Genomic DNA, 57,671 nt, shown 5'->3' on the forward strand with positions numbered 1-57,671 from the left:
TACTACTACTACTACTACTACTACTACTACACTTAGCAACACGTATTTAAGCTTGGCAAGATTGGTTTTTACAACCTAATGCTTAAACGCCAACAAAACAAGGCATGCTGTTTGAACTAGTATCTATCATTGCTAAAGCCGCAACTGCAGAGTTAGGCATAGCTTTGCTCTCTAAGTTTCTTATTCGAAATCAGCTTGATAAAGTAGAGTTTTTACCTGCACTCGACTTACCTTTAACCAACAACTTTGGATATTATTGGGTTACTCCCTTTGAACAAATAACTTACCCCCATAATCGCTTTCATAAAATGGTTCTTTATACCGGCTAAAAGCTAAAAAGTCAGTGTTCTGTCATTCAAAGCTATAATAAAATCGCTCATTGCCATAGCGCCCTGATGCCCTAATGCCGTGTAACAAGAATGTCAATGAACAGCCATCCTGAATATAAAAAAGCTCCAAAGTTGCACTTTGGAGCTCAGTAAATAACCCATTGATAATAATGTTTATAGCGGTGTTAAAGTTTAACGGCGTTAATTTCTGCGTTATCGTTATCAAGTGCTAACTTATAGCCAAATGATACATGATGGTAACGAGCGCTTGAATAATCATCATGTATCGCGAAGCCAAAGTTATATACTGCACCTGCGGCAATACTGACATCACCCACTTTGTCAGATTTAAGCTTACGTTTAATGACCACAGACCAAGTACCATTTTTCAATGACGCTTCAACTTCCGCGCCTTGACCTCCATGCATATTACGTTCAGCTAATATTTGACCATCTTCAACTTCTTTGCTGCCAGATTTATAGCGAACAATATCCATGTATTTATTTTCAGCTTGCGCAGCATCAATATCACTCTGACCTTTCAATTTATCCCAACCACCCAATGCTTTATCACCACGGCCTTTTATTTCTAATTCAGTACGCGACTCTTTCAAGTACTTAGTAACACCTGAATTTAAATTTAAGCGTGTAGCGATATCTGAGCCGATGAGCTCCTCTTTTATCGGCGCATAAGGCATAGAGTTAGCGTCAGCATGGCAGGTTGCCCAACACCCAGCACGGTCAGCATATTCAACATCGTCCGTTGCTAACATAAAGGCTAACTTCATTGGGTTATCAGGATCCATTTTACCCCCTTCAACAAACGGAACTGGCGCATGATCACCGTCAGCCCAACTAAACCTCAAATATAAGCTTTCATCATCATGGCTAGCATCAATTGTTACGGGGAAACTTCCTCGCTTACCCGGTATTATGTTTGGCTCAAGTTCCTTCTCACTTTTACCTGAAACAATATTTTCACCAATATCAGCAATTTCTTTACCATGACATTCAATACAACGGTCACCTTTACTAAAAGCACGTTTACCACCATGAGACCGGCCTAATATCCATTCTAACGATGCAGTTCCCGGATAAAAAACGCTAATATCTGTGGATTTTGCTTTTGACCAATCAACATTAATCGTGCTGCTAGAACTCGTCGCTAAAGCATTATCAGTTATTGCTTTATTAGCGGTTGAATTAGTACCTGCATTGGTTAATGCTGCTTGAACTGCTTGTTCAATTTTTTCATCTATCTTCGCTTTCTCAGCAAGGTCTGCTTCCTTGATATCTGCAGCATCTTTGGATTCTTTTGCTTCTACTCGCGCTAAACCATCAAGGTACATTTGCGGTACTTCGCGAATAAATTCAGGGTTTGGTGCTTCAAGAGCTTCAAGTGCTTCATCTGACAATTGATCTCTCACACCATGGTGAGCAATACCTTTATGACAATCAATACAGGTTTGCCCTGTTTCAAATGCATTTAAATGCTGCTTGCGGGCCCGAGGTTTTTGATATTCTGGATTCATAGACTCAAAATTATGACAATTCCGACATTCTCGTGAATCAGTATTTTTCATCGCTTTCCAAACACTCTGAGCAAGTTCAAAACGATGTTCATTAAATTTTTCTTTGGTATCTAATTTACCCGTTAACCAAGAGAATACTTCTTTAGAGGCTTGTATTTTACGCACCACTTTGTGGATCCAAGGTCTAGGTACGTGACAATCAGGACAACCCGCTCTTACGCCAGTTCTATTTGAAAAATGTATGGTGGGTTTATATTCCTGATAAACATTGTCTTCCATTTCGTGACAGCCGATACAAAACTCTGTGGTGTTTGTTGCTTCCATCGCGGTGTTAAAGCCACCCCAAAAAACAATACCGACAACAAAAAAGAGCACAGCTCCGGCTACTGTTGTACCCAGCAGGAGTCGACGAGACCAAAAGCTAGGTTTAGTTATTGTGTTATTTACCATAATTAACTCGTAGGAATAAAGCGAAAAATTAAACAAAGAGTGCGAGTACAACGGCTGTTGCACTCGCATTATTAGTCAAATGACTAATTAAGTTTTGTGGTTCATACGATTATGAACGTTAAACTTACCAGTAGGCGTTGTTAAACCCTTGATACGATGTAACTCTTTAAGCGTTTTTGCATCGTAAATTACAATCTCACCCGTAGGGTTTCTAGCATCTTTACGATTCCAAACAGATACCCAAACTTCAGTACCGTCATCATTAAACTCCATATGCAGTGCCGCTTTACCTGGCTCTGTTGTTACACGGATAGTTTTAACGATTTGGTGAGTATCTTTATCAAATACTTGTACTGATTGTTGAACTTCTGGCTCAGGATGTTTCAACTGATCAGCCCAAACATATTGTGAAGTTTCATGGGTACGGATAAATGCACCAGCACCATCTGTTTCAACTTCATAGCAAAGTTTCCAAGCTTTATCAGGATGACCCATAGGATCATTGCCCCATACTGATACTAGGCCAACACCTAAGTGAGTTGTGCCACCAACAGGACCACATTCTTTATCAATCCAGTTAGCGCCAGGACCAGGATGCGGTAATGCATCAACTTCAATCATCGCTTCTAACTTACGTTCAATAGTATCAATCACAACCATTTTATTTGAAGCATTAGCCGCAATTTGGAAGTAACGACCAGAGGGATCAAAGAAACCATCATGCAAAAATTCTGCTGAAGCAATACTAGTAATGGTTAAGTTATCTAAGTCGGTATAATCAACTTGTAGCATTTGACCAGTTTCTTTAACTGCCACGATAAATGAAGACGTTAAAGGCGAAGTGTAAATAGCAGCTACACGTGCTTCATTGATGAATTCACCTTTAGTATTGTAACCACGAGTAGATACAACTTTAAGTGGGTTTAATGTTACTGCATCCATAATAACGAAATGCGCAGGCCAGTAACCTCCAGCAATTACGTATTTTCCATCGCCAGAAACTGCGATATCACGAGCGTCATAAGCCATTTTAGTTTCAGCAACTAACATTTTGTCAGGCGTTTGCCATAAATCAATTTTATTTACTTTACCGTCACGACCAATGGTGTACCAAAAACGTCCAATATCTTTTGCATGGTCAACTTTATGATGTTCTGTACCTTTAATGACATGTACTGCGTAACCCGTATCGAGGTGAGCAATAATTTTCTTAGTATCACCATCAATAATGGCGGCAGTACCTGCGTCACGTTCGATAACAACAAAGAAGTTTTTCCAATTTAAACCATGCATTGGTTTAGTTGGATAATCTTTCGGTGCTACATATTCTTTGGTGTAAGAGCGCATTTGCGCTAAAGACATTTCTGGAGGAATAGGTGGTTCCATCTGAATGAAGGTCGCTAAATTAGCTATTTCTTCTTTACTGAATAAATCGTCAAAGTTATTCATACCACCTTCAGTACCTAAAGAAATAATCTTCTCTAAACGTTGCTGGCCTTTTTTTAAAGTATTTTCAGGCTCTAAATTTTTGCCTGTTGCGCCTTTACGCAAAGTACCATGACAACCAGCACAGCGTTGAAAGTATTGTAATTTCGCTTTATCAAAGTCAGCCTCAGACAAAGTCGGCTCTGTTGCTGATACAGACAGACTAATACCAGTAACGGCCATTCCTATTGCTAAACCAAGTGCTGACAAGCCATATTTAATTATTTTCATCGTCATTCTCCAGATATTTTTACGAGCTTAATGTTTTGGATAATTCTTATTTTTTCAGTGTTCTACTCTAATTTTATTTTTATTAGAATTTCGGTTATTTCGCTTTAATAAAAGTCGAAACTGAAACACCAATAAACAAATTCGTCGTTGTTAACGTTCTGGTCTACGCGCTTTATTATTGAAAGCAACTTAAAATCAATTACAAGAAAAAGTGTTAGTCCAGTAAACAAATGTAACTATTCATTACTTCAGGAATAAATAACCTGATTCAGATCAAGTTTTAAAAGTTTTAGTCATCAATGAATTTGCAACTTGATCAAGGTCAATAAATCAGGCGTTTTTAGAAGACTTAAGCTATTTTCGTATTAGAATCACCACAGAAACCAACTACTTAACCACATTAATTTTAGGGGTATTATTTATGAATAACCGCACTAAGTCTTTACTATATGCCGCCACTATTGGTTTGATTATTGTTGCTATTTTTTTAGGCTTTTTATCAAGCATGGCCAATCCAGTTTCTTGGGTATTAATTGTTGTGCTAGCACTGGTACCTTTGATTTATAAGAAAACAAATCAAAGCAATCAGCTGGAGTGGCAAGAAGAATATAGCGTCGGCATTGAAAGTTTAGATAATGATCATAAAAAACTGATTAACTTACTTAATCAGTTCACTACTGCCTATGACTATGCGATGAGTGAAGATTTTGAACGTCAAGCATTGAGTAATTTAATTGCTTACACAAAATATCATTTTGAACGAGAAGAAAATTTACTTGTTGAGCATAATTTTATTGATGTTGAAGCCCATAAAAAACAACATAAGGTGATGATAGCTCAAGTTGAATCATTCGTTAGCTTGTATGATGAAAAAGGTCATGACGCACTATCTGAAGTCAGTAGTTTCTTAAAAGAATGGTTAATTAATCATATCAATGGCACCGACAAAGAATATACCCAGTGCTTAACAGCACATGGCGTAAAGTAAGAAGTATCCAAAAATATTACTCAAAAGAAATCTCTATTATTGTAGAAATTATTGCTAGTGATCGGCCGCTTTATTACGTTTGTTTGTTTATCACCTAAAGAATAGTGTTTCAGAGTAAAAGCAATAAAGGTTCAATTTAAGCCTTGTTGATTTTACACCAGGGTAAGGATTATTCTCACTCAATGTATTGACGAATAAAACTCAACACACATAACCTGAGTATTGCCTTATTTTAACACTGCTGCCTGACTCTCCTACTGCATCGATATAAACAGAAGTGTCGATAACATCGATGCAGAGAATGATAATGCAGGCACGCCACTGCACTATTTCGTACCTTGATGTAGCTATTCAGTTTTTTATCAGAATCAAAACTGATCGTTGACGAACAAAGATACACTCATCCCTTGAAAGATAGGCTGTCTAAAAATAGCCATCATGAACATAAAAGCCTATTCATAATAGGCTTTTTATTCATCTTAAGTTCTTGTGTTAATATTTTTCTAACTTAAGCTACCAAGCATACTTGATTTGTACTGAGCCATTAATGCCCGCCGCAGCTAAGGTATCTAATAGTGGATCATTCGCTTCAAATCCGTTTACGTCAGACCAATGAGCGTATTTTTTGTCCGTTATATTATATATTGCTGCAGCTAAAGTTATTTTATCGCTAAAACTGTAATTAACCACCAAGTCAAACGTTGTATAGCCAGACGTTGTAGCTAACTTATTGTCGGGATCATCAATATCTGATTTTCCATCAACTAAGCTGGCATTAAATGCAATAGATGCATTTTCATCAGCACTTAACCATTGCACACCAAGTAGAGCATGATTGGGTTGTATTTCATTTAATGGTTGCTCTGTATCTTTATTTTCACCATCGCTCCAAAATAAATTACCATAGGCAGTTATACTATTATTGCTATTAAAAACATTATCAAATTTACCTTTGTAGCTAAGTTCAACGCCATAGATTTCTGCATTATCAATATTTTGAGATTGAAATATTAATCGTTGCACTGCTGGATCAAACCCTAAGTTAACTTTTGTTTGAATAAAGTCTTTATAATCATTTAAAAAGCCAACCAAGTTAAATGTATGTTGTTCAATATCAACGCTATAACCTATTTCATAGCCATGAGTTTTTTCAGATTTTAAATCGGCGTTTGGAATGGCTCGCATTTTAAACATTGGAATGTCTAAACCAATATTAGCGTCTTCAAAAGGGGGAGCTCGAAAACCTTTAACGTATTGAAGATAGACTTTGCTGTTATTATTTATTTGATAAACAACACTCAATTTAGGTGAAAAACTATCTTCACTGATATAAACAATTTCAGTAGCAGGATTATCTTCTAAATACATAACATCAGGTTTAGGTGTTAATTTATAACGATCATAACGAATCGCCGGAATAATGGTGAAATTAGTACCCTCTATGGCAATTTCATCATTAATATAAATACCTAACTCTTTAACCTCTGAAATAGGAAAGTCTCTTACAGGAAATACCTCAGATAAAATGTTATTTGTTGACACACCTGTGGCTATATTAGTTTGTACACCGTTTCGCATTTCTTTAGTTTTACTCTTATTTAACTCTAAGCCATAACCAATATGCTGAGTGGTACCACGAGTATCAATATTAGTATAAAAATTAAACCTTAATCCTTGCACTTCTTGTTCATAAAAAAAGTCTCTGTCATAAAGGTACTCTTTACCCCTAGATACCCTGCTTTCATCAGTGAGTTGTTGTGTTTCAGTATTTTGATCATAAAGTCGAATATAACCACCTTCTAACCAATCATTTTCTAAAACAAAATCATAAGTTACTAAAAAATTTTCGCGAACAGTTTCATCATCACCTAGTAATAAATGAGTTGACTCAAAACGCCCTAACCCCAAAATTGCACGCATATCACTTTGGCTATCACGTGAAAAGTAATCATAACTAAAACTGATTTCTTGGTTGTCTGATATTTCATAATAGTACTTAGCAAGAAAAGACTGAGTTTCGTTATCTTGAATATCTTTAGCTAAATCTGTTGATGTGTTGTGATCAAACTCATGGCCTTTGCGCAAAGACCCTGAAAATAGCGCACTAGACTTACCATAAGCAAAAGCTGTATTTAAAGAAATAGCCTTACTGTCATCAATTGAGTAATAACCTGTTTTTAACCCCAAATAGACATCTTTGTCTGTTTGGCTGAGTAAATCAGATGGTTTTTTAGTCACATAAGAAATCACCCCACCTATCGCATCACTGCCATATATACTTGACGCAGGTCCTCGTAGAATTTCAACTTGTTTTATCAAATCAGGGTCGATCATGTTTCTGCCTGAGTTTGAATAGCTACCGACATTAAATTGTTCTGCAACCGGTACTCCATCTATTTCTGTTGCAATACGATTACCGGAAATGCCACGAATCGCAATATTTGAATCACCGAACCGACTGCCAGAATTAATAACATTGATACCCGCTTGATAACGAACAAGATCAGCGATATCGTGCACTAATTGTTTATCGATTGTCTCGCTATTAATGACTGAAACAGCACCGACAACGTCTTGAATTTTTCGTGGTGTTTTCCCAATAATAACGAGAACTTCAGTTTTTTCATCAATGCCTTGATGAATAACATCGTTGTTGTTTGCTATAGCAAAATGTGACGGTAATAAAATAGCTGTTAACGCTATATTAATTAATGACTTTTTATACATGTTAACTTCCTGTATGACCATAAAGTAGTAAAAGTGCTTTAATAATTCATCAGCAAAATTTTTGTATTTTATCCCAATGCAAATAAAATAATTCAACTGCCAAGTACATTATTTTGAAAATTCCAGCACTTCATATGAGTAATGTGGCGATTATAAATTAACGAAAAAGAAAAATGATGATCTTAAACAATACATACATACACAATGGTTGGCTGGAAAGGCTATTTGTTAAAAATTAGATCTACATCATGTTTTGAGATAAAGAAGGATGTTTATAGCTTATTTATTTAACATAAAATGCAATTCATCTCTTTGTTCTTTGAATGATGGTCATTACAGGAAAACGCTATCAAACGACAATATACTGGAGTTTTTTATTGATATAGCGATAAAAGGGATGTTATGACTTAGCATGTGACTGGGCGAAAGATTACCGCAAAACTGGCCGAGTGTTTTGCATAAAACGTCACAAATATTAAAAATCGTGCCGATGTAAAACTAGTATTAACGCACTTAATTTTGAGTAGGCACTTAGCTGAAGATTAAACATTAGGGTAACGCAAAAGACATTACTGAGCATAGACAGACTCAGTAATATCAACCTACTTGAACTTCCCTTTTCTTCGGCGCCATCTTTTCAATTGGCGTATATAAGCGTCTTAATAAGACTTAATGAGTATGTAGTCACTCAATTGCATAAGCATAAATATCTTAACTAAGAGATAAATAGAGTTATCCTTGAATACCTGCTTTTATTAATACCGCACTATTGGGGAAACCGTCGGCGATTAAATTATGTTGTAATTGATATAAACGAATAGCTTTACGACTTTTTGGTCCCCAAATACCATCAGGTTTTCCAACGTCAAAACCTAACGTATTAAGCTTTTCCTGAAGCGCTTGTAGTTCAGCAGGCTTGTATAATACATCCTTATCTTGAGCACTGACCTTTAAGCCGCTAGCCCCTTGAATACGGTTAGCTAACAAGCCAACAGAAAGCGCATAATTCTCAGACAAATTCCACTTCATAATAACATTAAAATTAGGGTAGACTAAAAATGCAGGTCCACCAGCGCCAGCAGGTAAGACTAACTCAGCATCAATTTTATAATCAGATAAAGCAGTACCATTAGCACGTGTTACGCCTAAAGCTTTAAAGGTTGCTAAGGGATAGAACTGATCAAACTCGACTTGTTGAAAAGCAAAGTTTTTTGGCAGCTGTACTTGACGACCCCAACGCTCTTTTTCTAACCAGCCAATGCTATTTAAGTAATTAGCCGCACTCGTTAACGCATCGGCTTCACTTTGCCAAACATCTATTTTACCGTCATCATCGCCGTCTAATGCATACTTTCTCAATGCTGAGGGCATAAACTGCATATGCCCCATGGCTCCGGCCCAAGAACCAGCGAGTTGCTTGGTGGTGACCGTTTTATTATCGATCAAATGAAACAGATCAAATAATTCAGCGGTAAAGTATTCACTACGTCGCTCATCACAGGCCAATGTGGCTAAAGAGTTTAACACCGACATTTTCCCTTTGTTTCTACCAAAGTTAGTTTCTAAGCCCCAAAAAGACACTAAGTACTGTGCAGGAATGCCGTATTTTTTAGACAATTTGTCAAACAGCTCTTTATGCTCAGCTAATTTCTTTCTACCGGTTTGGATGTGATAATTAGTTAAGCGTAATTTTAAATAATCAGCAAAGCTTTGACTAAATTCAGGTTGGCGTTGATCGAGCTCAATCACGCGTTTTATCGGCGCAAGCGCTGGAATAATATCATTAACAATATAGCCTGAATAACCAGCAGATTCGGCCTTGACCTGCAAACTATTGATACATAGAGTAAAATTATTATTACCCGAAGCATTCACTACTAAGGGCAATGTTGTTAATGAAACAAAAACTAACTGGGAGAAACGTTTAATAACGGATGACATAACAGAAAAACCTTATAAAAAATTGAATAAAACATCGAAAAATATAACCAAGTTCACTTTAGCAAATACTAACTGTCGCACCCAAGGAAAAATTAACGTAAAATGCAGATCATATGTAACAAATTCTCTTAACAATATCATTTAGGAACGTCATGAAAAAAACATTCAACATCACTCACCCAAAAATTAAAGTTGCTCGCTTATTTGAAGGTGTAAAACATGATGTGAAAAAATACATAAAAAGAGAAAGAAACAAAAAGCTGCCTGCTGGCGTTGATTTTTGGGATTTTGACTCTAAATATGGTATCACCGAAGCAGACGCAGAAGTTGTACACTTATCTGCACTTAATAAACATATCGACGAAGCTGAAAAGCTTGGCTTAACTTCATTCTATGTAGAGATCGTCGTAAAAGAAGGTTTCCGTTCAGTAAAACCGCTTGGTGAAGACGAAGACTTCGACGAACTTGACGAAGAATAACTTCAAAGCCGATTTAATTAAATAATGAAAATACCTAAAAGACTACAACCCCTGGTTGACGATGGACTGGTTGACGAAGTAATCAGTCAATTAATGAGTGGCAAAGAAGCAACTGTATATATGGTACGTTGTGGCGATGATATTCGCTGTGCCAAAGTATATAAAGAAGCCAATAAACGCAGTTTCAAAAAAGCCGCTCAATACCAAGAAGGTCGAAAAAGCCGTAATAGCCGTCGCGCACGCGCGATGGAAAAAGGCTCAAAGTATGGCAGAAAACAACAAGAAGATGCTTGGCAGAATGCCGAAGTTGAAGCCCTTTATACGTTAGCTGCTGCTGGTGTACGAGTGCCTCAGCCATTTGGTTGTTTTGAAAGTGTGCTGTTAATGGAACTGATCACCGACGGTGAAGGCGACGTTGCACCGCGCTTAAATGACATAATATTGCCACGTGAACACGCCATTGAAGACCACCTTATCATGATGAATTATGTAAAGATCATGCTTTGCGAGGGTATCATTCATGGTGATTTATCAGAATTTAATGTCCTAGTTGACGAATACGGTCCTGTTATTATTGACTTACCACAGGCTGTAGATGCCTCAGCCAACAATAATGCCAAAAGCATGTTACTGCGCGATGTTGAAAATATTACTGATTATTATGCTCAATTTGCCCCAGAATTAGCAAAAAGTAAATATGCTCAAGAAATGTGGGTCTTATATGAGAAAGCAGAATTATCACCAGAAACCGAGTTAACGGGCCTATTTAAAGAAGACACAAAATCGGCTGATGTTGATACAATATTAGAAGAAATAAAAGCAGCATTTGCTGAAGAACAGGAACGATTAGAGCGAATTAGTGATGCTGATGAGTTAGATTAATCTATTCTTATCAGTTAGTAACAGTCGTTGTAAAAATACCAAGTACTTCATCATCCGTTAGAAATCGACTTTGACCTACAGGTAGATTTTCATCCAAGAATAAGTTTCCGATGGCTTGTCGATGCAAGCCTATAACGGGATTACGAAACCGACCAAACATCCGCTTAATTTGATGATAACGCCCTTCAATTAACTTAACTTCAGCAATATATTGATTAGTTTGTTGGCCTACAGTATTACTGATAATTGTTAATTTTGCTGGCTTAGTGGTGATATTTTCAAATTCAAAATACATCCCTTGTGCAAAAGCTGACTGATAGTCATCTGTTAACGGGTTTTGTAAAGTGACTTGATAGCACTTTTCTACTTTATGCTCTGGGGACATAAGTCGTTCAGACCAACGACTGTCGTTGGTCAGTAACAGTAACCCGGAAGTATTTAAATCGAGTCGACCAACAATATGTAAGTTGTCTTTTTCTTCGTTACCACTGTCGCTAAATAAGTTTTGCTCGACAAGTAGGTCTATGACCGTTTTGTGTTGTTTATCTATCGTTGCACTGACTACACCAATAGGTTTATTAAGCATTATATAGAGCGCACGATTATCTTGTAAAATGTGACCATCTAGAGTGATTTTTGAGAACTTATCAATTCGTTGGCCAATATCATCTGCAATAATAGTATCTACCGCTATACGCTTTTTCGCTAACATTAAGCGCACAGCTCTGCGACTAACGCTGCAATTTTCACTAATGAAACGGTCGAGACGAGCAGTACTTAATGACATAAATAGGCATTCATTTTATCTGGGGATTAGAATTATTGATATTTTAGCCGCTTTTGATTCAAAAAATAGCGCAAACCTGTAGATAAGTTAACGAACCAGTTTAAGTATTGTTGTCTGCTTAACCGCTTCAGCTTCAACTTTAATCGGTTTAATATCAACACGTTCAGCAATGAGTTTGTTATTTTTAAAGCGATCGAAATGAGCTTGCTTAACTTGCATTTGATGACAAAATTGATGAAAAGCTGCGTAATCTTTTCGATTAAATTTTTCATTCTCTCTTGTTAACAAACCATCTATGTAGGCGTTATCTCCATTTACTGTTAAATTGGCGATCGCCGTGTAGGGTTTACCATATTCATCAACACGTATTGCTCGTACGGTTTTTATTTCAAAAATCCAATCATCAACTTGTACAAATCGAGGCATTGATTCTATAGGGATACCGTCAGTGGGTTTATTGCTCATAATAGTTTTCGACTGCGTATTAACTAATAAAAATTCCAACTGTTTATTATCTACAGTTGGAAATTAGGGACTATAATTCTAGAGAGATATGGCTTATTTTTCAACCATTAATTGTTAATTTTTACAGCCGCAAGGTAGGTTTTTAGCTCGCTAGCACTGATTTCAGCGTCGGCATTTTTATCGATGTCTTTAAAATGCTTAACTAATTTTTCATCTTTGCTCGCAATAACTTCTGCTTCATTAAGCAAACCATTTTTATCTTCATCGAACTGAGTCAGTATGGCCGGTGTACTTTTTGCTACATTGTCTACCGACAACATTTTAGTTGCCACAGGTTTAATTGCTGCTTGATCAGCAATAGGAATATCTAGGCTTGCAACTTTATCTCCTGCGTTGACAAAATACGAAGCTAAGGCACAAGTACCAACAAGTAGAGTCACTTTTGTTAAGCTAATAGAATTCATTTTAATTCCTTTATTTATAGAGTTCATCGGGTTATTTTAATGATTGTAATAATATCATTAACGACACTGCAGGAATCGAACCAAAAGTATAAAGCACTGATTTAATTCAATTAATGATAAAATCAAAATAACTAAGCCGCCTAAAGTGTCGCCATTAAGCAACAGATAAAACAGCCCGAAAAAAAGAAAAAAAACAAAATCGTTAATAATTCAGAAAATAACCGATGTAAAACAGTGACTAACTTATAAAAGTCATAACAAAAAACATTCTAGTATCATCTAAAGTACTGTCTCAAATAAGCGACACGCTTGTTTTTTATCTTAATAAAACTAAAATACACTCCTGATTAATACTTGTGATATCTATGAAAAAATTTAGCTTGTCCGAACTTTTTGCAATAAATTTGTATTCGATTAGAAAACTAAGCATTTTAGGTTTTACTTTTGTTGCATTTCCGCTAGTCATAGCGTTAATTTATAGCGCAAATCAAGTCACTGAGCTTTCCCAACAAAGTACATCGGCTATCTTTAATGTTGCTGAACTCGTTAAAACAAACCGTGAAATTAACTTTACCTTAGCTAAAATGGAACGCAGTGCTGGGCAATTTATCATTCTAAAAGATCAAGATTTATTGAGTGCTTATTTAAAAGACGAACAAGTTATCTTAAAAGCAATGGCAAGTAATAACCTCTTTAAAAGCAACCCAAGCTTACGCTTGCTCAGCACAGAGTTTTCTCAAGCGATTGAGTACCTGCATAGCTACTTAACGCGGCACCCTCTAGAAGAATCGTCATTAACATTGTTACAAGAACAATTTACCCAACTAGTTTCGATACGAAAAACAATAGCCGAAGAAAGTAATAACTTACTTGTTTTACAAGTAGAACAGGTTAAAGATTCAGCCAACGGTGTTAGACACGATATGCTGAAAAGCTTACTTATCATTCCCTTTACTTTGCTTATCGCCGCAATTTTTATCTATTTAATCACTAAACCGCTCAAGCAATTACTCAGTAAAATACATCATTTAGCATTAGGAGACTTTGAAAAAAAGGTCACTTTACATGGCTCACCTGAGATGACAGAAATTGCTGACGCCTTGGAAGTGATGCGCAAGCGCTTGCATGCTCTGGAGTTACAAAAATCGAGTTTTATTCGTCATATTTCCCATGAACTAAAAACGCCACTTGCCGCCATTAGAGAGGGAACAGAATTACTGTACGATAACAGTGTTGGTGAGTTAAACCCCGAGCAGCAAGAAATATCTAACATTATCCGTAGCAGTGTTACCCGCTTGCAACGTTTAATTGAAGACTTACTTGACTTTAATATTGTGCTCGACTCGACCAGTTTACAAGATACTGAAATTGTTGATTTATCATTGTTAGTTACTCAGGTATTACAGCAAAGAACTTTAGATATTAAACAGAAAAACTTAACCATTGACTATAAAAACCACGCAATACAACTCAAGGTCAATGCCAAACAATTAAGTGTTATTTTAGATAACCTCTTATCCAATGCGATAAAATACTCGCACGACAATAATGTTATTAACATTAACTGTTCACTTGATAATAGTCTGTTGTCGATAACCGTTATTGACCAAGGTCGCGGAATAGCCAGTAGCCAAAAAGAAAAAATATTTGATGCTTTTTATCAAGGAACACCGGCAAAGAATGCCAAAATAAAAGGTAGTGGTTTAGGTTTAACCATAGTAAAGGAGTTACTGATGCGCTTAAATGGCACCATTAATATAACCAGTAACACAGGTAAAAATAGTGGCACTGCCATGACAATAACCTTGCCTAATGCTTTTCTAACAAAAAAAATGAGTGGAGTATCAGTGTAATGTTATATTTATTTTATAGAATACTCACTGTTAGTTTTTTACTGTTATTACTGCCCGTGTTAACGGGTTGTCAGTTACTAAACAGCGACAATAAAAGCCATCACATTAACAGTGGCCCCCTTGATTATACAGAATATTATTTGTCTTTAGTCGAGTTAAACCAAGCACAAATTGCCGATAAAATACACCAACATCAATTAGTTTCGTTAGCCGAGAGCATGTTAATCAAACAAGATAAAAATAACAGTGCTGAAACTATTGAATGGCAATTAAAATCAGCACTATTTTTTGCTCTACCTCATTCACCGGTTCACAATCCGTTTACCGCAAAAAGTAAATTAAATCAGCTGTCGCTTATTACCCTGAGTAAAAACAATCTAAGCCAAAGCGACTTTGCCTTTTTTAGTATGTTAAAAACACAACTCAACCAGCAGATATTACAACTGAATGAACTATCGCAAGAAAAAAAGGCGCGACAGCTCATTAAGCAAGCCTATCAAGATCAACAACAACAATTAGAAGTGTTAAAGCAGCAAATAAATCAGCTGAGAAAAATAGAACATAATATTAATGAGCATGGGCAGTAAAAATGATGGTTTCAACAAACAGCAAAAAATTCGATCAGCAAAAAAGTGAAAAAATACTACTTGTTGATGACGATCCCAGTTTATTAAGATTACTTGGTATCCGCTTATCTGCTGCGGGTTATCAAATAGAGTCAGCAAACAGTGCTAAAATGGCTTTAGGTATTTTAGAAACATTTCATCCGCAATTAGTGATCAGCGATTTACGTATGGAAGGTATGGACGGTATGGCATTATTTGAAAAAATCCGTCAGCAACAGCCTAATTTGCCCGTCATCATTATGACCGCACACGGCACGATACCCGATGCTATTAGTGCGACTAAGCAAGGCGTATTTAGTTTTTTAACCAAACCTTTTGAAAGCCAAGAATTACTCTCTACTGTGCAAGAAGCCATTCGCTTACAACCACAAAGTAGCGCTCATAATACCGACAAAAAAGCCGATATTTGGCGCAAGAAAATAATTAGCCGAAGTGCCGTTATGTCTTCGTTGTTACAGCAAACTTATCAAGTTGCCCAAAGTGACTTTAGTTTATTGATCCATAGTCCCAGTGGTACAGGTAAAGAACTCCTGGCAAAAGCCGTGCATTTAGCAAGTAAGCGTCATGATAAAAAATTTACGGCGATTAATTGTGCGGCAATACCTGAACAATTACTCGAGTCGGAGTTATTTGGACACTGTAAAGGTGCTTTTACTGGCGCAGATAAAAATCATCAAGGGCTTTTCCAATCAACCCATGGCGGTACGTTATTTCTTGATGAAGTCGGCGACATGCCGATGAGCTTTCAAGTTAAATTATTACGCGCCTTACAAGAAAAAGAAGTGCGCCCAGTCGGCAGTGCCCAGTCAGTAAAAGTCGATGTCCGTATTATTGCCGCTACCCATAAAAATTTACAACAAGCCATCATAGATAAAAGCTTTCGTGAAGATCTTTACTACCGCTTAAATGTTGTGGAACTCACTTTACCAGCCCTGTCTGAACGACGTGAAGATATTCCTTTGCTTGCCCAGCACTTTTTAACAGTCGCGATTAAAAGTACCAGTCATAAAATAAACGGCTTTAGCCAAGCCGCGATGGAGATTTTAATTAGGGCTGAATGGCCCGGTAATATTAGACAATTACAAAATGTTGTTGAGCAATGCGTCGCTTTATCTACCGAGCCATTAATTAGTGAGAGTTTAATTAATAATGCTTTACGTAATGAAAGTGCACAGCTGCCTTCTTTTCAAGAAGCGAGAGAGCAATTCGAGCGTGACTACTTAGCAAAATTACTAAAAACCACCGAAGGTAATGTTTCACAAGCCGCAAAAATAGCGCAGCGAAACCGAACAGAATTCTATAAACTATTGAAAAAGCATCACTTAAATGCTGAATCATTTAGAGTAGACAACAACATGATTTCACAAGCATAGCCGAGCATAACTAAACGATGAAAAGCTTACACTTAACCAACTTTTTTCCTTATCAGCTGACGCAACTACAAGTAAAAGTGAGTGATAACATTGCTGATATTTACACAGGAAGATTTGAGCTTTCTCGTCAAGAATGGCGAGTGCTAGCCAGCTTAGGTAACGGAGAGTTATTATCCGCAAAGCAGGTAGGTGAACAAACTAACTTAGAAAAAATGCCGGCGAGCCGCGCAATAACAAGGATGCAAGCTCAGGGATTATTGGTTAAAAACACAGATAAATCCGATAAACGCTCTTCGCTATTAAAACTAACCACGCAAGGTTTGGCTATATATCAACAGTTAATACCTATGGTGCTAGCTCGTGAGCAAGAACTATTATCGGTATTAAGTGCTGAAGAAAAAAATCAGCTAGCTAATATTATTGAAAAATTAACTTTAAAATCAGTGGATATAGCGAATCAATAACAATGACAATTGTCGCTGATAATGACTAGCCAAACTCTCCATTAAACAGCCTAGGTGAAATTGGCAGACAATAAATACCTACCGTAGAGCTTAGGTTTTATCGGCTGTTATTGAACGACTCATTATTAATTAAAAAGAAGAAATTGCCGTCACTAAAGTGTCAGTAACTTCAAAAAATGCCTCACCAGATCATCGTTAATACCATCAGATAAAATAGTCTGGCAACAAAATTTTTCTGATAATACGACATGTTTTACCTCTGAACTCAAAGGGCTGGGTCAAAATAAAGCGTAAATGACGTTGCGTTAAACCCGCCGAACGATTAAAGCTAACTAGCCATGAACTATAGATTTAATACTCTAACTGTTGACAAGCTATATTAATAGTCTCAAAATAACGACCATAATTGATTAGGTGCTCAATATTTATACTTCAACAAGGTATGAATTAGAGATAATCGGGAAGTTAGTACATGCTATGCATAATTCTAACGCTGCCCCCGCAACGGTAATACTTTACGCTATGTAAAGTTAAGCCCGGAGACCGGCCTAAATGATATCGAATGACTTGCAGTGCGGTGGGCGCTACGGAATTTAATGACATTAGCAATAGCTAGTTGTCATGATCCTTCCGTACCTCCCTCAAAATTTTTTGAGGTTATTATTTTTTCTTATTTACGAAATATCTTTGTTCCTTTACTCATAGCGATGCCTGTATTTGCGCAAGTAGAAGACGTGTCAACTGACGATATAGAAGTCATTGAAGTTGTTAATGATCAGTCATTTAATACACCTAATTATCAAGTATTACATCGCGAAAGCTTTATATACTCATCGCAAACGCTTGCCGATATTTTACAGTCGATAAATGGCATTCAAATTCGCCAAATAAGTGGCATTGGTAATCCTGTCTCTGTTTCAATTAGAGGGTCGAGTAGTAAGCAGGTCCAACTTTATATTGATGGTCAACTGATTAACGATAGCCAATTTGGTGGTTTTGATTTAAACCAGATACCCACAGAACAAATTGAAAGTATTGAAATCAGTAAAAATCAAGCGATTGGTACCGGCGCTACCCCTATAGGTGGTGTTATTCGCATTAACACTTACAACCCCACTGAAGACTCCAGTAAATTAACCTTGGCCACCGGCTCATTTGGCTATCAAGAAGTTAATGCTCTTTATAATAAAGCATTTAAAACTCACAGTCTGTCTTTTGGTGGTCATTATATTAACAGTGACAACGATTACGATTTTATCGTTCCAGCGGGCTTTAGTAGTAGTGATACGTCTGACAGACAAGCATTAAGAAATAATGAGTTTACAAAGAAGTCTTTTTTTATAAACGACATATTCCAATTTAATCAACATCAGATCAGGGTCAATGTACAGTATAACGATCAAGAAAAAGCCCTGCCTAATTACCAAAACAACTCCCCTGAAAACAATTCGACGTTAAACTCTGACAACTTACGCTATAGCTATCAACATCAATGGTTAAGCAAATCCCCTTGGCTAAATTCAATAGAATTTGAAGCCTACGCTGAAAATAAAGATGAGCGTTATATTTCAAGTCCCGACTCGATAAAACTTGATATCAATGATTATGAAACAACAAAAAAACATATCGGCTTTAAACCTTACCTTACATGGAACGAGTTTAATCTAGTGCCATTTGTCAGTTTTAATAAACAAAATTTCAGCTCTGTTAGCGAACACAACGGAAAACCAACACAATGTAATGGTATAGCGTCATGTGATATTTCAGCAAAACAAGAACAACTCAACATAGGCTCTCGCATTGAATGGCAACCCGAGTCACTCCCTATAGAAGTGTATGCATTGTTGAGTAACCTACAAGAGAAAAATTCAAACATAGCGATTAATCAATCCAGTGCAGCTAAGTTTGTAGCCAATGATAATTATCAAACAACTGAAGTCGGGTTAAGCTTTAAGCAAGGTAATTTAAAAGTTACCAGTAACTTAAGTAATGGTGTGAGAACACCGACATTGTACGAATTATTTGGTGATAGAGGCTCCTTTAAAGGCAACGATAATTTATTGCCAGAGGAAGCAAAAACACTCTCAATGGGTGGGCAGTACCTTTACAAAAGTCTGTCTATATCTTCATCTATTTACCAACAAAAATTAGAAAATTCAATTGTCGCCATTTTTAACTCAAGTAATGTCGGTAGCTATAGAAATGTCAGTAATGCAGACTTGTTAGGTATTGAAATTCAAACAAATTATCAATTATTAACACAATTATCTTTCGCACTACAAGCCAATATTATAGATAGTGAAACCACATCAAAATTTGTCGCATTTAATAAGAAGAAACTACCTGGTATATATCATCAACAGTACAGTGTAGCGTTGAAATACAAGGTAAATTCCGCATGGAACATGTCATTTAAAGTAAGTAAAGATAAAGACTTGTACTTCAATCTCATTAACAGAATTCAAAATAATAACGGTCATGTAGGTAATGGTAATCCAGCCAACCGCACCGTATCAGATTTTTCAGTCAACTGGAAAAAAGGCAAACATAGAATATCTTTTGCCGCCAATAATTTATTTAACGACAAATACCAAGATCTTGCGAATAGAACATCGCAGGGTCGTAGCTTAAAAATAAAATACACAATTAAGGGATTTTAAATGTTAACTAGCTTTAAAAAACACATATTACCATTAAGTTTAGTACTGAGCACTTTTGCTCTTGCAGGCTGTGGCGGAAGTTCAAAAAACAATGTCGCACCAATAGTTACCGGCGCAAGTAGCCCAACGATAGAAGAAAACACAACATCAGTTGGCACCTATAATGCTACTGATGCCGATGGAGACGCTATCGTACTTTCACTTACGGGTAATTCAAGTGGTTTATTTAGCATTACACAAAGTGGTGAATTAAGCTTTATAGAGGCTCCTGATTTTGACAGCGGTGAAGTCGGTCCTTTCGCTGTCACAATTGTTGCAACGGATGACAGTAAAAAGAACTTAACCGGTGAATTGGCTATTCAAGTGAGTGTCGGTGATGTGAAAGACACACCATCATTCGCGGTTGTTCAAACAGTTGCACCTGATTTTTCAGGCTCTGAAGTTGTGACCTTAGACCCAATTACAGAGCAGGTCACCAAAGGCTATTATATTAAAGATGCCTCTGACTATACTGTTCGTAGCTACAATAAAGACGTTTTTCACATTGGCCGTTATAATATTGATTCTATTTCAAAATATAATGCTGATGCCCTTGATACAGAAGTTTGGTCATATACAACCCAAGATACCGGCGATTCAAATACTCGTAATCCCTATGACTTAGTGTCGGTCAATGAAAGCAAAGCTTATCTTTTACGTTACGGTTCAGACAAAGTTTGGATTGTTAATCCTCAGGCAACACAATTTGAAGATTTCAAATTAGGTCAATTAGATCTATCTAGCTACATCGCTGATAACAATAGTAATGGCACACCAAACCCTGCCTCAGCGACAATTGCCGACGGTAAACTGTTTATTGCTATGCAACGTTTATCAGACTCGTTTTCACCAAACACAGCTTATGTAGCCGTTTTTGATACAGCGACAGACCAAGAGATTGAAACAAATGCTGATGAAAATGATAATCTTAAAGGTATTCCGCTTCAAGGCTTAAACCCACTGGGTCATAGTATAGTGAGTCAAGGCGATACGGTATATGTTACAACACGTAACTCATATAGCAGTGCTGACTTAACCTCTAGTCGCATCGAAGCGATAGCGACAAGTGATTATAACTTGAGCAGTGTTTTGTCTGCTGCAGATATTGAAAATAATACCGGTGCTTATATTGGTTCAAGCGTCGTTGTATCCGAAACAAAAGGCTATTTTGTTGCCAGTGAAACATTTTTTACGCCAAGTTATTATGAGCTTTCAACGGTATATACCTTTAACCCGACAACGGGTGTTATTGCTAATGAAAAGGTAGCGGCTACAGGCACCGAACAAATTAGCTATATTGCTTTAGATGCTGCCAACTTTCTTTGGCTTAGCGTAAGCAATCCAGAGAAGCCAGGCGTTGATGTTATAAATACTGAAACTAACCTTAAAGCATTTCCAAGACTTGCAACAGAATTAAACCCATCTGCAATTGCCTTTATTGAATAAGATTCTCTTAAAGGTAAGACATTAAAAAATAATTTGATTTAGGGTACATATTTTATGTGCCCTTTTTTATTTTTACTCAGTGCTATATTAAGTTTAGTTAACGCACAATATTAAAGGGTTTAATTGCATTCATCTGTCTGAGTTCGAGAACGACCTTATTGAACGTCATATCAAGTGTCACTTGCTGCTAGCCGGCCAATGACTTGTTGAATCTTTTATCATAGCAATTACGTCTGCAGAACTAATGTAGTAGCTAAACTCAGCAGGTGTTTTTTGTTGTATCACTTTGCTATTTAAGATGAATAACCTGCGGTGATATGACTCGTAGCTCGATGTAATATGAAAAGTTTAATTTATCAAGACTTTGTCGTGTAATGACAACATATTAGACTTAAATTAAGCTCAATAAAAAGCATTACTTCCCGTGGTAATTACCATGGCTGGGGCTGCGCAAAATTATCATCGGCTTAGCCTTTAATTTACTGAGCTGATAGATAAATCATCAATCAGCTCAGTAAATTGAACCGCTATCTTTGCTGATCAATTTTTTCACACATATCTGCAACACCACTTAACATTCTGGTACTGAATCTATGTAATAAATCTGCATCAACGTGAATAAACTTATTGTTTTTCACCGCGGGTATTTCTGGCCATTTTTGCCAGTCAATAATGGGTTGTGGTTTATCGGAGTTTTCATCCGGTAAAATCATTAAGTGCGGCTGGGCAACAATAACGTTTTCCGTGCTTATCTTTGGATAAGGCGTCGGGTTATCCTTAAAAACGTTCACTCCCTGGCACACTTCAATTAACTGATTTATCCAAGTTGTGCCATTAATGGTCATCATTGGCTCTGACCACAGTTGATAAAAAACAGGGATGGTTTGCTTAGTTTTATTATCGAGCCGTAATTTTTTTAAACGTTGTTCATAAGCTAACGCGACACTTTCTGCTTGCTGTTGATGTCCGGTTAAACCGCCAAAATAACGTAATTCAGTGGCAACATCCGCAATATCTACTGGATTACTAAAAACAATTTTTAGTCCTAAGCGTTTCATTTTATCAATGTCACTTTGCGAGTTGCCTGACTTCCAAACAATAACTAAATCAGGATTCAATGCCAATAATTTTTCTATTTGCATGCCGTGATAGCTGCCAACACGCGGAATATCTAGCGCCGCTTTAGGGTAATCGGAATAGGCAACCGCACCGACTATTTTATCGCCAGCACCAATATCAAATAACATTTCAACAATATGTGGCGCTAAGGCAACGATGCGCTTTGCCGATTGCTCAGCAAAACTTTTACTGGGTATGACTATCAGCAATAAGCTTATTACGGCGAAGGATATAAATCTTTTTGTCATTTTATTAAGCCTTTTACTTTTTAAGAGGCGCTTTTAAAGCACTAGGGTGTGGTCGTTTTGCTGTTGTTAATAATATCTTCAATCGCTGATATTTTTAGGTATTGCTGGCAAACATTAGCCAAACGTTCAAGCTGTTGCTCTCGGTGTTCATCAAGATTAATCGTCCGCTGGATGTCATTGTTACTGTCTAACCAGTCAACTAATAATTGTGTCGCAGCCCCTTCATCAAAAATACCATGTAGGTAAGTACCCGCTATTTGATTATCATTTGAAACACAACCATCGCTGGTCTGATTGTCACTTTTATTGAACAACAGAGGCACAGGCGTTTTATTATCAATAGCCGTCATGGTAGAAACACCATAATGAATTTCATAACCTTTGACCTGACAACTTTTACTGCCCAAGGTCATAGTGGCAGAGACTTGTGCTAATTTTTTTTCTGCGGTTAATTCAGTAGTAAGTTCGAGTAAACCTAAACCCGTTATCGCCTCAATCGTTGACTCAATACCTTCAGGATCGCTGATAGTTTGCCCAAGCATTTGATAACCACCGCAAATACCAAACACTTTACCACCGTAGCGCAAATGACGCTCTATATCACTTTGCCAATCTTGTTCTTTAAGAAATTGCAGATCAAAAATAACATTTTTACTGCCGGGTAAAATCACTAAGTCACAATTGTTTATCCGCTCGCCCATTTTGACATAACGTAAATTTATTTCAGGGTTTAAACGTAACGTATCAAAGTCGGTATGGTTACTTATGTGCGGTAATAACGGTACAACAATATTTATTTTGGCTTGTTCAACCTTGTTTTCAATCGCAACGGCATCTTCGGCGTCAAGTGCTAAGTCGTGTAAATAAGGTAATACCCCTAATACTGGCTTACCCGTTTTCTCTTCTAACCAATCAAGTCCAGACGTTAATAAGTTAATGTCTCCACGAAAGCGATTAATTATAAAACCTTTCACGCGGTTTTGCTCTGAAGGTGATAATAGCTCGAGTGTCCCCACTAAGTGAGCAAAAACACCCCCCCGATCGATATCAGCAACGAGGATCACTGGACAATCAACGGCTTCGGCATAGCCCATATTAGCAATATCATTAGCGCGTAAATTTATCTCTGCGGGGCTACCTGCCCCTTCAACCATTAGCAGCTGAAACTCTTTCGCTAAACGGTGATGTGATTCGAGGACAGCGTCCATCGCTACTTTTTTATAGTCGTGGTAGCTGGTCGCCTCCATATTTGATATGGCTCGACCATGAACAATCACTTGTGCCCCCGTATCGCTATTAGGCTTAAGTAATATCGGATTAAAATCAACACGTGGTGCAATCTTTGCGGCCACTGCTTGTAGTGCTTGCGCCCGACCAATTTCACCACCATCACTAGTAACAGCACTATTTAAAGCCATATTTTGTGGCTTAAACGGTGCTACTTTATAACCTAAATTTACAAATACTCGGCATAAACCAGCAACCAAGGTACTCTTTCCAGCGTCAGAGGTGGTGCCCTGCACCATTAATGTTTTCATTAATTTTGTTGTTCCGATATTTTACTTATCAACGCGTCACTTTTTAATGTTAGTGGTAATCCAGCGATAACAAAATCGACTTGCTTGGCTAATGTAGCTAGTTCTTGATGCAGCCAACCTGCTTGGTCGACAAATTGTCGCGACAGCTCGCCCATAGGCACAATGCCATGCCCGACCTCATTACTAACAAAAATAAGTTTTTTTGATTGATAGGCGTTGGTATCGCTAATAAATAGCGTTATAAATTCGATAAACAGTGACTTTTGCTGGCGATAAAACTCGCTATCTTGATGGCATAAACAATTACTTAACCAAAGTGTTAAGCAATCAACCAGCACACAATCACTGCTTTGCAATGCTTGTTGAAGTGCCTCAGCTAAATACAACGGCGATTCAAGCAGTTGCCAATGTTGAGGACGTTCGCCTTGATGCTGTAAAATACGTGCGCTCATTTCCTTATCATGGGCTTGCGCCGTAGCGAGATAACATATCGTTAGCCCTGCTGATTCAGCCTGTTTGGCAATATTTTCGGCGAGGCTCGACTTTCCTGAGCGTGCTCCGCCTAAAATTAGATGAAGTGTATTAGCATCACTAATTTTCATAGGCCTGCCTCCGTCAAAAATGTTGTCGCTGGAGACGCTAAGACCAGTAAAATAGCATAAACCGCCACTTCTAAAATTTGTTGCGCAGCTCCTAAACAATCACCAGTAAAACCACCTAATTGACGATTAAACCAAAATATTAATAAAAGACGCATTAGCCATAAGCCCGCTATTAGTACTAAACAATGCACGGCTGGTAATAAGCTAAACATCACCACCGCTGCGGTAATTAATAAGATTAACAAGCCTTTTAGAGATAAATGCTGCGCTAAAGGTTTAACTTTTGATTGTGCATCTTCGCTGACATAAGCCATGCTAAAGATTAAACTGGTACTGACGGCTCGGCTTAAGGTATGCGCTATAATCAATGCCACAAAAAGTGCTAATAAAGGATTGCTGCTATGGCTACTTAATAACACTAAACTCTGATATTTGATCATTAAAATGAAAAATAAGCTGGCTGCGCCATAAGTCCCTAAACGGCTATCTTTCATAATGTTTAGCTTTTGTTCAACGGTCCAACCACCACCAAAGCCATCCCAAACATCAGCCCAACCATCTTCGTGAAAAGCGCCGGTAAGCAATAAGCTCGCCGCCATAGAAATAAGTATCGCTAAAGAAATGGGTAAAAAGCTCGCCAACAACACTAAAATAGAGGCGGTGATCACACCAATAAACAAACCAATTAAGGCAAAATATCGGCTCGCTTGATGAAGCATTTCAGGTTTTACCACCTCAGGTAAACGCACCGGTATACGAGTAAAAAAACTTAAAGCAAGTAACAACAAATAGTATTGTTGTTGGCATTGTTGCCAGCGTGATTGCTTAGTCATTTAATCTTCAGCTTTGTTAGTGTTAGCACCAGTAACATCGGTCACTTGCGCCTGAGTAAAGCTTGCCATATCATTATAAAAAGCCACAGCCGCCTGAATTAATGGCAGTGCTAATGCAGCGCCTGTGCCTTCCCCTAAGCGTAAACCTAAATTTAATAGCGGCTTAACCTGCAAATGGCTAAGCATTTTTTGATGACCTTGCTCACCCGAGCAATGGGCAAAAATCATATAATCTTTAACATTTTTATTAATACTGATAGCGAGCATAGCGGCGGCAGTACAAATAAAACCGTCAACAACAACAAGCATTTCTTGTTCGGCCGCCGCTAACATAGCTGCGGTAATTTGTACGATTTCAAAACCACCTAAAGACGCTAAAATTTCTTTAGGGCTGTTGAGACTTCCTTGATGAAGCACTAATGCTTGCTCAATGACCTGTTGTTTGATTTTTACTATTTCATCACTAACGCCAGTACCTCGTCCAACACATTCACTGGCTGGAATACCCATAACAGCGGCCATAATAGCTGCGGCAGAAGTGGTGTTACCAATTCCCATTTCACCAAAAGCGATTAAGTTACAGCCTTTTTCATGAACTGATTTGACCAAAGCAGTCGCTTTTTCAAAACCGAGTTCAACTTGCGCTAGACTCATCGCTGGGGCGATATTTAATGGTGCGGTGATATTGCCTATACGTTGATTGATAACGCCTGAACAATTATCGATTGGCGATAAAATACCCGCATCTACCACACTTAACTGCCAACCAAGCTGCTTACAAAAGACATTGATCGCCGCGCCACCGCTGGCAAAATTAGCGACCATTTGTGAGGTCACTTCACTAGGTGCAATAGAAACACCTTGCGCTGCGACACCGTGATCACCGGCAAATATAAATAAACTAGGATGTTTAATACTCAATGATTGTTGGTCAGTATTTACTATTGATAACTGCACAGCGGCAATAATTTTAGCGGTATCTTCTAGTTGGCCTAATGCGCCGAGTGGTTTAGTTTTTCCATCGATAGTCGACTGGATCTGTTGATTAAACACATCAGTTACTTTTTTAATAGCAAAGTTCATCAATAGCTCCTTTAAGCTTTATTTTTGCGAAAGTACAACAAGGATAAAAAGAATAAGCTCCCCAAAGCAGAAGTGATAACACCTACGGGTAGCTCTTGGTTTTCTAGTACAACTCTCGATAATACATCCACCCAAATCATAAAAATACCACCGACTAAAGCCGTTAACATAATGCCAAAAACAGTACCTTGAGAAACAAAAAATCGTACAATATGGGGTATCATCAAGCCAACAAAGCCTATACCACCACACAAAGAGACTAACGTTGCGGTGATCAGTGAACTCAGTACCAACATCACTAAGCGAAAGCGGTTAACATTAATACCTAAGGTTGTAGCACTTTCATCGCCTAGCAACATTGCATTCAGTTGGCGTCGATACGCTAACATCATAATGACACAGCTAATAATAACGACCGCGGGAAACCATAAAATAGACCATTGCGCACGCGAAAAACTGCCCATAGTCCAAAATAATATCGCCGTAACCGCTTGTGGATCGGTATGATAAAGTAACAAGCTAGTAAACGAGCTGAACAAAAACGATAACGCTACGCCAGCCAATAGCATAGATTCAACTTGTTGACTTTGCCGACGACCAGAGATCATTAGCAACATTAGCATCGCCACTAAACTGCCCGCAAAAGCCGCGACAGGTGTTACAACAGAAATAGTGCTGCCCAATAAAACAATAGATATAACGACTCCTAAAGAAGCCCCTGAAGAAATACCAAAAAGATAAGGGTCGGCTAATGGATTTCGCGTTACCGTTTGTAAAATCAGCCCAGAAACCGCTAAGCCACAACCCGCTAAAAAAGCTAAAATAGCGCGCGGCATACGTAATTCCCAAATAATACGCTCATAAAAAATCACCTCGCTCGCGTCTTTATCTGTGGATAAACTAGCCAGTAGACTCGAAGTAACATCGCTAAAACTAATATCTGCAGCACCTAAAGATAACGACGCAATAAAGCTGATAACACCAAAAGCTAAGGTCAGAAAAATAATCCACGAATGATTGACCTTAAACATGAGGTAACGCTCTACTTTCTGCCGTTTTTTCTTGAGTATCGTAGCCATAGAAATAAGAAATATGAGGAACCTTATGTTGTGGATGAAGAGAGACTTGCGCGCAGACACCAAATACATTTGATAACATTTCAGAGGTGATCACCGCTTGTGGTGACCCTTGCTCAACCAGTTTACCTTTATCTAACACCAGCAGTTGATCGCACATCGCACTGGCAAGGTTTAAATCATGAAAAGACGCAATAACCGTGATGCCTAGCGATTTAGCTAATTCAATAACCTGAATTTGGTAGCGAACATCAAGATGACTGGTTGGCTCGTCCATAATAAGTAAGCTGGGCGTTTGCACGATAGCACGAGCTATAAGTGCGCGTTGTTTTTCTCCACCGGATAAATGTTCAAAATTTTGTAAGTTTTTATCCACTAAGCCAACTTGCTTAATAGCACGGTCTATCTTAAGTCGGTCGCTGGCTTGTTCACGGGTAAATAGACCTTTGTGTGGCAGTAAACCCAGCGCAACAACGTCATGAACAGTTAAGTTAAAATGGGTGGGTGTTTCTTGTAAAACTACAGCGATATCTTGCGCATATTGATAGGCGTCATACTTTTGCCAAATATCTTTTTGATTAAATTGCACCAAACCAGAATCAGGTTTTACGTAACGATATAAGCAGCGAAGTAAGCTAGACTTTCCGGCACCATTAGGCCCTAAAATACCAGTAAAACTGCCTTTTTTAATGGTGAAAGAAATATCATCTAAAATAAGTTGGCTGTCGGCATGCCAAGAAAGATGCTGCACTGAAAGCAATGCGGTATTAGCGGTATTTATTGATGAGGATTGATCCTGGCTACTATTCAAAAATTGCTACTCACATACTATTGACACTTAAGGAGCATCAAACAGAGCACAATCAATCTCTTAGTATATGAAAAACTCAAGAGTCGACAATACAATGTTCGAGTAAACCCGCTCGACTTTGTTGGTTTTGCCTGTCATTTTGATAGGCAAATGACTCTAAATTAATGGGTATCCTGACTTAAGCTTTATGGTTATTAACTACCACTAAAAGGCTTTTACAGTTGCGGGTACAGTTGCGGTTTTTCACCACATTCCCACATTAAAAATGAGTTATATAATTTTGTTTGGAGATTATCGTCTGCTCACTAAAAATAGCAAGGTTTAATTGCCAATAACACCGAATTCATTGACTTATCGAGGTAACTTATCACCACACTATTTTTGGCCAATCAACGCCACTATCATCAGTATAAATATTAACTTTAACTAGCCCTGCATAAGGAATATCAATATGACTCATGTGAACCGTGCCCGGCATAGGCAAATTAAGTACACGCGCAATTAAGTGTTTGATAACACCACCATGCGCAACCACCAAGGTATTTCCTTCGGGTGCGTCTGCGAGCCATTCTTGCCACCAAGTATCGACACGCTTAACAAAATCAGCCATAGCTTCACCATTAGGCACAGTATGCTGCCAAGGGTTTTGCCAAAAATCACCCAGTGAAGGCTGCAGAGCACTGGCTTTTATCTGCCACAAGGCTTGATAGGTTTGTCCATCCCAATCACCAAAATTCATTTCTTTAAGGTTATCGCTTAATTGGAGATTAATGCTGTATTTTAATGAGTATGCTTTGGCAAACACCTGACAACGTTGCAAAGGTGAACTGATACAAAAGGATATCTCTGGTAATTTTTGGCTAACGTCCCACAGCTGTTGCAAGCCATTTTCAGAAAGTGCGACATCTGTTTTACCGGCTAAAATACCCGGTGTAGCAATTTCACCATGGCGTAATAAATATAAAGTCCGCTGTAGCAAAGCATTACCTCTTAATATATATAGTGTAAAAAAGCATAGCGTAACCTTAAATTCAACATTGCGTAAGTACTATGACAAATAGCTGTGCACTTATAAACAACAGCACAGGAGTCAATGTTGTTCACTTTAGCGAAAGTGAGCACTTAACTATCTTGCCATTTAGCCTCTCGTTAACCGAAGAAGCGCACGTTTTAACCTCTTCCTTTCCTTTCATGATGAGGCCTAGATTTAAAGCTGAAATACCTGCTAATTCGTTTGGATCTTGTGATACTGGTGGAAACCAAGGTGGTCCAGGTGGTCCTCCCCCTTAATACTTTAATGTAATAGCAAGAAGTGCCTAAATTCATCTATAAAAAAGCCGCTCAGTTTACCTGAACGGCTTGGCTAATTTAAATATGTTTAACTTTACTATTTAATTAGAAACTATAACGAGCAGTCAGTGTAATTCTACGTGGAGCTTGGTAGTTTACCGGTGTCGTATAGTTAGGGTTAGGCAGTCTCGATGAAGCCGAGCCTACGTCACCTGTTTCATTGTATTCAGTGACTTCTTGAAAGTTAAAGGCATTTCTAACATTGACTTTCACGGTTAAGCCATCAACATATTCCGGCTTATATGTTAAACCTAGGTCAACATTTTTAACCCATGGAGTACGGCCTTGATCGCCACGATTACCTAAGACACCACCACAGTAAAACGATGAAGCACCGTAATTAGCTAAACCGCCAGCATCAACACCTAACTCATCTCTAAGTTCGTCAAGCGGAATAAAACCAACACAGTTTCTTGGACGACCAGATTGTAAACTGAAATTAGCAGATACTGAAATCTCATCATTAACTTGGTATGCACCAAAAGCTTTAAAGGTGTGACGACGATCATTGGGTAAAGCACCATAGGCACCATGCTGAAATAATGCATTATCAATGTCTTGTGTTAAACCTGCATCCTCTTGCTCTAGAGTCGAGTTAACATAACCTTCTGAGTTACCTTCACTTTTAGCTAAAGTATAAGAGCCCTGCAAGAACCAACCGTCAGCAAAAGGCTTCTCGAAAGTGAATTCTAAAGCTTTATAAGTACGTTTGTATTTTTCTAGGCCAAAGTATTCTTCAGGAACACTTTCTACGTCGTAATTACCGTCATTGTTAAGATCCAGCGCAATAGAAAAATCATTACCTGGGTTCATCATCATACAGCCAGCCATTGATTTATAATCGAAATCATTATAACCATTGTCTGTTGCATAATCGATAAATGGCTGATGAGAACAGTAATCATCCATGCCATCTTTAACTTCACGGTAAATAGCCTTGGCACCTAAAATCCAGTCATCAACCTGCTGTTGATAGCCAAGAATAAATTCATCTTGATGCATAGGTTTTAAGTTTGTTGCCGCTACGGTTCTTGAATCAGGCGCTTTATCATCACCGTTAGAGTTTCTTGTACCAATAGCGTCGCCCACTTTATCAGGAGCAGCAGTGATTGGATTTTCATCAGCACTGTCTACATAAAAGTACTCTTCATAGCTCCATTCAGTGCCTGCAGCACGAATATTTGTATTAGCCGCGATTGGCATAAAGTAACGTCCGGCAGTACCGAAAAGTTTTTTGTTACCATCGCCATCCATATCCCAAGAGAAGCCCAAACGCGGCGCCAATTCACTGTCAGATTTAACAAATGAATCGCCATCACCGTTGCGGTTTTCAAAGCCTTCAGAACGTAAACCTAAGTACACCATCCACTCATCAGTAACTTGCCAAGTGTCTTCTATATAAAATGCTGTGTTTTCAACTTCATAAGAAGCAGAACCCGTATTACTTTCTCTATGGCGAATATATTCTTCACCTGCTGTTACAAATGCACCATTGACGCTTTGTCCGCCTGCTCCGTCAACATCTTGAGCTACATGCCAGCGCCAGTATTCGCCACCTGTAAAGGTAGTGCCTCGTTTAGTCGAGGTAAATTTCTCTTGGTCATAACCGACACGAAGTGTATGTTCACCTAGAATCCATTCTGCGCCTAAACGTAAAGAGTCGCGTTCATCAGTATCAGAAGCGATCCCAGCTTCAGGCACAGTACTTTGGCCTTGAGCAATACCCCAACAACCAATGCTTTGTGAACTTGAAGGTGTTTCACGGCGATCGAATACTAACTCACATTCAGCGCCAGGGCCGATATCAGGGTTACGCGTTTCTAGTTCATTGGTCATGTTGCCCCAAAGAACACTTACTGAGAAATCATCAGTTAAAAATCCGGTATAGTTAACGATAGTAACATCGCCACCTTTGGTGATCTCATAAGGGTCAGCAGCTTCACCATGAGTCCCAGTGTAATACATACCTTCAGGGTTACTGTATGAGGTAAATTCTTGTGTTTCTTCATTATCGATGTAAGTCATCTCTAATAAATGGTCGTCTGAGATATTCCAATCAAGCTTTAACAAGTACATTGGTGAGTCGTCTTTCATTGTCTCACTTGTTTGTTTGCCAAAGGTATTGCTTTCATCATCTTGGCCTTCAAATAAGCCAAAAAAGAATAGTTTATCTTCAACAATAGCGCCTGATGCATAGGCATTATAGGATAAAGAGTCAAATTCATTAGCTGAGCGGAATGAAGAATAACGGTTAGAGTATTCTAAATCAGGATCGCGAGAAGTAACATCTTTGCCATCTTCTCTAAAACTTGCTGGCGTAGATTCAATTGAGCCACCAAATTTCCATTCATTTGAACCACGTTTAGTTACTAAACTAACAACGCCACCTAATGAACGACCGTATTCTGCGCCATAACCACCGGTGCGAACTTGTTGCTGTGAAACAGCATCATAAGGAAGGTCAGCAAAAGAGGTAAAGTTACGAATATTAGTAACATCGAAACCATTAATAAAATAACCATTTTCAGCAATTGACGAACCACCAAAAGAGGCCGTATTACCATTTCCTAAACCAGAATCACCTGCTGTTGCTCCAGGAGCTAACAAAGCAACTGATGTCAAATCTCTTGCTACCGGTAATAAGTCTATTTGCTCAGCAGTAAAGACTGAAGTCGATTCTACCGATGTGGTATCGATACTAACTAAAGAATTACCCACAATAGAGATAATTTCAGAAACTTCTGTAAAATCAACATTACTGCCCTTACCAATAGCGACTAAGATGTTTCGAGTATCTACACCATTGTCGACAGTATATTTGCCTGTCGGCAACTTAGAAAAGTTAAAACGGCCATCTTCACCAACAACAACAACGCGTTTAAAACCTGTCGCTGGGTTCTGAATTGTTACACTTTTACCCTGAATGGCTTTACCGTAAATAGAGCCACTAACATTATCGGCAAAAGTCATCGGAGACGCAGCTAAACATGCCCCAACTGCGATAGCAGCTAACGAGCGATTAAAGCTTCGCTTTATATTTGAATTTTTCATTATTATGTTTATCTCCAGTATTTAATAATTATTATTTGAACAAACCAAAAATGTTACAAAAAAGTAACACTTTATTGCATTCTTACCCAAACAAAGTGACTTTACAAGCATAGTACGAAAAAAGCTGTAGAAAGTACTCAGCAGAATACTCTGATACTGTTGGCATTAGGATAACTTTGATTACCGCTATACAATTTTATTAGCATCTAGATTAAAAAGTTAAAATTCACCTTTATTAACAACAAGCTAATAAATATTTAGACGCAGTTGTTTAATAAAAATAATAAATTTTTATTAAACAACTGAAAAAATACCACATAAAAATCAACTTCAACGATTGTAAAAGCAATGAAATTATGGATATTAGAGTTAAAACCCCACTAAACTTCACACTTAAAAATAACATCCTCGTACTTTTAACAAAAAAATAACAATTAGGTAAAATCCGATAAAAAGACAAAATATAAAACTAGTGTAAAGTGTGAAATCAAATCACATGCTTTCAATAAGTCAATTATCTCTTAAACAGAGTTGAGTGTAATTTAGAAAGTAGACATTGATAAACAGAAATAGGGCATTGATTGACGAACGTCATTCAATGCCCTATTCTTTAAATATCAAAGATTTAAATTATTAATATATTCAATTAATAATTTTGGAAAAAAACAACATAAAATATTAAGTGATTTCCTAATAAAGCTTACAAACTGGTTTCAAATCTCTCCCCATTTCGCTTCACGTTTATCAAAAAAAGCACAAACACCTTCCTCACATTCCTCTGAAAGCATCGCTGCAACCATGCTTGCGCCAGCATGAGCAAAAGCAGTTTCAATTGGCATTTCTAGTTGCTGATAAAAGGCTTCTTTACCCGCTTTTATACCGATGGCAGATTTACTGGCAATTTTTTGTGCCAGCTTTTCTGTTTCTTCCAATAGAAAATCAGTAGGTACTGCACGATTAATTAAACCAAAACGTACCGCGTCTGCTGCTGAAAAAAGATCGCCTGTTAACGCTAATTCCATAGCATGTTTGCGGTGAATATTTCTTCCAATGCCTACCAAAGGTGTACTACAAAAAGTACCGATATTAACGCCAGGGGTACAAAACTTAGCATTTTCACTGGCAATCGCTAAGTCACACATTGACACTAACTGACATCCAGCTGCTGTTGCAGTGGCTTGCACACAAGCAATAATTGCTTTGGGTGATTTTACTAATGACATCATCATGTCTGCACAACTATTTAAAACGTCGTTAACACGCTGTTCGCGCGTTAACGGGTCATCTAACGTTCTACCACTCATTTCTTTTAAGTCATGACCTGCCGAAAATACTTTACCAGAGCCGGTGATCACAATAACTTTTACTTCACGGTCATTGTTCGCTAAGGTTATTGACGATTTCAGTGCCGAGATCATGGCTGAAGAAAGTGGATTTCTTGCTTCAGGTCTATTTAATGTTAGCCATAGCACTCGACCTGACATCCGAGATAAAACATAGGGCTGTGCTGAGTTACTCATCACTTTACCACCATAGTTGCGGGCATTTTTACAGCGATCACCGTCCCTTTTGCACAAGTAACCCCCTTAGCTGAGACAGTAACTTCTACGATTATTTTTCGTTCTTTTACTTCAACAAATGTGCCTATTAGTTCAAGTTCAACCGCCTGAGGCGTTGGCGCTAGATAATTAATATTCAGCGCAGCAGTAACAAAACGTAGCGCAGGAGAGCTGCCCATTTCTCGATCTTCACACTGATACGCCATGGCAGAGGCACTTCCTGTGCCGTGACAATCAATTAATGACGCAATTAGACCACCATAAACAAAACCAGGGATCGCTGTGTGGTAAGGCTCAGGGGTAAAATGAGCAATTGTTTTCTCACCAGACCAATAACTTTTTAACTGATGCCCCTCGGGGTTATTGGTGCCACAACCATAACAATGACTTAAATCGTCTGGGTAACACGCTTGAAATGCTTTGCTGTTCATATTTATTCCTTAAATTAAGAGAGCGTTCTCAAATCATCAATAACTTTGCCATCATCTTTTAATTGCTTTAGTGGTAATAATTCCACATTACCTGATAATTTGGTAATAGACTTTAGGCTTAACGAAATAGCTAATACCAGCGCGGCTTCTTGCTCAATCGAATAGTTTTCATGGTTAATTTCACATTGTAAAAGCATACTGTCATTAAAGTTTTCACTGGTGATCAACAAACGAACCTTAGCAATTTCAGTATGGGCTTGGCGTACTCGTTCAATTTGAATAGGATGTACAAACATCCCTTTTATTTTAGCGGTTTGATCAGCACGACCTAACCAGCCTTTAATACGTTTATTGGTGCGACCACAGGCACTTACTCCTACTTTTATGGCTGATAAATCACCGGTTGCAAAACGAATTAGTGGGTAATCTTTATTAAAATTAGTGATGACCACTTCACCTACTTCACCATCAGGCAAGGGCTCTGTTGTGCCCGGCCTGACAATCTCAACAATAATATCTTCAGCAATAATTAACCCATCAGACTGCGCACTTTCATAAGCAATTAAACCCACATCTGCTGAGGCATAGGCTTGCAAAGTTTCAACCCCTCGTGCTTGTAATTCACCTCGCAAGCCCTCGGGTAAAGCCTCACCCGTTACTAAAGCTTTAGAGATACTAGAGATGTCTCTATTTTGTTGTTGAGCTTTATCTAATAATATTTTCAAGAATGAGGGTGTGCCGCAATAGCCTGAGGGCTTTAAATTTTCAATTATCTCAAGTTGCTGTTCCGTTTGTCCTGGCCCCGCGGGTATAACAGCACAACCACAAGCTTTCGCGCCCGAGTCCATAATAAAACCGCCCGGCGTAAGATGATAAGACAAGCAATTTTGTATACGGTCTCCTGCGCGAAAACCAGCCGCATAAAAGGCACGACCCATTCGCCACCAATCATTACCATCACCTTCTGGGTCGTTTATCGGCCCTGGTGATTGAAAAATTCGCCCAATATTAGCTGACTTAGCATCTAGACCCGCAAAAATAGGTTGTGCTTGTTGCAAAGCAATTAAGTCTGATTTATGCATTATCGGCAATGAAGCAAGTAAAGCTCTAGAGCTTATTTTTTCAAGGGTAATATCAGCCAGCTTATCTTGGTAATACGGGCATTGGCTTTGAGCAAACAGAAGTTGCGCGGGTAATTGCCCAAATAATGTGTTTTCTCGCTGCAGTTCACTTTGGTGTTCTTTGTCATCATAGAAGCTATTCATATCGTTGTTCATTCCTTAATATTATTTGCGGGTCTTATTATTGAAAAAATCACAACCAACGTTTACGACGCTTATAAGACTTAAGATTCTTAAAGCTTTTGCGGTTTTCATTACCACCGCCTAAGTAGAATTCTTTTACATCTTCATTATTTAGCAATTGATCTTGCGTGCCATCAAGCACTATTTTTCCTGACTCCATAATGTAGCCATAGTCTGCTGCTTTGATCGCGTAATTGGCATTTTGCTCAACCAGCAGCATAGTAATACCTTGGTCACGATTGATTTTTCCAATAATATCGAACACTTCTTTCACTAAAAGTGGTGACAAGCCCATGGAAGGTTCATCAAGACAGATCATTTTAGGGCGCGCCATTAATGCTCGACCTATCGCTAACATTTGTTGCTCTCCTCCTGACAAATAACCTGCTAATCCGGTACGTTCTTTTAAGCGAGGAAAATAGTTATAGACCATTTCGATATCTTGATTAATTTTTTTGTCATTGCGGGTATATGCGCCTAATTTTAGGTTTTCAAGTGACGTCATATCTTCAATAATACGTCGGCCTTCCATTACCTGAAATAGACCACTGCGCACTACGTCTTCAGCATTTTTACTGTCAATACGCTCCCCCATAAAGGTAATGTCGCCGCGAGTAACTTCACCTTTTTCACTTTTCAACAAACCTGAAATCGCTTTTAAAGTGGTCGATTTACCAGCACCATTTGGCCCCAATAAAGTGACGACATCCCCCTCAGGAACATCTAACGAAACTCCGCGTAAAACTTGAATGACGTCATCGTAAACAACTTCAATATTATTCACTGACAATAGCGGTTTAGCTGTTGCTATTTTAACTGCAGGTTGTGACATAAATACTCCGTAAAACTTCATAAAGACAGACGCTTAATTATTTCCTGCCTTTATGAGGCTAAAATAAATAAAAACTAATGAAAATTAGTAACCTAACCAATCATCACGACGATCTAAAGTAACCGACGTCACTTTTTCAATTTTTATATCACCGTCGTTATAATTACCTTTATAGATGTTTACTTGGTTAACGCCTCGGTGGTCTTCATTAGTCCAGTTAGCGGCTAAACAAACGCCCTCTAAACCTTTTGGAACCCAGTCAGTATTTGCGTACATACCCTTTTTAATATTTTCGCCGGTAATGCCGCCATTGTCTTTCGCCCACTCCATCGCTTCTTTCATAAAGTAAGCAGAGCAAACACCGCGCATATAGTGATGTGAACGTGATTCATTTCCTGATTCATCAGACATTTTTGAAATTTCGCGTACTAATTTCATACCTGGGACGTCGTCTGTCCAAAAAGGTGTCATGGTGGGGAAGATATAATCTTTAATACCTGGTCCTGCCGCTTGGAAAACTTGTTTATCGCCTCCCCAGATATTCGACATAAATTGAATATCTGTGCCTATGGTATTACATGATTTAATCAAGGATTGAACTGACCCCCCTAAGTTACCTATGTAACCATAATTAGATTCTGAGCTTTTTAAACTCAGACACTGTGCTTTAAAGTCACCGGGCTTCATTGAAACAACAACCGGTGGTTGCACATCAAAACCGAGCTCTATCGCATATTCTGCACAAGCGGCTTTGGGTGCATTAGGGTAAGGGTGATTAGCACCAATATGGGTAAATTTAGGTTTGCCTGAGCTACCTTTTGTTTTCCAATCTTGTGCTGCCCATTGCACTAATCCCCGACAAGCGTCTGAGTATGAGGCGCCATAGAAAAAATTATAAGGTGCTGGTTTTTTAGTCTCTGGGTTTTTGCCTGTTGGGTCAGTTAAATGCCCAGAGTAGGAAGCTGAAAAAACAGGGACTTTGTCTTTAGCAACAAAAGAAATTAACGCTTCGGTGTCAGCAGTACCCCAACCTTGCATCGCGACCATTTGTTTACGTGACTTCCACTTTTTATAATTAGAAATGGCTTGTGGCACTTTATAAGCATAATCAACAGTTTCAAATTCAAGCTTGGTCCCTTTTATGCCGCCATGCTCATTAATATAGGCTAATGAATCACGTACGCCGTCAGCATATACTTTACCTACAAAAGCGGTTGGTCCAGACATATCAGCCAAATGCCCCACAAATACTGAATCTTCTGACATTGCTTGTCCACTTGATCCTAATACCGCACACGTAATAATTGAACGCACTAATAGTTTTTTCTGCATGGTAATAATCCTTTTGTAATGTGATTGGCTAATACAATTACTGTAGTTGCCATTATTATTTTTTAGTTTATTGAGCCAGCAAGTAAATCTCACTGGCTTTTTATTCTCCCTGATACTTAAGCTTTAATAAGCAAAAGGGTAAAATTTCCAGTAATTTTTAATTTGAGCCCAGCGATGCGCTAAACCTTCAGGCTCGAAGATTAAGAACAAGATAATCACTAAACCAATGGCCATTTCTTTAATGAAAGCTAAACCATCAATCACCATAGGAATATTTCCCCAAGTGGTTTCTTTCATCATGCCAACCCCACCAGCAAGAAATTCAGGTAATAACACCATAAAAATCACCCCCATCATGGTGCCTTTCACTGAACCTAAGCCGCCGATAATAATCATCGCTAAAAATTGAATGGAAAGAAAAATAGTGAAGCCTTCAGCCGACACATAACCTAAATAGTGCGCATATAACGCACCACCAATACCCGCATAAAAAGACGATATACCAAATGACAACAAACGATATTTATTTAATTTAACGCCCATTATTTCAGCTGATAAATAATGGTCGCGTACCGCAACAAAAGCTCGACCATCTCGACTTCTTATTAAATTACAGCCCCAAATAAACATAAAGACAAAAGCAAATAAAGCGATGTAGTAAAAGCTTTGGTCTGTATCAAAAGCGTAACCAAATAAATTAACAGGCTCTGCCATTGAACCTGAAGACCCTCCAGAAAACCAATCAGCTCGAGCAAAGAAATCTTGAAGAATAAACTGAGCAGACAGCGTTGCTATCGCAAGATATAAACCTTTAATTCTTGCTGCAGGCATACCAAACATCATGCCCACAGCCATCGTTAAAAACCCAGCTAAAGGTATACAGAGAAACACGGGGATCTCCATTGACATATTTAGCCAGGCTGATGCAAATGCACCAAAACCAAAGAACGCACCATGGCCTAAAGATATTTGCCCGGTATAACCAACCAAAATATTTAGTCCGAGTGCTGCAATGCCTAAGTACGACATTTGAATCAGTAAACTTAGAATATAACCATCAAAAAATAGCGGTACTGTAATTAAAAACGCGACAGCGATAATTGCCATAATTCTAATGTTTTTTGTTTCGAAAATAGTATTATCTTGTTTATAACTAGTGCGAAAATCTCCGCACGGGCGCATCGTTAAACTCGACATAATTTACTCCTTAAACTGGTTTGCTAAATGAGTGTTCTATTTAACTGCTAGCAACAACTCATTAATGAATAATCCTATCAATGGCTATATGCGTTCAATATCTTTTGTGCCGAATAAACCGTAAGGTTTAAACCACAAGATAATTAACAACACATAAAAAGGAGCGATGTCGTACATGTTGCCAATATGGAAGTATTGACTGTCAAAGAACTCAGCAACATTTTCTAAAACACCAATAAACAATCCACCAACGATGGCACCAACAATAGAGTCAAGCCCACCAAGAATTACCGCTGGAAAAACCTTAATACCCATAATAGATAACGAATCTGAAACACCGTTGACTAAGCCAATAACAATACCGGCAGTTGCTGACACCGTAGCAGCAATTCCCCAGCTCATCGCAAAGACGCTTTTTACCGATATACCCAAACTTTGAGCTACTTGTTGATCAAAGGCAGTCGCTCGCATCGCTAAACCATGTTTTGAATATTTGAAGAAAAAGAAGAAAGCCAACATCACAAATAAAGCAATACCGGTACTCAGCAAATAAGCCACTTCAACATTTAAACCAAATATTTCGATACTTTGCTTTTCAAAGACCTGTGGGTAACTTTGTGGGTTTAAGCCAAAAATCCACTTCATTAACGCTTGAAAGAACATGGACAAACCTATCGTGATCATAATGACTGAGATAATGGGCTCGCCGATCATCGGTCTAAGCACAATCATTTGCAGCAACACACCAAAACCTGCCATAAAAAATAACGTTAAGAAGAACCCAACGATAAAGGGCAGTTCCATGTAAATTAAGAATGCCCAACACACCCAAGCACCAATCAGTAAAAATTCACCTTGAGCAAAGTTAACTATTTGTGTTGATTTATAAACCAGCACAAAACACATCGCGACAACGCCATATAACAAACCGACAATCAGGCCATTAGTAATTAACTGAAATAGAAGTTCAAAATTCATGATGCTTTCCTCTGTTCATGTGCAGATGGGGCGCAGACATTGTTTTTATTAGATAATGTTGCGACCTTTAATTGAGTTTGGATACGCGTTTTACCGCCATCTTGGAAGGTGATCACCGTATCAACATCAACATATTCTTGGTCATCATAGATAGAGCTAATGATGTCGCCATACTTGTCAGCAATGACTGAACGCCTAACTTTTCGAGTACGTGTTAACTCGCCATCGTCTGCATCAAGTTCTTTGTAAAGTAATAAGAATTTATTGATTTTTTGTGCATCGGGTAGTGTCTCATTAACCTTTGAAACTTCTTCAGTTAGCTTTTGATAAACTTCCGGTAACGCAGACAAACTGGTGTAGTTGGTAAAGGATAAACCTTGTTGCTCAGCCCACTTAGAAACGATACTAAAACGTATACAAATCATCGCCGACAGGTAAGGTTTATCTTTACCCAAAATAACCGCTTCGCCAATAAAAGATGAGAATTTCAATTTGTTTTCAATATATTGCGGAGAGTATTGGTCGCCATTACTGGTTTTGGCTAAATCTTTAATACGGTCAATAATAACCAGGTGGCCTGATGGTTTAAAATAGCCAGCATCACCCGTGTGCATCCAACCATCTTTTACGTCATCGTCGTATGCTTTTTGATTATCAATGTACCCCGTAAACATACCAATTGTTTTGCCAAGGACTTCGCCAATACCTTGAGTATCTTCATTAATTATTTTTACATCGGCGCAATCAAAAGCAACACCGACGCTGTCATAATCAATGTCATTTTCTTGATGTACCGTATAAGCACCACACAATTCAGTTTGTCCATAAAGTTGACGAAGCGGCACCCCAATCGTTTGGAAAAATCTAAAGGTATCAGGTCCCATAGCAGCGCCACCTGTTGCGGCAGATTTTAAGAAGGTAAAACCTAAACGATCACGGAGTGCTTTCATTAATAGTACGTCAGCCAACCAAGACTTTTCTCCTTTTGCTTGCGCGCTTTCGGCTAACTTCATCGCGTAATTAAAGATTTTTTGTTTTAGCGGTGTAGAGTCCATCATTCTTGAAGTCACGTCCGCTAAAATACCTTCCCAAACTCTAGGCGCCAGTAAAACAAAGCTTGGGCCTATTTCGCGAAGGTCTGCCATTAATGTTTCTTGCTGCTCAACAAAGTTAACAATTTGGCGAGCAATTAATGCCTGACCTACCGCATAAACCTGCTCCATGATCCAAGGTAAAGGCAGTACTGAAACATAGTTATCACCAGGCTGACGAGGGTCAGCACGTAAATACGATGAACAATGTTTGACAAAATTACCACCCGCCAACAAAGCAATTTTAGGCTTAGACGTAGTACCAGAAGTTGTGCAATAAATCGCGGTGTTTTCAGCTTTCGTGGCGTTAACGAGTGCTTCATATTTATCCGGTGATGCTTGGTCTATTGTCTGACCTTGTTTGTAGATGTCTTCAATACTGACTAACCGAGGATCATTATATTTACGCATACCTCGCGGATCACAATAAACAATGCATTTCACATCAGGTATGCCATCACCAAGCTCTAAAAGCTTATCGCATTGCTCTTCATCTTCAGCGATAACAACGGTCGCATTACTTTTATTGAGCAGATAAATTACTTCTTCATGAAGCGAGTCTTGGAAAATACCAATGGAATAACAACTCATTGCGTGTGCAGCGATTTCACCCCAAACCCATTCAGGGCGGTTGTCACCCAGCAAAGCAATCGCGTCACCGGCTTTAATACCACGTTCACCCAAAGCGATCGCTAACCACTTCACACGATTTTGGTAATCAACCCAACTAAATTCATTCCAGATCCCAAACTCTTTTTCTCGCATGGCGATATCATTGGGCCAATTTTTTGCATTTTCTCGAAGTATCTTTGGGAAAGTATCGAGTGCACCCATATCAAAATCATTGGTTATACTCATTATCCAACTCCTTGCAAGTCTTCGAGTTCATCATCTTCAACGCCTAAATAAGCACGTTTTACATGTTCGTTCGCCATCACTTCTTCGGGTAAACCGCACATCAATTTTTTACCAAAGTCGAGTACCATCACTTCATGTGAAATATCCATAACCACACCCATGTCGTGCTCTATCATCACAACTGTAATGCCAAACTCTTCGTTAAGATCTAAGATATAGCGCGCCATATCTTCTTTCTCTTCTAAGTTCATGCCCGCCATAGGCTCATCAAGTAAAATGAGTTGCGGGTTCAGCGCCATCGCTCGAGCAAGTTCTACCCGTTTTCTAAGGCCATAAGATAAAGTGCCCGCGACTGATTTTCTGATATGTGATATTTCTAAAAAATCAATAATCTCTTCAACATAACGTCGATGTTCTAGTTCTTCTTTTTGTGCTTTAGATGCCCAATAAAGAGGGCCCGTGATCCAGTTATTTTTCAACAAATGATGGCGACCCACCATAATATTGTCTAACACAGACATATGCCCAAATAAGGCTAAATTTTGAAAAGTACGTCCCATACCTAAATCAGCACGGTCATTAGGACGTAAGTGAGTAACTTCTTGATTATTTAAAGCAATAGAACCACTGTTTGGACGGTAGCGCCCTGAGATACAATTTAGCATTGAGGTTTTACCCGCCCCATTTGGGCCGATAATAGAAAAGATAGCGCCTCGTGAAACTTCGAAGCTGACATCAGTAAGTGCTTTAACACCACCGAAAGCTAACGATATTTGATCAATTTTGAGTATTGGTTCAGACATACTCACACTCCTGATAGATAATTTTTGTCTTTAGCCGTTTTTTCAAAAATAATGAAAGAGTAACCACTAAAATAAAAGGTGATCTGGTATTTAGCACTGAGCAAAATAAAGATCCTATTTTCAATAGACTTGCGTAAAACTAGCTAACCGCTTCATAACGAGTTAGCTATAACGTTATTACTTTTTACAAGGTGTATTTGAATGATAACTGCAGGTAGTCTGAGTCTTTATTGATTTCGTCCATAGAGAAGTTTCCAACTTCAACACCTACCGCTAATTCCTTAGTGAAATTGGTGAATAAGTTAACACTCCATTGGCTACGTTCAGCACCAGACACATCAGCTTCAGCATACCCATACATTGCTGTTGAACGTAAACTTTCATCCCAAAAATGACGGTAAGCCACAAGATAAGAAGTCGTATCTTCTATCTTGTCATTATTTAGATCTGGCGCAAACGCTAAACCGACATAACGCCCAAGTTCACCTTTGTGAACTTGAAAGCGTAAATCATCTTTACCAACCGTTTTAATACGACCGGCAATTGATACGCCAAAAGCACTTTCTGAGTTACCTAAAGAGGTTGTTAAGCTACGTGCCAAACCTGAAAAAGAGACGTTACCCCAATCACCTTTTAGGTTATATCGGGCAACAACATCAGGTTTATCATCTTGTGAAGCATCGCCCCCCCACGACTCAGGGTTTTCTATAGAAACTTGAAAGTTACCTTGGGTATAACGTATTTGGGTTTGACGAACGAAAACTATACCAATGGTGGCACCAGCAAAATCAGCGGTTTCGGCCAAAGCACTCGTATTCATGAACGTTGACCATGTTTGACCCGCTAATACGTTTTTATAACTGATAAAAGCATGACGAAGACGATTATGAGAAGAGTTTGACCAACGTTGATCACCCCCGCCCCCTAAAAAGTCCATTTCAAGAAAGCCCGTGACATCACCATGTGAATATTTAAGATTAAAGCGAGATTCATTAGCATTCATTTTAAATTGAGATTGACTATCGGTAAGCGGCGCTCCAGCTCCAACCCAAAAGTCTCGATACGCAACATCACCATCAACATAGCGAGCATCAACTTTAATATAGCCACCCAGAGTAACTTTATCAGTATCTGTTAGTTTAAATTCATAAGCTGCATTTGCTGAACCTGCAGCCAATGAACCCAATAAGGTGGCGAGTAATAGTTTTTTATTCTTCTGAATTTTCATTGACCAATTCCCCAAGTAATTTTTATAAGTGTTATGTGTCTGAAACAAATATCACTAAAAAAACAGCGAGTCACAATTGGCAATAAGTATTAACTCTAAAGTTGTAATACTTTAGTATTAAGTCTTTGGTATTAGTATCTTAGCTTTAATTGATTTACTGTGGAATTAGTTAAATAAAAGTCGGAATCAATTGATTTACCGTGAATAATTTGTAAATCTGCAAGCTCATCAAAATAAGATGACTTCTGAAGAATTAATGAGATTGATGTATGTTTCCAAATTGGCAATTAGTGATCACAAGTGTTGGTTATATTGGCTTACTTTTTATTATTGCCTTTTTAGGGGATCGTTATCGGCATAAAATAGCAACGAAATATCACACGATTGTTTATGCGCTATCGCTTGGGGTTTATTGTACATCTTGGGGTTTTTTGGGGACTGCAGGACAAACCGCTAATTATTCGTTTTCTTATCTTTCTGTTTATCTCGCCCCGATTTTATTATTCTTATTTGCTTGGCCCTTTATTCAACGGATGATTAAAGTCAGCTTACAATTAAATATCACGTCAATTGCTGATTTACTCGCTTCTCGATTTGGAAAATCACAACGTTTAGCCGTACTTGTCACGTTTGTTACCTTAATTGGCACCATACCTTATATCGCCTTACAGCTAAAAGCGATTGTGCATTCCTATACCATATTGCAAGAAGATCAATATTTATCTTTATGGCAACTTGGCTTAATTGTTAGCTTAATTTTAGCGGGCTTCACTATTATTTTTGGTATTAGAGCAATTGATGTTACTGAGCGTCACCCTGGGGTGATGATGGCAATAGCTTTCGAGTCTATTATTAAGCTGGTTGCTTTTTTATCAATTGGCCTTTTTGTTTCGTTTTACCTCTATGACTCACCGATTACCATTTGGACACTAGCCACAGAAAACGTTGAGCCAGCCCATCACTTTACGCTTTCAAAGTTTGTTTCTATGCTAGGTCTACTCGTTATTGGTCTGTCTGCTTTTTTATGTTTTCCAAGACAATTTCAAGTAATGGTCGTTGAACTTAAAGAGCAAGCTCATACTAAACTCAGCCGCTGGCTATTTCCTAGTTACGTAGCTATTTTTGCACTCTTTGCTATTCCAATTGGCTTATCCGGAAGATTGCTCTACGGAGACTCTCTTGATGCAGAAGCTTACGTATTATTTTTACCTGCTTATCAAGGTCAATTATGGTTGACATTATTTTCATTCCTTGGCGCGGTTTCAGCAGCCAGTTCTATGGTTATTATTTCGACCATAGCCTTAAGCACTATGCTCAGTAATGAAGTTGTTTTCCCTTTATTATTCAAACACTCGAACATTCAGCAAACTGACTTTAAAAAGTTCAAAGATAAATTACTAATGATACGTAAAGCATTGGTCTTATTTATTATCTTACTTTGCTACGGTATGTTTGTTGCTGCACCTCCTGGTACTTTAGCCTCCTTAGGCGAAGTATCTTTTGGTGCAATTGCACAAATAGGCCCACCACTTTTTGCCACGTTTTATTGGCGAAAAGTGAGTTTGCAGGCAGTATTATTCGCAATAACATCAGGGTTTATGATTTGGTTTTTCCTCAACCTATTACCCCAATTAGGCTTTTATGCTCATCCCTTTGCTGATGCGTCAATATCGAGTACCACCTTAGCCACGTTATTAGGGTTAACCATTAATGTAATTGTACTGATACTGGTCTCTAAAATTAGCCGAGCGACTATCCAAGAGCAATCTCAGATTGAACACTTTATTGAACGACCAAACATCAATGAGAGGCTTCATTTTAGCCATGGAAAAATAAACCAAAAAGAGTTGGCTTTGTTGTTAACAAGGTTTGTCGGTAGTGAAAAGTCTGCGCAGTGTTTTACTGAATTTAATAAAAAATATGATCCACTTAAAACAAATAAACAAATATATAACGAAGCACTAATTTTTCATATTGAAAATACCCTAGCTAAAGTTATGGGCTCAGCTTCAGCGCGCCTAGTGATCTCTTTTGCCATTACCGGTAAAGATATGGCTTTGGATGAAGTGGCAAAAATTGTTGAGGGTGCGTCAAGCCACCGTATTGAATTTAGTCGTAGCGTGTTATCGAGTGCGATAGAAAATACCAACGAAGGTATCTCCGTTATTGATAGCAAATTGAATATGGTCGCTTGGAATAAACCTTATCTAGCACTATTTAATTACCCTGAAGAGCTTATTTATATCGGTAGCCCTATCAAAGATCTAATTTACTTTAATCTTAAAAGTCGCCCTGAATACGCCCATTCGTTAAATCAGCAAGTTGAAAAGCGCTTACAGTTTTTTAGAGAAGGCAGTAAACACAGCGTTGAAAGAATACAACCCAATGGCAACATCATTCGTATTGAAGGAAACCCAATACCTGATGGTGGCTTTGTGATGATATTTACTGACATCACTGTTTATAAAAAAGCAGAGCAGTTACTTAAAGAGGAAAATCTTGATTTAGAAAGTTTAGTCTTAGAGCGAACCAAGAAATTAGAAGATGCTTATAAAAAATTGGAACAAGGAAATAAAGAACTTGCCATTGCAAGACAAAAAGCTGAACAAGCACATTTAAAAAAAAGCCAGTATCTTAAGGCTTGCAGCCATGATTTGATGCAACCTTTATCTGCGGCACGACTTTTTTCATCAACCTTAGCAATGAGTTCTCATTTAAGTAAAGAAGAAAAAGAAAGCGTGAACTATATCGATAACTCACTAAAAACAGCCAATAATCTCTTAAAGGATCTTAACGAAATAACCCGAATAGAAAGTGGCAATATTGTTCCTAATATAAACCACCTTTCACTTAATGATGTCTTTACGAGTATTGCTAGTGAGTTTTCACCCTTGGCTAAAAAACAAAGTATTGAGTTTCATTGGGTGCAAACGTCCTTGTGGATTAATAGTGATTCAAAATTATTACGAAGAGTTTTACAAAATTTATTATCTAATGCTTTTCGTTACGCGAGCCCTGGAAAAGTACTATTGGGCTGTAGACGAAAGGGAAAAAACATCATTATTCAAGTTATTGATAATGGGCCAGGTATTCCCTATAAGCAGCAGAAAACTGTTTTTGAACAATTTACTCAACTCGAAAGTAACCAGCATGTTGGTGTAAAAGGTTTAGGTTTAGGCCTTAATATTGCTCAAAGTTTAACTCAACTTTTATCGTCTCGCGTGCAGTTAAATTCTCAGCCCGAGCATGGCTGTAATTTCAGTTTATCATTTCCCATTGCTTCAGCAATAAAACAGCGTAATGCCAAAAAATCGCCTATTAAGCAAGTGTCATTAGAAGATGTCAATGTGTTATGTATTGATAATGATCCAGATGTGCTTAAGGGAATGAATAAATTATTGAGTGCTTGGAGATGCAATGTTTTTTGTGCAAAGAACACCAGAGAAGCTACTGTTATTTTTAAAAGATATCAAAGCAGTATTGACATTGTTTTGGTCGATTACCAATTAGATAATAATGAAGACGGTATTAGTTTGTTTAAGCAATTACAAAAAATAAAAAACTATCCGCTGCCCGCCATTTTAATTACAGCTACCACCGATAGTGATGTTTTAGAAAAAAGCCAAGCAGCAGGAATGAGTTACTTAAGAAAATTAATAAAACCTATTGCCTTAAGAGCCTTAATGAGTTCGCTTCTAACCAAGGCATTACAACAAAATTATTCTAATGATGCTGAAAATGACTGATGATTATTCTGATTGAGCATAATGACTGCTTGAGTCCGGCTTTTCACACCCAATTTCAAAAAAATTGAACTGGCATGCGATTTTACTGTAGCTTCTGAAAGTGAAAGCTGTGCAGCAATTTGTTTATTGAGTAAACCATCAGAAAACATTTTCAAGATACGGTTTTGTTGGTTGGTTAAACTGGCGATTTTCTTACCTATTTCTGAAATAGGTAAATTATTTTTATTTTCTTCAAGGTTTGGCGTCCAAAGACCTCCTGCCAAGATTATTTCCAGTGCTGCAAGCATTTGTGGTACATCAGTTGATTTAGGGATAAAACCAACCGCGCCGTGATCAATAGCTTTAGTAATAATATCTTTTTCTTCATAACCAGAGACTACTACCACAGCCATTTGAGGATAACGTTCACGCATAGTAATTAACGTATTAAAGCCTTGGGCTCCAGGTATATTAAGATCGAGTAATAATAAGCCAACGTCTTGATGTTCTGCTAAGGATCGCTCTAAATCATGAACATCTTCTGCTTCAAGTACATCAATATCGCTAAAATGAGCTGAAATCATCAACGTTAATGCTTGACGAAAAAGGGGATGGTCGTCAGCTATTATTATTTTTTCTGACTGGAACATAAAAATACCTCAAACAAAGTTGCTTACATTCTAACCCAATAAAAATTGTAACTCCAAAGGATACTGCGCAATAATATTTCTATTTATGCTTTTATTTTAAAATAGCCCTATTGCCGCTAAATATTGATACCTTGGTATAATAAAACCTGATTGAACACCTCCCAGCCATTCGCTAATTATTGACTAAGAATATAATTTAGCTTAGCATCCGCCAGTCTCTGTTTGTAAATTGAAGAATGCAGTAAAAATGAAAAACATTTGGCTTGGCTTTTTAATAGTACTATCGATTGCCTTGCAATCGTTTGTTGCTGTGGCTAATTCAGACAATAATCATCAGCTTGACGCTCAACATTTACAAACTGAACATTCTCATGAAGTTGACAATCAAGCGCGACTCAATGCAACCTCTGATACTGAGCATAACGTCAAAGACTGTCATCATTGTGGGCACTGTCAAGGTTCACACAGCCAATGGTTTTTAACAAAAAAATCAACTTCGACTGTCACTAAGCTATTAATTCCCAATCAATATTTTTATCTTATCGATATCAACATCAACTTTATAGAACAACTTATACGCCCCCCCATCGCTTAATTTAATTTTATAACAATTTTTCGCAACAAGTTTACTTAACACTAAATATTGAATTTAGTGTTGTTGCAACGTTTACCTTTAAATTAAGAGATAACAATGATCAACACCAATAAAAAGCCAAAGCCACTAAACCTACTGAGTGTTTTATTTTATGGTTTAACCACCTTAGCTATTCCTGCTCTTGCTGTCGAAATAACCGAAGACACGCACAAAGCAGGGGTTAGCTTTACCACGGCACAATTAACACTAGCAAATATTAAAGTATCGATGCTAACACCCAAGATTTTTGCACGACGTGTTTATGCCCCAGGAGAAATAAAAGCGAATGGTTACACCAGTTATATCGTCTCACCACGCACAGAGTCAGTGGTCATAAGTCGTCATGCGACCTTAGGTGAACATGTTGAAAAAGACCAACCATTAGTCACGTTATTTAGTGAATCTGTTGCTGCAGCACAAGCTAATTATCGGGTAACGTATAGTGAATGGCAACGGGCAAAAAAATTAACTAAGGGTACGTTAAGCGAGAGTCTTTTACTAAAAAGTGAAACTGATTACATCGCCGCTTTTAGCCGTTTGACCGCATTTGGGCTAACAAAAAACGCTATTGAAGATATTGTTAAAAACAATTCATCAAACTTAGGTGAATATACTTTAGTAGCGCAGCGCGCAGGAGCGGTATTAAGTGATGATTTTTCACAAGGACAGCGAGTCACACCCGGTGAACAAATTATGATTTTGGCTAACGAAGAAAGCTTATGGGTAGAGGCGCGTGTTTCACCCAACAAAAAACTAAACTTACCCGCGGGGACAAGGGCTGAAATAGAGTTTGCTGGCCAAACTTATCATGCCTTGGTTATTCAAGAAGCCCATACAATCGACCCAACAACCCGTACTAGAATTGTTAGGCTGTCTGTTGAAAATAAAGATGATTCATTACACTCAGGGATGTTTGTAGATGTTAACTTTCAATTTGACACGCAAACTGCCGTAATCGCAGTGCCCGAAACAGCGTTAATGCGTGGGGCTGATGGCGATTGGACTGTCTTTGTTGAAGACCATCCGGGTGAATTTGAGGCTGTTGAAGTTGAATTAGGTCAGCCTTTAGGCAATTACCGTCAAATCATCGGTATTGCCGCCAACACAAGAGTGGTTACCCAAGGTGCCTTTTTTGTGGCTTCAGAAATAGCGAAAAGTGGATTTGATCCACACGGCCACTAATGAGGAATAACACGATGTTAAATAAAATGATTGATTGGTCGATAGATAATCGGCTACTGGTGGTTATTGCACTCATCACCACTATGGCAGCCGCTATTATTGCCATTCCAAATTTAAATCTAGATGCATTTCCTGATGTCACTAATGTTCAAGTAGCGATAAATACCGAAGCACCTGGCTTAGCCGCTGAAGAAGTAGAGCAACTCATCACCTACCCGATTGAAGCGGTGATGTATGCCTTGCCTGATGTTGAACAAGTACGGTCAATATCAAAAACGGGACTATCTGGCGTTACTGTGGTTTTCAAAGAAGGCACCGATATATATTTTGCTCGTCAATTAGTTTTTGAGCGGCTACAAGCGGCAAAAGCACTAATCCCTCAAGGCGTTGGTTCACCTGCAATGGGGCCTAATACCTCAGGCTTAGGTCAGGTCTTTCAGTACTTACTCATTGCTGACAAAGAGGCGGGTTATAACTCAATGACCTTAAGAAGTTTAAATGATTGGCTAGTGAAATTATTGGTTATGCCAGTAGATGGCGTAACTGATGTTTTATCTTTTGGTGGTAGTGTTCGCCAATATCAAGTCAACATTGAACCCAGTAAATTACTTTCTTATCAGTTAAGCCAAGATGACATAGTTACCGCACTTGAAAACAACAATGCCAATGTGGGTGGTTGGTATATGAATAGAGGACAAGAGCAATTAGTTATACGAGGCACAGGTTGGTTTAATAGTGGTGAAGCGGGATTAGCAGACATTAAGCAGGTGCCAGTGAAAACCGTGTCTGGCACGGTAGTCACTATCGCAGATCTCGCCAAAGTAACTTTGGGGAGTGAAATTCGTCAAGGCGCGGCGACCATGACACGCAGAACCAAAAATGGCGAAGTTGAACGCTTGGGAGAAGTCGTTTCAGGTATCGTATTAAAGCGTATTGGCGCAAATACCAAGGCCACCATTGACGGAATTAACGCTCGAATACCCATGATTAATCAAGCCCTACCCAAAGGTGTGCGCTTTGAGCCTTTCTATGACCAAGCCGATTTAATTACTCAAGCGGTTAATACTGTTGTTGAAGCACTTGCCTTAGCTTTTATATTTATTGCGGTGATACTCGCCTTATTTTTAATGAATTTAACCGCAACATTTTTGGTGTTAATTTCGATACCTATCTCGGTCGCTATTGCGCTAATGGTAATGTCTTGGCTAGGGTTATCAGCTAATTTAATGTCATTAGGCGGGATTGCGGTCGCAATAGGTATGTTAGTTGATGGCTCGGTGGTGATGGTTGAAAATATCTTTAAACATTTACACCACTCTAGCGATCCCAACCATAAAAATAGCCAGCAACAAGATATCCCACTACAGCTAAAGGCTGCAGGAAAAGAAGTTGCTCGCCCGGTATTTTTTGCCGCAGCCATTATTTTGGTGGTCTTTACGCCACTCTTTAGTTTTGAAGGGGTTGAAGCTAAACTTTTTCAACCTATGGCTATTAGCATTATTTTAGCCGTAATATCTGCCATCCTAGTAGCACTTTTTGTAGTGCCGGCACTAGCAACGTTTATGTTTAACAAAGGTGTAAAAGAAAGGGAAAGTTTTATATTAACGCCTTTAGATAAGCTCTATCGAACAAGTCTTAAAGCCGCGATGAAACGCCCTAAGCTTGTGGTGTTTACTTGCATATCATTACTGGTTGCAGCTATATCATTGGTCCCCCAAATAGGCACAGAGTTTGTACCTGAACTTGAAGAAGGCACCATTAACTTAAGGGTCACTTTAGCGCCATCATCGAGTTTGGAAACAGCGTTAGCAGTAGCGCCTATTCTTGAAGAAAAGTTAATGGCGTTTCCTGAGGTAACCTACGCACTCAGCCGCATTGGCCGGGCTGAAATCGGTGGCGATCCTGAGCCCGTTAATAACATTGAAATATACCTAGGATTAAAGCCAATATCACAATGGCATAGTGCTAAAAGTCGCATCGAATTGCAAACGTTAATGGCAGAGGACCTTGAACAATTTCCTGGCTTACTGCTTAATTTTTCACAGCCAATTGCGACCCGTGTTGATGAATTACTGTCTGGGGTCAAAGCGCAACTGGCTATTAAATTATTCGGTCCAGAATTGTCCGTACTCGCCAGTAAAGGCGAAGAAATTGCAGCGGCGATAAAAGAGGTGAAAGGCGCGCGCGATGTCGCCTTAGAGCAAATAGCAGGAGAAGCCCAATTAGTCATAGAGCCAAAAAGACAGCAACTTTCTCGTTTTGGTTTGTCGGTTGGCGATGTTATGGATGTCATTAAAGATGGCATTGGCGGGGTGAGTGCTGGGCAGATAATTAACGGTAATGAGCGCTATGATATTTATGTCAGATTAGAAGAAAAATATCGTAACAGTCCAGAAGCCATTGCAGACCTTCGTTTACAATCGCCAACAGGTGCTTGGGTCCGTTTAGGAGATATCGCCACCATCACCTTTGAGTCAGGCCCGCCACAGGTACGTAGAGATAATGTTCAACGCCGAGTCGTTATTCAAGCAAATGTACAAGATAGAGATATGGGCAGTGTTGTTGCTGATATTCGTGAAATAATTGCCAGCACAGTAGACTTACCCTCAGGTTATTCTGTGGTTATTGGTGGTCAATTTGAGAATCAACAACGTGCGCAACAGAGGCTATTACTGGTGGTGCCACTCTCATTGGCATTAATTGCTTTGTTACTTTATTTTGCTTTTGGCTCGTTGGGTCAGGCAATGTTAATTTTGGTTAATGTACCGTTAGCGATTATTGGCGGTGTATTCTCGCTTTATCTTAGCGAACAATATTTATCTGTGCCGAGCTCTATTGGTTTTATTACGTTGTTTGGTGTTGCTGTGCTCAATGGCGTTGTTATGGTTGAGCGGATAAACCAGCATATTAGAGAAGGCTTATCAACGTCACAAGCAGTTTTCGACGGTGCGACATCGCGACTACGTCCAGTGTTAATGACCGCGATGACTTCCGCTTTGGGGTTGATCCCGATGATGATGTCTAATGGCGTGGGTGCAGAAATACAACGCCCCCTCGCGAGTGTTATTGTTGGCGGATTAGTCACCGCAACTTTTTTAACCTTATTTGTCTTACCTGTTTTATATAATTTTTTCTCTGCGGCGAAAATTAAACAACTGATAAAAGATTAATCTTATAAAACCCCTGAACAAAAATTGTTGAGGGGTTTTTAGTTAAATTAACAGCCAATATGCTTAATCGATAAGACTATAAATTAGCGGTTATAAAACCAAGAATCACCTAGGTTTACTAATCAAATTTGTAGTCACTATTATTGATCAAATAATGTTTAAATTCTGCTAATGGTAAAGCTTTTGTGTAATACCAACCTTGACCAAATTTAATATCCATTTTCAGTAATTCGTCTACTTGTAATCTATTTTCAATACCTTCTGCAATAATACTCGCGCCTAACTTATCCGCTATTGAAACAATATTTGGTATTAGGGTTGATCTAATTGAGCCTGTCTCAACTTCATCAATAAATGACTTATCAACTTTTAAGGTATCAATATCTAACAGCTTTAATTGAGATAGATTAGAGTAACCGGTGCCAAAATCATCAATAGAAATTTTAATACGACTTTTTGACAGTACTTCTAAGGTATTGCCCACTTTACTGTAATGTAACTCTTCATCTTCTGTTACCTCAAAGCAAACTTCAAGATTCGGTGTTATATTTTTAAACAGTTCGACTCCTTTGAGGATATTACCGTTATTGATATCTTTAGGATAAACATTAATGGAAAGATAAAAGGGTTCATTGATAATCTTAATATCTTTAAAATCGTCAATGGCTTGCAAGATAAGGTCTTCCGTCATCGACCAAGACATATCTAATTCAGCCACCACTGAAATAAATTGATCAGGGTAAAGCGGACCAATATGGTCTTCAAATCGAGCCAGTAATTCACAGCCAATAACCTTACCCGTTTGTAACTCAACAATAGCCTGATAATGTGGCTTAATACTTTTAAAAGATAAGGCTAATTTTATTCTTCTTTTGGTACTATAAATGTAACTATAAATCGATTGATAAGCATGTAAAGTTGCCACACCTGAAATCAAAGAAATAAACATTAAAATTAATAAAACAGGTGCAAGTTGGAATTCTGAAAAGTTTTTTTGCACAATAGCCACACAGATTAATCCTTTAGGGCCACAAAATTCAAAAGAGTGCGATAGTAATCCTGAGCTAAAATAAGGCTGACTACTTGTTGATTTTTTTTGATATATTCCAGGTTCACCAAAAAGATGAATAATTTCTTCACCTTTGAGTGCTAGCAGTTCATAGTTTTTAAATTTTCTGTGTTCATACAAAACACCTTGAAATGATGCGACTAAATTATAATTGTCCTTACGAATAACAATACCTTGTACCTTTCTATCGAAAGTGATCAACTTATGGTTAAACCAGAATTCATGGCCGTCCAGCATAAAGTCATAGCTAGGTCCCTTGATGGGTGTTTTTAAGATGCCAATTCCTGTGGTACAGGTCAATACGCCATTTTCGAGGAAGCCTATGTCCCTAATGTCATTTGATTCAAATTGAGATTTTCGCATTGCTAATAAATTTTCATCAGAGCAATAAGTAAAGTTTTGGTTATTTAATGACTCAATAACATCATATCCATAAGCTGTGGTATCCATTAAATCGCTAAGTATATTTTCTCCTTGCTCTAAAAGCTGACTTTTTAAGATGTAGGAGTAGCTATAAAATATCACCGTTAAACTAAAAATTATCCCACTTAAAAATGCCAAATACTTGGTAATTGAACCCATTCTTTGCATATACACAGCCCCAACTCAATTTATAACGTAATGATAATAATCATTTTAATATTTAGTTATAGGTCAATTTTTATGATAATACTAGCGCTCAAGTGATTAGTCATCGCTATAATTGCCTCTTGGCAAGTCAGTAGGTATTTTTAATCAATTGAGGCTTCTTTGTGGCGAGCACTTCATTAAGATATTAGCCTATTAATGAAGTATTACAGATTAGTAGCGTAAAATTAAAGTGCTTAATTGATACTGGTTAACGGTATTGCTAAATAGCCCCACAAAAGAATGCCTGTTACGGTGGTGTTCACTCTGCTAATAACAGAGTTGTAAACGTTAGCAATCATGTTACGCTTTGGGTTTGAAGTGAGCTGAAAAATCAAGTAATTGCTCGGCTGGTTTTGGTCGGCTAAAATAATATCCTTGCACTAAATCACAATCTAACTCTGCTAGTAAAGCAAGCTGTGACTGAGTTTCAACGCCTTCGGCAACAACAGTCATACCTAAGCTATGAGCCATAACAATAATAGTTTTAACTAACTGACAATCAGCCTTATTTATTGTGATCCCTTGAATAAAGCTTCTATCTATTTTGAGCACATCAAAGGCATATTCTCTTAAATAACTTAATGATGAATACCCAGTACCAAAGTCGTCCATTGATAGTTTTATACCTAGTTTTTCAACTTCAATTAAGGCGTCATGAATATAAGATTGACCACTCATTAACACCCCTTCAGTAATTTCAATTTCCAAACTGCTCGCATTAATCACTTCCTCATCAAGACAGTTTTTAATAAAAGTGAGTAACTCAACATCTCTAAATTGCCGAGGTGATATATTCACAGCCATAGTGTATGTTTTATGATCTTGTTTTTGCCATACATTTAAAAAGCTTAATGCTTGTTTAATAACAAACCGCCCAATCGGCACAATAAGGCCGGTGTGTTCTGCAATAGGAATAAATTCAACTGGCGCGATATTACCTAAAACAGAATTATGCCATCGCAACAGTGCTTCAACACCAATGACATTGCCACTTTTGACATCTAATTGAGGCTGATAATATAGCTCAAATTCATTACGTTCTAGTGCCCCATGCATTTGTTCTTCAATTTCAAAACGGCGCAACATCACAATATTCATTTCTTTAGTAAAAAATGAATACGTATTGCGACCTAAAGATTTTGCTTCATACATTGCGGTGTCAGCATTACGCAGTAGATCAGAGCTAGTGCAGCCATTTTCAGGGTATACAACAACACCAATACTTAAGGTAAGTATTAATTCTCTGCTATCAATATTAAAAGGTTCTCTAAAGGCTTGGAGTAAATTTTCAGCAATAATTGTTGCATCATGATGGCAGGTAATACCGCGCAACAGTACAATAAATTCATCCCCTCCTAAGCGGCCAACCGTATCTTCTTTTCGAACAACGTTATTTAAGCGCTTTGCCGATTTGATCAGTATTTTATCCCCCATCTCATGACCCAATGAGTCATTAACTTTCTTGAAATCGTCTAAATCAAGAAAAAGGACGGCTATTTGCTCATTATTTCTTTCGGCTTCAATCAGCATTTGTGATAAACGGTCGAGTGATAAAAACCGGTTAGGTAATAAAGTTAAGGTATCAAAATAAGCTTGGTTGCGAATTATTTCAGCAGACTTGTACTGTTCGCTAATATCCCGAATAATAGTTACTATTTGGTTATATTTTGCCAAATAGCTCATTCTAGCTTCAAAATATGCTAATCCATAAGGCATATTTAGCTCATATTCGAAAGTTATCATCTCTTCTTGCTGTTGTATTTTAGCCAAATGAGTTTCAAATTTTTTAACGACCTCACTAGGTAATACATCAGTCATACGTTGGCCAATAAAGTGCGCTGGTGAAACGTAAAGTTTTTTTTGTTCGCTTGCACGATAATCGATAATGGTCCCATCGACTTCCATTAAGAAGAATAAATCAGGGATAGCATCAATAATGGTTTTAAGCATATGGTCTTTGAATAGCGCTTGCGACTGTGCATACTTAACATCAGCTAAATTGACATCAATACAGTACATTTGTTTTTTATTATATTGATTAGTAAACATTACATGACTTGAAAGGA

44 protein-coding genes, 1 pseudogene and 2 riboswitches (1 of these 47 running past the window's edge) are annotated in these 57,671 nt (G+C 38.2%); of the genes and pseudogenes, 15 read left to right on the forward strand and 30 right to left on the reverse strand.

Features of this window, described 5'->3' with window-relative positions:
• Positions 1-104 precede the first annotated feature (104 nt).
• The gene (locus H4J62_RS12960; protein ID WP_182230263.1) at positions 105-329 is read left to right on the forward strand and encodes a hypothetical protein; all 225 of its coding nucleotides are present in this window, start codon (positions 105-107) and stop codon (positions 327-329) included.
• A gap of 185 nt (positions 330-514) precedes the next feature.
• On the opposite strand, the gene H4J62_RS20480 is transcribed toward H4J62_RS12960, so the two are convergent.
• From H4J62_RS20480 to H4J62_RS12970, 3 genes and pseudogenes are all read right to left on the reverse strand, one after another.
• A complete protein-coding gene (locus H4J62_RS20480) occupies positions 515-1,678 on the reverse strand; it encodes an ethylbenzene dehydrogenase-related protein (protein WP_259364998.1) in 1,164 nt (387 codons plus the stop codon).
• Between the two features lie 81 nt (positions 1,679-1,759).
• Positions 1,760-2,311: pseudogene (locus tag H4J62_RS20485) on the reverse strand (NapC/NirT family cytochrome c); the annotation flags it as partial.
• Positions 2,312-2,398: 87 nt separating this feature from the next.
• Positions 2,399-4,027: a cytochrome D1 domain-containing protein gene (locus H4J62_RS12970; RefSeq protein WP_182216678.1), complete on the reverse strand. Its 1,629-nt coding sequence runs from the start codon at positions 4,025-4,027 to the stop codon at positions 2,399-2,401.
• A 421-nt stretch (positions 4,028-4,448) separates the two neighbouring features.
• On the opposite strand from H4J62_RS12970, the gene H4J62_RS12975 reads away from it, so the two are divergent.
• Positions 4,449-5,015, forward strand: coding sequence for a bacteriohemerythrin (locus H4J62_RS12975; protein ID WP_182216676.1), 567 nt, complete (start codon positions 4,449-4,451; stop codon positions 5,013-5,015).
• A gap of 513 nt (positions 5,016-5,528) precedes the next feature.
• Here H4J62_RS12975 and H4J62_RS12980 read toward each other — a convergent pair.
• Positions 5,529-7,742, reverse strand: coding sequence for a TonB-dependent hemoglobin/transferrin/lactoferrin family receptor (locus H4J62_RS12980; protein WP_182216675.1), 2,214 nt, complete (start codon positions 7,740-7,742; stop codon positions 5,529-5,531).
• 732 nt (positions 7,743-8,474) lie between these two features.
• On the reverse strand, positions 8,475-9,683 hold the full coding sequence (locus H4J62_RS12985; RefSeq protein WP_182216673.1) for a lytic murein transglycosylase: 1,209 nt from the start codon (positions 9,681-9,683) through the stop codon (positions 8,475-8,477).
• A 152-nt stretch (positions 9,684-9,835) separates the two neighbouring features.
• On the opposite strand from H4J62_RS12985, the gene H4J62_RS12990 reads away from it, so the two are divergent.
• Together H4J62_RS12990 and H4J62_RS12995 are read left to right on the forward strand one after the other, a co-directional pair.
• A complete protein-coding gene (locus tag H4J62_RS12990; RefSeq protein ID WP_070375914.1) occupies positions 9,836-10,162 on the forward strand; it encodes a DUF6172 family protein in 327 nt (108 codons plus the stop codon).
• Between the two features lie 24 nt (positions 10,163-10,186).
• On the forward strand, positions 10,187-11,044 hold the full coding sequence (locus H4J62_RS12995; RefSeq protein ID WP_182216671.1) for a PA4780 family RIO1-like protein kinase: 858 nt from the start codon (positions 10,187-10,189) through the stop codon (positions 11,042-11,044).
• A 10-nt stretch (positions 11,045-11,054) separates the two neighbouring features.
• Here H4J62_RS12995 and H4J62_RS13000 read toward each other — a convergent pair whose 3' ends face one another.
• The 3 genes from H4J62_RS13000 to H4J62_RS13010 form a co-directional block, all read right to left on the reverse strand.
• A complete protein-coding gene (locus H4J62_RS13000; RefSeq protein ID WP_182216669.1) occupies positions 11,055-11,831 on the reverse strand; it encodes a pseudouridine synthase in 777 nt (258 codons plus the stop codon).
• A gap of 87 nt (positions 11,832-11,918) precedes the next feature.
• Positions 11,919-12,296, reverse strand: coding sequence for a hypothetical protein (locus H4J62_RS13005; protein ID WP_259364990.1), 378 nt, complete (start codon positions 12,294-12,296; stop codon positions 11,919-11,921).
• 107 nt (positions 12,297-12,403) lie between these two features.
• Positions 12,404-12,760 carry a hypothetical protein gene (locus H4J62_RS13010; RefSeq protein ID WP_182216667.1) on the reverse strand — a complete coding sequence of 119 codons (357 nt, stop codon included), beginning with the start codon at positions 12,758-12,760 and terminating at the stop codon, positions 12,404-12,406.
• 365 nt (positions 12,761-13,125) lie between these two features.
• On the opposite strand from H4J62_RS13010, the gene H4J62_RS13015 reads away from it, so the two are divergent.
• The 6 genes from H4J62_RS13015 to H4J62_RS13040 all read left to right on the forward strand — a co-directional run bounded on the left by H4J62_RS13015 (position 13,126) and on the right by H4J62_RS13040 (position 21,221).
• Complete coding sequence (locus H4J62_RS13015) at positions 13,126-14,613, forward strand: cell wall metabolism sensor histidine kinase WalK (protein ID WP_182216666.1); 1,488 nt, start codon at positions 13,126-13,128, stop codon at positions 14,611-14,613.
• Complete coding sequence (locus tag H4J62_RS13020; RefSeq protein ID WP_182216664.1) at positions 14,613-15,200, forward strand: hypothetical protein; 588 nt, start codon at positions 14,613-14,615, stop codon at positions 15,198-15,200. Before H4J62_RS13015 ends, H4J62_RS13020 begins: the two co-directional genes overlap by 1 nt.
• 2 nt (positions 15,201-15,202) lie before the next feature.
• A complete protein-coding gene (locus tag H4J62_RS13025) occupies positions 15,203-16,612 on the forward strand; it encodes a sigma 54-interacting transcriptional regulator (protein WP_310733515.1) in 1,410 nt (469 codons plus the stop codon).
• Between the two features lie 17 nt (positions 16,613-16,629).
• A complete protein-coding gene (locus tag H4J62_RS13030; RefSeq protein WP_182216662.1) occupies positions 16,630-17,076 on the forward strand; it encodes a MarR family winged helix-turn-helix transcriptional regulator in 447 nt (148 codons plus the stop codon).
• Between the two features lie 395 nt (positions 17,077-17,471).
• Positions 17,472-17,643: riboswitch (cobalamin riboswitch) on the forward strand.
• 29 nt (positions 17,644-17,672) lie between these two features.
• Positions 17,673-19,736, forward strand: a complete 2,064-nt coding sequence (locus tag H4J62_RS13035) for a TonB-dependent receptor (RefSeq protein WP_259364952.1) — start codon at positions 17,673-17,675, stop codon at positions 19,734-19,736.
• Positions 19,737-21,221, forward strand: a complete 1,485-nt coding sequence (locus H4J62_RS13040; RefSeq protein WP_182216660.1) for a cadherin repeat domain-containing protein — start codon at positions 19,737-19,739, stop codon at positions 21,219-21,221.
• A gap of 527 nt (positions 21,222-21,748) precedes the next feature.
• Here the strand turns inward: H4J62_RS13040 and H4J62_RS13045 are convergent.
• The 8 genes from H4J62_RS13045 to H4J62_RS13080 all read right to left on the reverse strand — a co-directional run bounded on the left by H4J62_RS13045 (position 21,749) and on the right by H4J62_RS13080 (position 29,510).
• Positions 21,749-22,588, reverse strand: coding sequence for a cobalamin-binding protein (locus H4J62_RS13045; RefSeq protein WP_182216658.1), 840 nt, complete (start codon positions 22,586-22,588; stop codon positions 21,749-21,751).
• 41 nt (positions 22,589-22,629) lie between these two features.
• Complete coding sequence (locus H4J62_RS13050; RefSeq protein ID WP_182216656.1) at positions 22,630-24,126, reverse strand: cobyric acid synthase; 1,497 nt, start codon at positions 24,124-24,126, stop codon at positions 22,630-22,632.
• Positions 24,126-24,728, reverse strand: coding sequence for a bifunctional adenosylcobinamide kinase/adenosylcobinamide-phosphate guanylyltransferase (gene cobU, locus H4J62_RS13055; protein ID WP_182216655.1), 603 nt, complete (start codon positions 24,726-24,728; stop codon positions 24,126-24,128). Before cobU ends, H4J62_RS13050 begins: the two co-directional genes overlap by 1 nt.
• Positions 24,725-25,561, reverse strand: coding sequence for an adenosylcobinamide-GDP ribazoletransferase (locus H4J62_RS13060; protein ID WP_182216653.1), 837 nt, complete (start codon positions 25,559-25,561; stop codon positions 24,725-24,727). Before H4J62_RS13060 ends, cobU begins: the two co-directional genes overlap by 4 nt.
• A complete protein-coding gene (gene cobT, locus H4J62_RS13065; protein WP_182216651.1) occupies positions 25,562-26,644 on the reverse strand; it encodes a nicotinate-nucleotide--dimethylbenzimidazole phosphoribosyltransferase in 1,083 nt (360 codons plus the stop codon). It lies immediately after the preceding gene.
• A gap of 11 nt (positions 26,645-26,655) precedes the next feature.
• Positions 26,656-27,675 carry an iron ABC transporter permease gene (locus H4J62_RS13070; protein ID WP_182216649.1) on the reverse strand — a complete coding sequence of 340 codons (1,020 nt, stop codon included), beginning with the start codon at positions 27,673-27,675 and terminating at the stop codon, positions 26,656-26,658.
• The gene (locus H4J62_RS13075) at positions 27,668-28,531 is read right to left on the reverse strand and encodes an ABC transporter ATP-binding protein (protein ID WP_220465963.1); all 864 of its coding nucleotides are present in this window, start codon (positions 28,529-28,531) and stop codon (positions 27,668-27,670) included. The genes H4J62_RS13070 and H4J62_RS13075 overlap by 8 nt, the downstream gene beginning before the upstream one ends.
• A 145-nt stretch (positions 28,532-28,676) precedes the next feature.
• Positions 28,677-28,826: riboswitch (cobalamin riboswitch) on the reverse strand.
• Positions 28,827-28,898: 72 nt separating this feature from the next.
• Complete coding sequence (locus H4J62_RS13080) at positions 28,899-29,510, reverse strand: histidine phosphatase family protein (RefSeq protein ID WP_182216647.1); 612 nt, start codon at positions 29,508-29,510, stop codon at positions 28,899-28,901.
• 71 nt (positions 29,511-29,581) lie between these two features.
• On the opposite strand from H4J62_RS13080, the gene H4J62_RS13085 reads away from it, so the two are divergent.
• Complete coding sequence (locus H4J62_RS13085) at positions 29,582-29,821, forward strand: hypothetical protein (RefSeq protein ID WP_182216645.1); 240 nt, start codon at positions 29,582-29,584, stop codon at positions 29,819-29,821.
• Positions 29,822-29,926: 105 nt separating this feature from the next.
• Here H4J62_RS13085 and H4J62_RS13090 read toward each other — a convergent pair whose 3' ends face one another.
• From H4J62_RS13090 to H4J62_RS13140, 11 genes are all read right to left on the reverse strand, one after another.
• The gene (locus H4J62_RS13090) at positions 29,927-32,932 is read right to left on the reverse strand and encodes a TonB-dependent receptor (protein ID WP_182216643.1); all 3,006 of its coding nucleotides are present in this window, start codon (positions 32,930-32,932) and stop codon (positions 29,927-29,929) included.
• 713 nt (positions 32,933-33,645) lie between these two features.
• On the reverse strand, positions 33,646-34,452 hold the full coding sequence (locus H4J62_RS13095) for an enoyl-CoA hydratase (protein ID WP_182216641.1): 807 nt from the start codon (positions 34,450-34,452) through the stop codon (positions 33,646-33,648).
• A complete protein-coding gene (locus H4J62_RS13100) occupies positions 34,452-34,922 on the reverse strand; it encodes a PaaI family thioesterase (RefSeq protein WP_182216640.1) in 471 nt (156 codons plus the stop codon). Before H4J62_RS13100 ends, H4J62_RS13095 begins: the two co-directional genes overlap by 1 nt.
• A 14-nt stretch (positions 34,923-34,936) precedes the next feature.
• The gene (locus tag H4J62_RS13105) at positions 34,937-36,187 is read right to left on the reverse strand and encodes a phenylacetate--CoA ligase family protein (RefSeq protein WP_182216638.1); all 1,251 of its coding nucleotides are present in this window, start codon (positions 36,185-36,187) and stop codon (positions 34,937-34,939) included.
• Positions 36,188-36,236: 49 nt separating this feature from the next.
• Positions 36,237-37,058: an ABC transporter ATP-binding protein gene (locus H4J62_RS13110; RefSeq protein WP_182216636.1), complete on the reverse strand. Its 822-nt coding sequence runs from the start codon at positions 37,056-37,058 to the stop codon at positions 36,237-36,239.
• An 84-nt stretch (positions 37,059-37,142) separates the two neighbouring features.
• Positions 37,143-38,390, reverse strand: a complete 1,248-nt coding sequence (locus H4J62_RS13115) for an ABC transporter substrate-binding protein (RefSeq protein ID WP_182216634.1) — start codon at positions 38,388-38,390, stop codon at positions 37,143-37,145.
• Between the two features lie 123 nt (positions 38,391-38,513).
• Positions 38,514-39,587 (reverse strand): branched-chain amino acid ABC transporter permease, encoded by a 1,074-nt coding sequence (locus H4J62_RS13120; RefSeq protein ID WP_182216632.1) that lies wholly within the window; start codon positions 39,585-39,587, stop codon positions 38,514-38,516.
• Between the two features lie 84 nt (positions 39,588-39,671).
• Positions 39,672-40,565: a branched-chain amino acid ABC transporter permease gene (locus H4J62_RS13125; RefSeq protein WP_182216630.1), complete on the reverse strand. Its 894-nt coding sequence runs from the start codon at positions 40,563-40,565 to the stop codon at positions 39,672-39,674.
• Positions 40,562-42,514: a long-chain fatty acid--CoA ligase gene (locus H4J62_RS13130; protein ID WP_182216628.1), complete on the reverse strand. Its 1,953-nt coding sequence runs from the start codon at positions 42,512-42,514 to the stop codon at positions 40,562-40,564. The genes H4J62_RS13125 and H4J62_RS13130 overlap by 4 nt, the downstream gene beginning before the upstream one ends.
• Positions 42,514-43,317, reverse strand: a complete 804-nt coding sequence (locus H4J62_RS13135) for an ABC transporter ATP-binding protein (protein WP_182216626.1) — start codon at positions 43,315-43,317, stop codon at positions 42,514-42,516. The genes H4J62_RS13130 and H4J62_RS13135 overlap by 1 nt, the downstream gene beginning before the upstream one ends.
• Positions 43,318-43,501: 184 nt before the next feature.
• Positions 43,502-44,545, reverse strand: coding sequence for a DcaP family trimeric outer membrane transporter (locus H4J62_RS13140; RefSeq protein ID WP_182216625.1), 1,044 nt, complete (start codon positions 44,543-44,545; stop codon positions 43,502-43,504).
• Positions 44,546-44,814: 269 nt separating this feature from the next.
• On the opposite strand from H4J62_RS13140, the gene H4J62_RS13145 reads away from it, so the two are divergent.
• A complete protein-coding gene (locus tag H4J62_RS13145; protein WP_182216623.1) occupies positions 44,815-48,291 on the forward strand; it encodes a PAS-domain containing protein in 3,477 nt (1,158 codons plus the stop codon).
• Here the strand turns inward: H4J62_RS13145 and H4J62_RS13150 are convergent.
• On the reverse strand, positions 48,264-48,920 hold the full coding sequence (locus H4J62_RS13150) for a response regulator transcription factor (RefSeq protein WP_182216621.1): 657 nt from the start codon (positions 48,918-48,920) through the stop codon (positions 48,264-48,266). The genes H4J62_RS13145 and H4J62_RS13150 overlap by 28 nt on opposite strands.
• Before the next feature lie 247 nt (positions 48,921-49,167).
• Here H4J62_RS13150 and H4J62_RS13155 point away from each other — a divergent pair, with 247 nt between their 5' ends.
• The 3 genes from H4J62_RS13155 (at position 49,168) to H4J62_RS13165 (ending at position 53,906) form a co-directional block, all read left to right on the forward strand.
• On the forward strand, positions 49,168-49,515 hold the full coding sequence (locus tag H4J62_RS13155; RefSeq protein WP_182216620.1) for a DUF2946 domain-containing protein: 348 nt from the start codon (positions 49,168-49,170) through the stop codon (positions 49,513-49,515).
• Positions 49,516-49,611: 96 nt separating this feature from the next.
• A complete protein-coding gene (locus H4J62_RS13160) occupies positions 49,612-50,736 on the forward strand; it encodes an efflux RND transporter periplasmic adaptor subunit (protein WP_182216618.1) in 1,125 nt (374 codons plus the stop codon).
• A gap of 14 nt (positions 50,737-50,750) precedes the next feature.
• A complete protein-coding gene (locus H4J62_RS13165; protein ID WP_182216616.1) occupies positions 50,751-53,906 on the forward strand; it encodes an efflux RND transporter permease subunit in 3,156 nt (1,051 codons plus the stop codon).
• Between the two features lie 118 nt (positions 53,907-54,024).
• On the opposite strand, the gene H4J62_RS13170 is transcribed toward H4J62_RS13165, so the two are convergent.
• Both H4J62_RS13170 and H4J62_RS13175 read right to left on the reverse strand, forming a co-directional pair.
• On the reverse strand, positions 54,025-55,566 hold the full coding sequence (locus H4J62_RS13170) for an EAL domain-containing protein (RefSeq protein WP_182216614.1): 1,542 nt from the start codon (positions 55,564-55,566) through the stop codon (positions 54,025-54,027).
• Positions 55,567-55,905: 339 nt separating this feature from the next.
• Positions 55,906-57,671, reverse strand: partial view of an EAL domain-containing protein gene (locus H4J62_RS13175; RefSeq protein WP_182216612.1) — the 3' portion only. Its footprint extends 322 nt past the window's final position; 1,766 of the gene's 2,088 nt are visible here — the last part of the coding sequence; the start codon falls outside the window, past its right edge — the gene reads right to left on this strand; its stop codon occupies positions 55,906-55,908.

The organism is Colwellia sp. BRX8-5 (assembly GCF_014077325.1).
Classification (GTDB): Bacteria; Pseudomonadota; Gammaproteobacteria; order Enterobacterales; family Alteromonadaceae; genus Colwellia_A.

What these genes read in the sequence shown, in the direction of transcription:
- H4J62_RS13005 (WP_259364990.1), bottom strand. Translation starts at nt 12,296, where the DNA reads ATGAGCAATAAACCCACTGACGGTATCCCTATAGAATCAATGCCTCGA.
- H4J62_RS13035 (WP_259364952.1), top strand. Translation starts at nt 17,673, where the DNA reads ATGACATTAGCAATAGCTAGTTGTCATGATCCTTCCGTACCTCCCTCA.
- H4J62_RS13010 (WP_182216667.1), bottom strand. Translation starts at nt 12,760, where the DNA reads ATGAATTCTATTAGCTTAACAAAAGTGACTCTACTTGTTGGTACTTGT.
- H4J62_RS13130 (WP_182216628.1), bottom strand. Translation starts at nt 42,514, where the DNA reads ATGAGTATAACCAATGATTTTGATATGGGTGCACTCGATACTTTCCCA.
- H4J62_RS13160 (WP_182216618.1), top strand. Translation starts at nt 49,612, where the DNA reads ATGATCAACACCAATAAAAAGCCAAAGCCACTAAACCTACTGAGTGTT.
- H4J62_RS13105 (WP_182216638.1), bottom strand. Translation starts at nt 36,187, where the DNA reads ATGAATAGCTTCTATGATGACAAAGAACACCAAAGTGAACTGCAGCGA.
- cobU (WP_182216655.1), bottom strand. Translation starts at nt 24,728, where the DNA reads ATGAAAATTAGTGATGCTAATACACTTCATCTAATTTTAGGCGGAGCA.
- H4J62_RS13120 (WP_182216632.1), bottom strand. Translation starts at nt 39,587, where the DNA reads ATGTCGAGTTTAACGATGCGCCCGTGCGGAGATTTTCGCACTAGTTAT.
- H4J62_RS12990 (WP_070375914.1), top strand. Translation starts at nt 9,836, where the DNA reads ATGAAAAAAACATTCAACATCACTCACCCAAAAATTAAAGTTGCTCGC.
- H4J62_RS13155 (WP_182216620.1), top strand. Translation starts at nt 49,168, where the DNA reads ATGAAAAACATTTGGCTTGGCTTTTTAATAGTACTATCGATTGCCTTG.
- H4J62_RS13040 (WP_182216660.1), top strand. Translation starts at nt 19,737, where the DNA reads ATGTTAACTAGCTTTAAAAAACACATATTACCATTAAGTTTAGTACTG.
- H4J62_RS13090 (WP_182216643.1), bottom strand. Translation starts at nt 32,932, where the DNA reads ATGAAAAATTCAAATATAAAGCGAAGCTTTAATCGCTCGTTAGCTGCT.
- H4J62_RS13100 (WP_182216640.1), bottom strand. Translation starts at nt 34,922, where the DNA reads ATGAACAGCAAAGCATTTCAAGCGTGTTACCCAGACGATTTAAGTCAT.
- H4J62_RS12960 (WP_182230263.1), top strand. Translation starts at nt 105, where the DNA reads ATGCTGTTTGAACTAGTATCTATCATTGCTAAAGCCGCAACTGCAGAG.
- H4J62_RS12980 (WP_182216675.1), bottom strand. Translation starts at nt 7,742, where the DNA reads ATGTATAAAAAGTCATTAATTAATATAGCGTTAACAGCTATTTTATTA.
- H4J62_RS12995 (WP_182216671.1), top strand. Translation starts at nt 10,187, where the DNA reads ATGAAAATACCTAAAAGACTACAACCCCTGGTTGACGATGGACTGGTT.
- H4J62_RS13135 (WP_182216626.1), bottom strand. Translation starts at nt 43,317, where the DNA reads ATGTCTGAACCAATACTCAAAATTGATCAAATATCGTTAGCTTTCGGT.
- H4J62_RS13060 (WP_182216653.1), bottom strand. Translation starts at nt 25,561, where the DNA reads ATGACTAAGCAATCACGCTGGCAACAATGCCAACAACAATACTATTTG.
- H4J62_RS13165 (WP_182216616.1), top strand. Translation starts at nt 50,751, where the DNA reads ATGTTAAATAAAATGATTGATTGGTCGATAGATAATCGGCTACTGGTG.
- H4J62_RS13110 (WP_182216636.1), bottom strand. Translation starts at nt 37,058, where the DNA reads ATGTCACAACCTGCAGTTAAAATAGCAACAGCTAAACCGCTATTGTCA.
- H4J62_RS13020 (WP_182216664.1), top strand. Translation starts at nt 14,613, where the DNA reads ATGTTATATTTATTTTATAGAATACTCACTGTTAGTTTTTTACTGTTA.
- H4J62_RS13000 (WP_182216669.1), bottom strand. Translation starts at nt 11,831, where the DNA reads ATGTCATTAAGTACTGCTCGTCTCGACCGTTTCATTAGTGAAAATTGC.
- H4J62_RS20480 (WP_259364998.1), bottom strand. Translation starts at nt 1,678, where the DNA reads ATGTACCTTGATGGTTTAGCGCGAGTAGAAGCAAAAGAATCCAAAGAT.
- H4J62_RS13070 (WP_182216649.1), bottom strand. Translation starts at nt 27,675, where the DNA reads ATGTTTAAGGTCAATCATTCGTGGATTATTTTTCTGACCTTAGCTTTT.
- H4J62_RS13115 (WP_182216634.1), bottom strand. Translation starts at nt 38,390, where the DNA reads ATGCAGAAAAAACTATTAGTGCGTTCAATTATTACGTGTGCGGTATTA.
- H4J62_RS13125 (WP_182216630.1), bottom strand. Translation starts at nt 40,565, where the DNA reads ATGAATTTTGAACTTCTATTTCAGTTAATTACTAATGGCCTGATTGTC.
- H4J62_RS12985 (WP_182216673.1), bottom strand. Translation starts at nt 9,683, where the DNA reads ATGTCATCCGTTATTAAACGTTTCTCCCAGTTAGTTTTTGTTTCATTA.
- cobT (WP_182216651.1), bottom strand. Translation starts at nt 26,644, where the DNA reads ATGAACTTTGCTATTAAAAAAGTAACTGATGTGTTTAATCAACAGATC.
- H4J62_RS13015 (WP_182216666.1), top strand. Translation starts at nt 13,126, where the DNA reads ATGAAAAAATTTAGCTTGTCCGAACTTTTTGCAATAAATTTGTATTCG.
- H4J62_RS13050 (WP_182216656.1), bottom strand. Translation starts at nt 24,126, where the DNA reads ATGAAAACATTAATGGTGCAGGGCACCACCTCTGACGCTGGAAAGAGT.
- H4J62_RS13030 (WP_182216662.1), top strand. Translation starts at nt 16,630, where the DNA reads ATGAAAAGCTTACACTTAACCAACTTTTTTCCTTATCAGCTGACGCAA.
- H4J62_RS13150 (WP_182216621.1), bottom strand. Translation starts at nt 48,920, where the DNA reads ATGTTCCAGTCAGAAAAAATAATAATAGCTGACGACCATCCCCTTTTT.
- H4J62_RS13095 (WP_182216641.1), bottom strand. Translation starts at nt 34,452, where the DNA reads ATGAGTAACTCAGCACAGCCCTATGTTTTATCTCGGATGTCAGGTCGA.
- H4J62_RS13140 (WP_182216625.1), bottom strand. Translation starts at nt 44,545, where the DNA reads ATGAAAATTCAGAAGAATAAAAAACTATTACTCGCCACCTTATTGGGT.
- H4J62_RS13085 (WP_182216645.1), top strand. Translation starts at nt 29,582, where the DNA reads ATGACAAATAGCTGTGCACTTATAAACAACAGCACAGGAGTCAATGTT.
- H4J62_RS13025 (WP_310733515.1), top strand. Translation starts at nt 15,203, where the DNA reads ATGATGGTTTCAACAAACAGCAAAAAATTCGATCAGCAAAAAAGTGAA.
- H4J62_RS12970 (WP_182216678.1), bottom strand. Translation starts at nt 4,027, where the DNA reads ATGAAAATAATTAAATATGGCTTGTCAGCACTTGGTTTAGCAATAGGA.
- H4J62_RS12975 (WP_182216676.1), top strand. Translation starts at nt 4,449, where the DNA reads ATGAATAACCGCACTAAGTCTTTACTATATGCCGCCACTATTGGTTTG.
- H4J62_RS13145 (WP_182216623.1), top strand. Translation starts at nt 44,815, where the DNA reads ATGTTTCCAAATTGGCAATTAGTGATCACAAGTGTTGGTTATATTGGC.
- H4J62_RS13045 (WP_182216658.1), bottom strand. Translation starts at nt 22,588, where the DNA reads ATGACAAAAAGATTTATATCCTTCGCCGTAATAAGCTTATTGCTGATA.
- H4J62_RS13170 (WP_182216614.1), bottom strand. Translation starts at nt 55,566, where the DNA reads ATGCAAAGAATGGGTTCAATTACCAAGTATTTGGCATTTTTAAGTGGG.